At 44.8% G+C, this 49,576-nt stretch carries 48 protein-coding genes and 1 tRNA gene (1 of these 49 only partly in view); 30 read left to right on the top strand and 19 right to left on the bottom strand.

The window, feature by feature from the left end; genetic code table 11:
- The 5 genes from L0659_RS15720 to L0659_RS15700 form a co-directional block, all read left to right on the top strand.
- A partial coding sequence (locus L0659_RS15720) for a gliding motility-associated C-terminal domain-containing protein (protein WP_235127426.1) occupies nt 1-880 on the top strand: 880 nt, incomplete at its 5' end.
- Between the two features lie 95 nt (nt 881-975).
- Nucleotides 976-1,854, top strand: coding sequence for an ACP S-malonyltransferase (fabD, locus tag L0659_RS15715; protein WP_235127423.1), 879 nt, complete (start codon nt 976-978; stop codon nt 1,852-1,854).
- A gap of 66 nt (nt 1,855-1,920) precedes the next feature.
- A tRNA-Gln gene (locus L0659_RS15710) sits at nt 1,921-1,991 on the top strand.
- Between the two features lie 246 nt (nt 1,992-2,237).
- A complete protein-coding gene (locus tag L0659_RS15705; protein WP_235127420.1) occupies nt 2,238-2,843 on the top strand; it encodes a TetR/AcrR family transcriptional regulator in 606 nt (201 codons plus the stop codon).
- 131 nt (nt 2,844-2,974) lie between these two features.
- Complete coding sequence (locus L0659_RS15700) at nt 2,975-4,477, top strand: lipopolysaccharide biosynthesis protein (protein WP_235127417.1); 1,503 nt, start codon at nt 2,975-2,977, stop codon at nt 4,475-4,477.
- 4 nt (nt 4,478-4,481) lie between these two features.
- On the opposite strand, the gene L0659_RS15695 is transcribed toward L0659_RS15700, so the two are convergent.
- A complete protein-coding gene (locus L0659_RS15695) occupies nt 4,482-5,228 on the bottom strand; it encodes an ABC transporter ATP-binding protein (protein WP_235127415.1) in 747 nt (248 codons plus the stop codon).
- A 41-nt stretch (nt 5,229-5,269) separates the two neighbouring features.
- On the bottom strand, nt 5,270-5,998 hold the full coding sequence (locus L0659_RS15690; RefSeq protein ID WP_235127411.1) for an ABC transporter permease: 729 nt from the start codon (nt 5,996-5,998) through the stop codon (nt 5,270-5,272).
- Nucleotides 5,999-6,060: 62 nt separating this feature from the next.
- On the opposite strand from L0659_RS15690, the gene L0659_RS15685 reads away from it, so the two are divergent.
- From L0659_RS15685 to L0659_RS15670, 4 genes are all read left to right on the top strand, one after another.
- Entirely contained in the window at nt 6,061-6,771 is a 711-nt protein-coding gene (locus L0659_RS15685; RefSeq protein ID WP_235127409.1) for an SDR family oxidoreductase, read from the top strand.
- A gap of 73 nt (nt 6,772-6,844) precedes the next feature.
- Entirely contained in the window at nt 6,845-7,753 is a 909-nt protein-coding gene (locus tag L0659_RS15680; protein ID WP_235127408.1) for an ROK family protein, read from the top strand.
- A 55-nt stretch (nt 7,754-7,808) separates the two neighbouring features.
- Nucleotides 7,809-8,519 (top strand): glycosyltransferase family 2 protein, encoded by a 711-nt coding sequence (locus tag L0659_RS15675; RefSeq protein ID WP_235127407.1) that lies wholly within the window; start codon nt 7,809-7,811, stop codon nt 8,517-8,519.
- A 120-nt stretch (nt 8,520-8,639) separates the two neighbouring features.
- Nucleotides 8,640-10,634: a T9SS type A sorting domain-containing protein gene (locus L0659_RS15670; protein ID WP_235127406.1), complete on the top strand. Its 1,995-nt coding sequence runs from the start codon at nt 8,640-8,642 to the stop codon at nt 10,632-10,634.
- Nucleotides 10,635-10,664: 30 nt separating this feature from the next.
- On the opposite strand, the gene murB is transcribed toward L0659_RS15670, so the two are convergent.
- Nucleotides 10,665-11,681: a UDP-N-acetylmuramate dehydrogenase gene (murB, locus tag L0659_RS15665; protein ID WP_235127405.1), complete on the bottom strand. Its 1,017-nt coding sequence runs from the start codon at nt 11,679-11,681 to the stop codon at nt 10,665-10,667.
- 55 nt (nt 11,682-11,736) lie between these two features.
- Here murB and L0659_RS15660 point away from each other — a divergent pair, with 55 nt between their 5' ends.
- Both L0659_RS15660 and gmd read left to right on the top strand, forming a co-directional pair.
- Nucleotides 11,737-12,363 (top strand): SPOR domain-containing protein, encoded by a 627-nt coding sequence (locus L0659_RS15660; RefSeq protein ID WP_235127396.1) that lies wholly within the window; start codon nt 11,737-11,739, stop codon nt 12,361-12,363.
- Between the two features lie 64 nt (nt 12,364-12,427).
- Nucleotides 12,428-13,540 (top strand): GDP-mannose 4,6-dehydratase, encoded by a 1,113-nt coding sequence (gene gmd, locus L0659_RS15655; protein WP_235127394.1) that lies wholly within the window; start codon nt 12,428-12,430, stop codon nt 13,538-13,540.
- A 77-nt stretch (nt 13,541-13,617) separates the two neighbouring features.
- Here the strand turns inward: gmd and L0659_RS15650 are convergent, their stop codons facing one another.
- Nucleotides 13,618-14,103: a thioredoxin fold domain-containing protein gene (locus tag L0659_RS15650; RefSeq protein ID WP_235127389.1), complete on the bottom strand. Its 486-nt coding sequence runs from the start codon at nt 14,101-14,103 to the stop codon at nt 13,618-13,620.
- Nucleotides 14,104-14,261: 158 nt separating this feature from the next.
- Here L0659_RS15650 and yihA point away from each other — a divergent pair, with 158 nt between their 5' ends.
- From yihA to L0659_RS15625, 5 genes are all read left to right on the top strand, one after another.
- Nucleotides 14,262-14,870: a ribosome biogenesis GTP-binding protein YihA/YsxC gene (gene yihA / locus L0659_RS15645; RefSeq protein ID WP_235127387.1), complete on the top strand. Its 609-nt coding sequence runs from the start codon at nt 14,262-14,264 to the stop codon at nt 14,868-14,870.
- Nucleotides 14,871-14,977: 107 nt separating this feature from the next.
- The gene (locus tag L0659_RS15640) at nt 14,978-15,511 is read left to right on the top strand and encodes a DUF5606 domain-containing protein (RefSeq protein WP_235127385.1); all 534 of its coding nucleotides are present in this window, start codon (nt 14,978-14,980) and stop codon (nt 15,509-15,511) included.
- A gap of 79 nt (nt 15,512-15,590) precedes the next feature.
- Nucleotides 15,591-16,250, top strand: coding sequence for a deoxyribose-phosphate aldolase (gene deoC / locus L0659_RS15635; protein ID WP_235127381.1), 660 nt, complete (start codon nt 15,591-15,593; stop codon nt 16,248-16,250).
- Nucleotides 16,247-17,368, top strand: coding sequence for a glycosyltransferase (locus tag L0659_RS15630; RefSeq protein WP_235127380.1), 1,122 nt, complete (start codon nt 16,247-16,249; stop codon nt 17,366-17,368). The genes deoC and L0659_RS15630 overlap by 4 nt, the downstream gene beginning before the upstream one ends.
- A gap of 144 nt (nt 17,369-17,512) precedes the next feature.
- Nucleotides 17,513-18,457 carry a 3-oxoacyl-ACP synthase III family protein gene (locus L0659_RS15625; protein ID WP_235127379.1) on the top strand — a complete coding sequence of 315 codons (945 nt, stop codon included), beginning with the start codon at nt 17,513-17,515 and terminating at the stop codon, nt 18,455-18,457.
- 70 nt (nt 18,458-18,527) lie between these two features.
- On the opposite strand, the gene L0659_RS15620 is transcribed toward L0659_RS15625, so the two are convergent.
- Nucleotides 18,528-20,522, bottom strand: coding sequence for a M1 family metallopeptidase (locus L0659_RS15620; RefSeq protein WP_235127372.1), 1,995 nt, complete (start codon nt 20,520-20,522; stop codon nt 18,528-18,530).
- A 137-nt stretch (nt 20,523-20,659) separates the two neighbouring features.
- Here L0659_RS15620 and meaB point away from each other — a divergent pair, with 137 nt between their 5' ends.
- Both meaB and L0659_RS15610 read left to right on the top strand, forming a co-directional pair.
- The gene (meaB, locus tag L0659_RS15615) at nt 20,660-21,646 is read left to right on the top strand and encodes a methylmalonyl Co-A mutase-associated GTPase MeaB (protein ID WP_235127370.1); all 987 of its coding nucleotides are present in this window, start codon (nt 20,660-20,662) and stop codon (nt 21,644-21,646) included.
- A 138-nt stretch (nt 21,647-21,784) separates the two neighbouring features.
- Nucleotides 21,785-22,264 carry a lipocalin family protein gene (locus L0659_RS15610; protein WP_235127368.1) on the top strand — a complete coding sequence of 160 codons (480 nt, stop codon included), beginning with the start codon at nt 21,785-21,787 and terminating at the stop codon, nt 22,262-22,264.
- Nucleotides 22,265-22,326: 62 nt separating this feature from the next.
- On the opposite strand, the gene L0659_RS15605 is transcribed toward L0659_RS15610, so the two are convergent.
- Entirely contained in the window at nt 22,327-22,758 is a 432-nt protein-coding gene (locus tag L0659_RS15605) for a DUF4440 domain-containing protein (RefSeq protein WP_235127367.1), read from the bottom strand.
- A 225-nt stretch (nt 22,759-22,983) separates the two neighbouring features.
- On the opposite strand from L0659_RS15605, the gene L0659_RS15600 reads away from it, so the two are divergent.
- Nucleotides 22,984-23,862 (top strand): diacylglycerol kinase family protein, encoded by an 879-nt coding sequence (locus L0659_RS15600; protein WP_235127365.1) that lies wholly within the window; start codon nt 22,984-22,986, stop codon nt 23,860-23,862.
- The gene (locus L0659_RS15595; RefSeq protein WP_235127363.1) at nt 23,862-24,197 is read left to right on the top strand and encodes a translation initiation factor; all 336 of its coding nucleotides are present in this window, start codon (nt 23,862-23,864) and stop codon (nt 24,195-24,197) included. Before L0659_RS15600 ends, L0659_RS15595 begins: the two co-directional genes overlap by 1 nt.
- Nucleotides 24,198-24,214: 17 nt before the next feature.
- Here the strand turns inward: L0659_RS15595 and L0659_RS15590 are convergent, their stop codons facing one another.
- Together L0659_RS15590 and L0659_RS15585 are read right to left on the bottom strand one after the other, a co-directional pair.
- Nucleotides 24,215-24,664, bottom strand: coding sequence for a hypothetical protein (locus L0659_RS15590; RefSeq protein ID WP_235127362.1), 450 nt, complete (start codon nt 24,662-24,664; stop codon nt 24,215-24,217).
- Between the two features lie 66 nt (nt 24,665-24,730).
- Nucleotides 24,731-25,972 (bottom strand): ABC transporter permease, encoded by a 1,242-nt coding sequence (locus tag L0659_RS15585; protein ID WP_235127360.1) that lies wholly within the window; start codon nt 25,970-25,972, stop codon nt 24,731-24,733.
- A gap of 135 nt (nt 25,973-26,107) precedes the next feature.
- Here L0659_RS15585 and ggt point away from each other — a divergent pair, with 135 nt between their 5' ends.
- Together ggt and L0659_RS15575 are read left to right on the top strand one after the other, a co-directional pair.
- Nucleotides 26,108-27,874 carry a gamma-glutamyltransferase gene (gene ggt / locus L0659_RS15580; RefSeq protein WP_235127355.1) on the top strand — a complete coding sequence of 589 codons (1,767 nt, stop codon included), beginning with the start codon at nt 26,108-26,110 and terminating at the stop codon, nt 27,872-27,874.
- Between the two features lie 47 nt (nt 27,875-27,921).
- Nucleotides 27,922-29,265: a hypothetical protein gene (locus L0659_RS15575; protein WP_235127354.1), complete on the top strand. Its 1,344-nt coding sequence runs from the start codon at nt 27,922-27,924 to the stop codon at nt 29,263-29,265.
- A gap of 16 nt (nt 29,266-29,281) precedes the next feature.
- Here L0659_RS15575 and L0659_RS15570 read toward each other — a convergent pair whose 3' ends face one another.
- Nucleotides 29,282-29,788, bottom strand: a complete 507-nt coding sequence (locus tag L0659_RS15570) for a cupin domain-containing protein (protein ID WP_235127445.1) — start codon at nt 29,786-29,788, stop codon at nt 29,282-29,284.
- Between the two features lie 155 nt (nt 29,789-29,943).
- On the opposite strand from L0659_RS15570, the gene nudK reads away from it, so the two are divergent.
- Complete coding sequence (nudK, locus tag L0659_RS15565) at nt 29,944-30,546, top strand: GDP-mannose pyrophosphatase NudK (protein WP_235127351.1); 603 nt, start codon at nt 29,944-29,946, stop codon at nt 30,544-30,546.
- Nucleotides 30,547-30,582: 36 nt separating this feature from the next.
- Here nudK and L0659_RS15560 read toward each other — a convergent pair whose 3' ends face one another.
- The 3 genes from L0659_RS15560 to L0659_RS15550 form a co-directional block, all read right to left on the bottom strand.
- Nucleotides 30,583-30,915, bottom strand: a complete 333-nt coding sequence (locus L0659_RS15560; protein ID WP_235127350.1) for a YtxH domain-containing protein — start codon at nt 30,913-30,915, stop codon at nt 30,583-30,585.
- A gap of 86 nt (nt 30,916-31,001) precedes the next feature.
- The gene (locus L0659_RS15555) at nt 31,002-31,733 is read right to left on the bottom strand and encodes an SIMPL domain-containing protein (RefSeq protein ID WP_235127349.1); all 732 of its coding nucleotides are present in this window, start codon (nt 31,731-31,733) and stop codon (nt 31,002-31,004) included.
- 194 nt (nt 31,734-31,927) lie between these two features.
- Entirely contained in the window at nt 31,928-32,362 is a 435-nt protein-coding gene (locus L0659_RS15550) for a MarR family winged helix-turn-helix transcriptional regulator (RefSeq protein WP_235127348.1), read from the bottom strand.
- Nucleotides 32,363-32,737: 375 nt separating this feature from the next.
- Between L0659_RS15550 and L0659_RS15545 the strand changes: the two genes are divergently transcribed.
- Together L0659_RS15545 and L0659_RS15540 are read left to right on the top strand one after the other, a co-directional pair.
- Nucleotides 32,738-34,459, top strand: coding sequence for a M12 family metallo-peptidase (locus L0659_RS15545; RefSeq protein ID WP_235127342.1), 1,722 nt, complete (start codon nt 32,738-32,740; stop codon nt 34,457-34,459).
- Nucleotides 34,460-34,466: 7 nt separating this feature from the next.
- Nucleotides 34,467-35,069, top strand: coding sequence for a hypothetical protein (locus L0659_RS15540; RefSeq protein ID WP_235127340.1), 603 nt, complete (start codon nt 34,467-34,469; stop codon nt 35,067-35,069).
- A 109-nt stretch (nt 35,070-35,178) separates the two neighbouring features.
- On the opposite strand, the gene L0659_RS15535 is transcribed toward L0659_RS15540, so the two are convergent.
- The 3 genes from L0659_RS15535 to rpsU all read right to left on the bottom strand — a co-directional run bounded on the left by L0659_RS15535 (nt 35,179) and on the right by rpsU (nt 39,003).
- Nucleotides 35,179-37,764 carry a phosphoenolpyruvate carboxylase gene (locus L0659_RS15535; RefSeq protein ID WP_235127338.1) on the bottom strand — a complete coding sequence of 862 codons (2,586 nt, stop codon included), beginning with the start codon at nt 37,762-37,764 and terminating at the stop codon, nt 35,179-35,181.
- 66 nt (nt 37,765-37,830) lie between these two features.
- The gene (locus L0659_RS15530; RefSeq protein ID WP_235127336.1) at nt 37,831-38,703 is read right to left on the bottom strand and encodes a tyrosine-type recombinase/integrase; all 873 of its coding nucleotides are present in this window, start codon (nt 38,701-38,703) and stop codon (nt 37,831-37,833) included.
- 105 nt (nt 38,704-38,808) lie between these two features.
- Nucleotides 38,809-39,003, bottom strand: a complete 195-nt coding sequence (rpsU, locus tag L0659_RS15525; RefSeq protein ID WP_026629542.1) for a 30S ribosomal protein S21 — start codon at nt 39,001-39,003, stop codon at nt 38,809-38,811.
- 156 nt (nt 39,004-39,159) lie between these two features.
- Between rpsU and L0659_RS15520 the strand changes: the two genes are divergently transcribed.
- The 5 genes from L0659_RS15520 (at nt 39,160) to L0659_RS15500 (ending at nt 44,177) form a co-directional block, all read left to right on the top strand.
- Complete coding sequence (locus L0659_RS15520; protein WP_235127332.1) at nt 39,160-40,095, top strand: phosphatase; 936 nt, start codon at nt 39,160-39,162, stop codon at nt 40,093-40,095.
- A gap of 96 nt (nt 40,096-40,191) precedes the next feature.
- Nucleotides 40,192-42,771 (top strand): zinc-dependent metalloprotease, encoded by a 2,580-nt coding sequence (locus tag L0659_RS15515; RefSeq protein ID WP_235127330.1) that lies wholly within the window; start codon nt 40,192-40,194, stop codon nt 42,769-42,771.
- A gap of 8 nt (nt 42,772-42,779) precedes the next feature.
- On the top strand, nt 42,780-43,472 hold the full coding sequence (locus L0659_RS15510) for a peptidoglycan DD-metalloendopeptidase family protein (protein WP_235127328.1): 693 nt from the start codon (nt 42,780-42,782) through the stop codon (nt 43,470-43,472).
- Between the two features lie 44 nt (nt 43,473-43,516).
- Nucleotides 43,517-43,765: a DUF6364 family protein gene (locus tag L0659_RS15505; protein WP_235127326.1), complete on the top strand. Its 249-nt coding sequence runs from the start codon at nt 43,517-43,519 to the stop codon at nt 43,763-43,765.
- Nucleotides 43,755-44,177, top strand: a complete 423-nt coding sequence (locus L0659_RS15500) for a PIN domain-containing protein (RefSeq protein WP_235127323.1) — start codon at nt 43,755-43,757, stop codon at nt 44,175-44,177. Before L0659_RS15505 ends, L0659_RS15500 begins: the two co-directional genes overlap by 11 nt.
- Here L0659_RS15500 and L0659_RS15495 read toward each other — a convergent pair.
- From L0659_RS15495 to L0659_RS15480, 4 genes are all read right to left on the bottom strand, one after another.
- On the bottom strand, nt 44,174-45,406 hold the full coding sequence (locus L0659_RS15495; protein ID WP_235127322.1) for an MFS transporter: 1,233 nt from the start codon (nt 45,404-45,406) through the stop codon (nt 44,174-44,176). The two genes, L0659_RS15500 and L0659_RS15495, sit on opposite strands and share 4 nt — an antisense overlap.
- Before the next feature lie 2 nt (nt 45,407-45,408).
- Complete coding sequence (locus L0659_RS15490) at nt 45,409-46,161, bottom strand: SDR family NAD(P)-dependent oxidoreductase (RefSeq protein WP_235127321.1); 753 nt, start codon at nt 46,159-46,161, stop codon at nt 45,409-45,411.
- Between the two features lie 43 nt (nt 46,162-46,204).
- Nucleotides 46,205-47,908 carry a S41 family peptidase gene (locus L0659_RS15485; RefSeq protein WP_235127317.1) on the bottom strand — a complete coding sequence of 568 codons (1,704 nt, stop codon included), beginning with the start codon at nt 47,906-47,908 and terminating at the stop codon, nt 46,205-46,207.
- Nucleotides 47,909-48,045: 137 nt separating this feature from the next.
- On the bottom strand, nt 48,046-49,576 hold the 3' portion of the coding sequence (locus L0659_RS15480; RefSeq protein WP_235127441.1) for an acetoacetate--CoA ligase. It continues 419 nt past the right edge of the window; 1,531 of the gene's 1,950 nt are visible here — the last part of the coding sequence; the start codon falls outside the window, past its right edge; the stop codon is at nt 48,046-48,048.

Raw genomic sequence — 49,576 nt, 5'->3', positions numbered from 1 at the left:
AACATTCAACCGCATTGCCGATGTGACCGTGCAAGGCCCGCAGACATTTACTTTTACAGATGATGGCTCGGACAAATATGCCGCAGATGGCACGGTAAACACAACCATTGTCAGCGATTCGACTTATTGTTACAAAGTAGAAACAGTGGGTTCCTATAACAACAGGCAGATCAAACCTGCTTTGCTATACAATTTTTCACAGATCCTGTGTATTTCATCATCCGACACGACCAAGCCTTGTCCGCCAGTCCTGGTTATTGACGTGCTGAACTGCGATTCTTTGCAGGCACATCCCGAAGCTTTCTGCGGACCAACGGGCCTGACCAATCATCTTTCATGGACTTACCCGCAATCCGTGGACGGAAAAGAATGCGACCCCAATGTTTCGGCATACCGCATTTACTATGCCCGCTATGAAGGTGACGCGCCTACATTGATCGCGACCGTAACCACGCCGCCATCGCCGCTGGCAACCACATTTGCGCACGAAGGACTGACTTCTTTTGCAGGATGCTATTATGTAACGGCTGTGAACAGGTTTGGCGCGGAAAGCGCCCCTAGCAACATTGTTTGCAAAGACAATTGCCCAATGTATGTGCTGCCCAATGTGTTTACGCCAAATGCTGACGGCAAAAACGATGTTTTTGAACCTTACGAATGTCCTGCTTTTGTGCAGTCACTTGAATTCAAAGCATTCAACAGATGGGGCGCGCAGGTGTTTACGACCAAGGACGTCAACATCAACTGGAACGGTAAAACCAATGGTGGAAAAGACCTGGCTGCCGGGCAATATTATTATGAAGTAACCATCTTCTTCGAATCTTCAAAAAGAGAAAGCACGCCTACCACGCTCAAAGGCTGGGTGCAGATCATCAGATAGGCACGTCTTTTTTCTTTGACATCGAAGTATTTCCTTTGTAGCCCGGTCGGAATGATCGGGCTTTTTTTATCAAATCCCCAAACGAAACGATCATTATGAAAAGTGCATACATCTTCCCGGGACAGGGTTCTCAGTTCAAAGGAATGGGACTTGACCTATATCAATCGTCAGATTCTGCAAAAACAATGTTTGATCAGGCCAACAGCATCCTTGGTTTTGATATCACAAAAATCATGTTCGAAGGCACCGACGAAGAGCTGAAACAAACGAATGTGACGCAGCCCGCCATTTTCATACATTCCGTAATCATGGCAAAGATCAGCCCTGATTTCTCGCCCAATATGGTGGCTGGTCATTCACTCGGAGAATTTTCGGCATTGGTTGCCGCAGGCGCATTATCCTTTGAAGATGGGTTAAAACTGGTTGCAAAACGGGCGGACGCCATGCAAAAAGCCTGCGAAATCCGTCCGTCGACCATGGCAGCGATCCTGGGATTAGCAGATAACATTATCGAAGAAGTTTGTGCAGGCATTACGGACGAAATCGTTGTTCCCGCCAATTACAACTGTCCCGGCCAGGTCGTGATCTCAGGCACTTTCGAAGGCGTTGAGAAGGCCTGTGAGCTTTTGAAGGCTGCGGGAGCCAAAAGAGCATTGATTTTGCCCGTTGGCGGCGCATTTCATTCGCCTTTAATGGAGCCGGCACGCGAAGAACTGGCATCAGCCATTCACGCCGCAGAATTTGAAGCGCCTATTTGTGCGATTTATCAGAATGTAAATGCAATGCCCGCAACCGAAGTTAATGTAATCAAAGAGAACCTCATTTCACAGCTTACCGCTCCCGTTAGATGGACGCAATCCATTGAGCAGATGGTAAATGACGGCGCGGAAATATTTATCGAATGCGGCCCAGGAAAGGTGCTTCAAGGCCTTGTGAAGAAAATCGCATCGGGTGTTGAAATAAAAAGCATTTAATTTTTTTCTACAAAAGCTTGACAACATGAATTAGCCGCATTACTTTTGCACCACTGTTTACGGTTTTGGCCGATGGTGTAATGGTAACACAGGACATTTTGGTTGTCTTATTCAGGGTTCGAGTCCTTGTCGGCCAACAGTAAAGTTAAAGAGCTCATTTCGGTGAGCTCTTTTTTTGTGCCCTTCCGGCTCCTTCCTTTTTAAGAATCTGTACAAATTACTCGACGAACTGGCCATTATTATCTATGAATTGGCCGATTTTATCGATAAACGCCCCTGTAAGCTACGAATTTTCAAAAATGGTGACTTATAATATTTTGACGGTATAATATTTACATATGAAATATTAAATTTACTATGTTATTAACCTAAACGGCACCCACATGAAAATTGAGAAAGTTAAAAAGCGCGACCGAGAGCGGACAAAAAGTAAGATCCTCAAAGCAGTAGGCGAAGTCATCGAACAGCACGGAACAGAAAAAGTAGGCGTCAACCTTATTGCGCGCACAGCGGGCGTCAACAAGGTTCTGATCTACCGATATTTTGAAAGTGTTGATGGATTGATGGAGCAATACGTAAAGTCAGGCGAATACACTTCCACCACCGCAACCGAATACATTGACAACATTCCCACGCTTGCACCCGAAGAACGCAGTAAAGCGCTTACCAGCCTGATGCACACGTTTATGAACGACCTTCGTGAAAGAAAGGCCACGCGCGATCTTTTACGCTGGGAAATCGGGACGGGTAAATCCATGCTTTCCGATGCACGTAACCAGGTTGCAACCCGTATCCTGGACAAAATCGGCAACCTGCCTAATTACAGCGACACCAGTGCGCTTGTATCGTTTCTTTCGGCAGGCATTTACTTCATGACCATTTCCACGGATTACCGCGAAAAAATGATCGACGTTGACCTGCATTCCGACGAAGGCTGGAAACGCATTGAAAGAGTGATCGAACGGATTATTACAGACATCCGGAATTAACCCACAAAAAGATTTTCAGGCTTGAATCAAAAGCTTCTCAGGGAGTGTGCAGCTATTTCATTTGAAATATTGTACACTCCTTGTCCTATATTTGCGGTTCCCTGCAAAGACTTGCCGCAGGTTAACATGCAATGAGCGTTTTAAAAAAATTAGCCAGTGAAACCGCTATTTACGGCATCAGCACCATGCTGGGGCGGTTTTTGAATTACCTGCTGGTTGCCTTACACACCAAATTATTTGAACCGGAACAAATTGCCGCCCAGGGCCAGCTCTATGCCTATGCGGGCCTGGCCATGGTGCTCTATACTTTCGGAATGGAGACGGCTTTTTTCCGTTTTGCGCGTCAGGAGACGGACCGTAAGGCTTATTATAACCTGATTCTCAGCGCAGTTATCATCATCAGCGTATTTTTCTCCGGCCTGCTCTTCATCTTTGCCGACTACGCTGCCGATTTTATTAAATATCCGGAAAGTGTTTCGCTCGTCAGAATGTTCGCGGTGATCATGGCGATCGACGGCATTGTTTCGATTCCGTTTGCACGTTTGCGTCTGGAAGGCAAAGGAAAGAAATTCGTGATCCTGCGCGTGACCAATATTGGGATCAATATCTTTTTAAACCTGTTTTTCCTGATCCTGTGCCGCGATATCCATGCAGGGAAATATCTGCTTTTCCTGCAACCGGCGGTTGATGCCATTTACGATCCTCTGCGCGCGCCGGACTACATTGTTACTGCCAATTTGGTTGCTAATCTGCTGTTTTTCTGGATGTTGAGAAAAGAATTTGCGGATTTTAAATTTGTATTCAATAAAACACTTTTCCGGCCCGTGTGGATCTACGCCTACCCCATCATGATCATGAATGCGGGCGGCGTGCTCAATATGCTTTTTGACAGGGCATTCATCCAGTTTTTACTGCCTGAAAACTTTTATCCCGGCCGGACGTCCAAACAAGCCATCGGGATTTACGTGCAATGTTATAAGCTGTCGATTTTCATGAATCTGGCGATTCAATCATTTAAATACGCTGCCGAGCCGTTTTTCTTTTCCAGAGGTGAAGACAAGAATGCGCCGCCCGTGTTTGCCAAGGTTACCAAATACTTTATCATCATCTGCGTGCTCATGTGGGTAGGAATTTGCCTGAACCTCGATCTGCTGGCGGAGTTGTTTTTGAAACAAAAGATCTATCACGAAGGATTGCCGGTGGTGCCCTGGTTACTGGCTGGCTATCTGTTCCTGGGCGTTTATTACAACCTCGCTACGTGGTTCAAGCTTACAGATAAAACAGAATACGGAACATGGCTGACATTGATGGGCGCGGCCATAACCATTGCAACCAGCTTCATTCTGGTCCCGCGGATCGGCTATCTGGGTTTTGCCATTGCATTTGCGACCTCATCTTTTATCATGGTCGCATTGTGTTATTATTTTGGTCAAAAGTATTATCGCGTTCCGTATGATGTGGTTTCTGCGGTGGGTTACATTGGCATTGGCGGGCTGGTGATTGCTGCATCCGCATTCATTAAAATCCCAAATCTATACATTGCAGTTCCCGTGCATATGCTCGTGCTGGCGATCTTTGCCGGGGTTGTATTTTTAATTGAACGGAAGAATATTCCTTTTTTGAACAAGCGTTAGGGGCCTATTTTTCCATTTCCCGGAGGAGCTTATTGGAAAACAGAAATTCTTTTAATTCAGGGACATCTGTTCGGATGATCTCGGAATTAACCCCTTCCCAGAGTTTAGAGCCCTCGTAAAGGAACATAATGTTCTGCCCGATCTCCATGACGGAGTTCATGTCATGCGTGATAATGATCGTCGTGATCTGAAATTCTTCGGTAATTTCTTTGATTAACTCATCAATTTTGACGGAAGTAAGCGGGTCCAGCCCGGAGTTGGGTTCGTCGCAGAAGAGATACATCGGATTCATGACAATGGCCCTGGCGATTCCGACGCGCTTTTTCATCCCGCCGCTGATTTCGGACGGCATTCTTTTAGCCGCTGCTTCCAGCCCAACGCGCTGCAAACAAAATGCAACCCGCTCCTGCTTTTCCTGAACAGATTGGTCGGTGAGCATATCCAGCGGGAACCGCACATTTTCTTCCACTGTTTTGGAATCAAAAAGTGCCCCACCCTGAAACAGAACGCCCATTTCCCGCCGGATGGACTGCTGCGTTTCTTTATCACAATGATAAAAGTCGCGGCCATTGTAAAGCACATTGCCCTGATCGGGCTTCACCAGTCCGATCATGCATTTCAGCAAAACACTTTTTCCTGTTCCGCTGCCGCCGATGATAAGATTGGTTTCCCCTTTTTTGAAAGATGCACTAATGCCTTTTAAAACCTCCTTGCCATTAAATGCTTTGGCAATATTGCTTACTTCAATCATTTGCAGATTCAGTTATTCTTAATTCATGGCTTTTTGTGCTTTTACAATAAAAGCTGGGCTAAAAGATAATCCGCTACCAGGATTGAAATACAGCTGTTGGTCACGGCTTCTGTGCTCGACTTCCCTACTTCCAACGCACCGCCTGTTGTAAAAAATCCTTTGAAAGAAGATATTGTTGCGATCAGGAAGCCAAAAACAAACGGTTTTACACACATAAAAAAAATGTTGTAGGGCACAAACGAATCCCTGATCCCGTATAAATAATCCCGCTCGGTAATGACGCCGGTTAATGTACCCGCCAGATAACCGCCCAGGATGCCCAGAAACGCTGAAAAAATAACCAGCATTGGAAAAGTCAGCATAGCAGCCACTACTTTGGGCAGAACGAGATAGGACGATGAATTGATCCCCATTACTTCCAGCGCGTCAATTTGCTCGGTAATGCGCATTGTACCCAGCTCGCTGGCAATGTTGGAACCGACTTTTCCTGCGAGTACAATGCACGTGATCGTAGGCGCGAGTTCAAGAATTTCCATATCCCGGACGATCAACGCAACAGTTGAAATGGGAATGATCGGGCTAACGAGGTTGTAGGCCGTTTGGATACAGGAAACCGCCCCGATAAATGTGGAAACGATGGCAACAATGAATATTGAGCTCACCCCGATCCCTACACATTCTTCCATGAGCCGCCGCCAGTATACCGATAGTTTTTCACCCTTTCCGAATAGTGTTCCTAAAAAAATGAAGTATTTCCCGATGACTGACATGATATCTTAATTGTATTCAATATTTTCGGGAAAATTAGGCAAAAAAAGAAGCAATCAGAAAAATGAATCCATTAGCGGTTATCACCGGAGGGACGAAAGGGATCGGGAAAGCATGCATAGAGCGGTTTTTGGGCGAAGGGTTTGATGTAATCACCTGTGCAAGAAACGCTAACGACCTGCAAACTCTTGAAAAGGAAATGAGTGACCGGTTCAGCAATGTTCAATTGTATTGCCAGGCCGCAGACTTGTCCTTGAAAGATGACCTTCATGCATTCATTAATTTCATTATCTCAAAAACCCAGTTTGTAACGGTCCTCATCAATAACACCGGAACATTTATTCCAGGCCAGATCCATAATGAAACGGAGGGCACATTGGAAAAGACAATGGAGACCAATCTTTACAGTGCCTATCATTTAACCCGCGCAATCCTTCCGGGAATGGTTGAAAAGCAGCAGGGACACATTTTTACCATGTGCTCCACGGCCAGTATTATGGCATATCCCAATGGCGGTTCTTATTGCATTTCGAAATTTGCGCTATACGGCATGACCAAGGTGTTGCGCGAAGAAATGAAGCCACATTCTGTTAAAGTCACCGCGGTTTTGCCAGGAGCGACCTATACCGACAGCTGGAAAGGCTCAGGGCTGCCGGAAGACCGGCTTATGGAGTCCAAAGACATTGCAGACACGATCTGGGCTGCGTATACATTATCCCCGAGAGCGGTTATGGAAGAGATATTGATCAGGCCGCAACTGGGAGATTTAGATTGATTGATGTACAATAGAGCAATTTTACTAAATTGCCGCATTTTTAAAATTATTTATTAAACCCATATTTCATTTCATGGAACAATACCTCGGTATAGACGTGGGCGGTACTAACGTAAAAATGGGGATCGTTGACGCTACGGATGGAAGAATTTCAAATTTTTACAGTCACGATACCGCCAGCTGGCGCAGTTCAGGGCATTTTATCGAACGTTTAGGTGATGCAATAGCGCTCCAGCTTGTTGAATATCCCGAGGTTAAAAGAGTAGGAATCGGCGTTCCGGGGCTGACGACCCGCGACAGGACCACTTTAATTGAGATCACAGCCATTCCAGAAATTGACGGAATCGCCATTGTCCCCGATTTAAAAGCCAGATTTCCTGAACACGATTTTTATCTTGAAAATGACGCTAATGCTGCTGCATTGGGCGAATATTACTTTGGCGAAGACAAGCTTCCCGAGGATTACATTTTTGTAACGCTGGGCACAGGCATCGGCGGTGCGGCCATCATTGACAAGAAAGTTTTCAAAGGCGGCGGCGGAAATGCCATGGAGCCAGGCCACGTCCCTTCTAAAAACGGCAAGGTTTTGGAAAGGAACATTGGTAAAAAAGAGCTTCTGGACCTCGCAATCACCATGCGTGCCAATTATACAGGCCAGACACAGCTTCCATCCGACGGAACGATTTCAACAACCGGACTTGTGGCTGCTGCTTCCAAAGGCGACGAGCTTGCCAAGCAAGTGTTCCAGGAAATGGGTTACCTGCTGGGCGAAGGGCTGGTTTCAATGATCCGGATCCTGGATATTACAACAATTCTGATCGGCGGCGGGATTTCTGCCTCATTTGAATACATTCTGCCTGCTATCAACGAGCGGTTTGAATATTGGTTGACGCCTTATTATCTTAAAACAATTATCATAAAGAGAGCCACATTGGCAAACGATGCAGGTCTGCTCGGCGCGGCTTCTTTGTGCTTTGATTAAATAGCATTTCACTTTACTCGCTGAACGGTCCTTACATTCTATACAATTTACTCTGATGAAGCTATCAGTTATCGTTCCCGCTTACAATGAAGAAAAAACGATTTGGAAAGTGCTGGAAAAGCTCAAAGCCGTCGAATTGCTAGGCGGATTTCAGAAAGAGATTGTAATTGTAAACGATTGTTCAGCGGATAATACCGAAAGTGTAGCCCGGAGGTTCATTACCGAAAACCCATCTTTGGAAGTCAGTTACTTTCGCCACGAGTACAACCAGGGAAAAGGGGCAGCATTGCATACGGGCATCCGTAAAGCCAGCGGTGACTACATTATTGTTCAGGATGCCGATCTTGAATATGATCCCGAAGAATTCAATATCCTTCTGAAACCGGTTCTAAACGGTTATGCGGACGTTGTTTACGGATCAAGGTTTATGGGTGGAAAACCGCACAGGATCCTCTTTTTCTGGCATACAATAGGCAACAGATTCCTGACCTTTCTGAGTAACATGTGTACCAATCTGAATTTGACAGATATGGAAACATGCTATAAACTCTTCCGCGCCGACCTGCTCAAAGGACTCGATCTGAAAGAAAACCGCTTTGGTTTTGAGCCTGAGGTAACGGCAAAAATCTCTAAAATCCCCAAAATACGCATCTACGAAGTTGGTGTTTCCTACTACGGCCGGACTTACGAGGAAGGAAAAAAAATCAATTGGAAAGACGGGTTCCGGGCGCTTTACTGTATTTTGAGATACGGTTTGGCCCGCTAGGAAACACAAATGGGTCGGAGAATAATTATTGTAATCCTTTTTCGTCATTTCTTCGTAATTACGCGGGGGGCTTTGTCCTTGCGGTAAAGCAAATCTTTATATCAGCACCTTCCATATTGCATGAAAAAATATATACTACAGGTTTTCATATCATTGATCGGGTCGCTTATTTGCCCTGCTTATGCACAGCAGTCAGGCATTGCAATCCTTGATAAATCCCCTGCCAATATGCAGCTGTTTGCAAGGGACAGCACGGGAATGGCTGATGTGGAGTTTCTAGGAAGGGTTCAGGCAGGTGGATATGCTTACATTTCTGTGGTGCAATCCAGGAACAAAGTCAAACATGCTTACCAGCGAAAAAACCTCGAATACAACGGCTCACAGGCTCCTTTCAACTTCACATTCAGGATCAAGGCCGAGCTTGCAGAGTATGGTTATGAGGTTTATGCCTGTAAATCCAAGTCTGATTCCACCCTTATCTCGAAAAGTGACAACGTTGTGGCGGGCGATTTTTACCTCATTTACGGACAGTCCAATGCAGTGGCCTGGGAAGTGGATTATACTTACCGGAACGAATTTGCGAGAACATACGGATCTTCCGGAGGCGCAGCTGAATGGGGGCTCGCCAATGCCATCGGGCAGCGAGTAGGTATATTTGGAATAGAATTTCAAAGGGTCATCGCCGAAAGATACCAGGTTCCTACCTGCATTCTCAATGGCGCTGCTGCCGGTGCATCCCTGCTTGATTTGACGGATAGATCCAGTTTTTACGGCTATCTGCTCAATGCTGCCAAAACCACTGGCTTACTGCCCTCATTGAGAGCAATATTTTTCTGGCAGGGCGAAACGGAATCGTCTTCCAATGATCCGCTGACCTGGGCGCCACGATTCGACAAGCTGGTGCAAATGTGGAAGGAAGATTATCCGATGGTTGAAAAGATCTACGTTTTCCAGCTTCCCCTTTTTGGCGGCGGTGCTTATGACGACCGGATCGGTGTGGTGCGTGAGCAGCAACGAACATTAGACCGGAAATATCCCATTATCCAGTCATATGCAGCATTAGGCGCCGAAGGATGGAACGGATTTCATTATGGATTGGAGGGTTATCTGCAACTGGGCAGGGACCTGGCTGATTTAGCGGGGTATAATCACTATGGCGAGAAAGAGAAAATTTCTTCTCCCAGCTTACAAAAAGCATTCTATTCCACGCCCGAAAAGGATGAGATAACAATGGTCTTTGAAGATTATCAGCAAATGGTTTATCCCAAAGACACCGTAGCCGTGAACATTGAGGGAAGCCTGGAACCCACTTCGGTTTTTTCAGTCAAAGATTTTTTCTATCTGAATGCCGAATGGAAAAAACTCGCTTCGGGCCGGGCTGAGGCTAATAAGATCATTGTTAAGCTGAAAGAGGTGGGCAATGACTCTACGATCAAATATTTGCCTTCAAAATACCATTATTCAGGGTTACTGAGCGCTGCCTGGGTGTACATTGGGCCATTTTTGAAAAATACAAAAGGATTGCGCGCCTTTGCTTTTCATCATAACAAAATATTCCCGTATACAAATCTGGGCACCATAACCCTTGCTTCTGCCGAAAAAGATAATGCAATAGTGCTAAGCTGGAATAAGTTAGCGAACGCAACCGGATACTTGCTGGAAAGGATCGAAGCCAATGATACGCTTGCTGCGCATGAAATTTTGCATTTCCCCGCAAATCAACTCGAATATGCCGATCCGTCGGCGAAAAAAGGGATTCCTTATATATACCGGATCAGAGGTTACACAGATCAGTCCGAATCGAAACTGGCATCCACAACGATCACCAAGCAAGGCGAGGATATTGACGTTGTACTGGGCGAGGAGCCCGTGCATGAATTGAGCATTTATGTGTACCCCAACCCTGTTACCGACTTCATCAATATCGTCTCCAGCAAATCAGCAATTCGCCTGGTGGAATTATATACAGTTAATGGCAAGAAGGTCAAAAATGTGTCCTATGAAAATAAGGATTGGGCAACATTCAATGTGAATGAATTCAGCAGCGGACAGTACATTCTCAGGGTTTATTATGGTGATAAAATCAGCACCCGTAAATTGGTCCTGGTGCATTGAGAATCAGCAATTTTAAGATAATTCCCTGTCCTAAACGAAGTTAACTTCCGGCGTTAAGCGAATGCCGTATTTCGCTTCAACCGAATCCTGAATAGTCCCGGCCAGCGCACGGATTTCGTTACCATTTCCGCCCCCGTAATTGACCAGCACCAAAGCTTGTTTCTGGTGCACACCTATGTCTCCCTGGCGGTAACCTTTCCAGCCAGCCTGTTCAATAAGCCAGCCAGCGGGCACTTTTACCATTGTTTCGCCGACCGGATAACCCGGCATTTCAGGAAAGTTATTTTTAAGCGCATGATATTGTTCCGAAGGGATTTCAGGATTTTTAAAGAAGCTTCCTGCGTTCCCGATCTTCGCGGGGTCAGGGAGTTTGCTGCGGCGAATGGCGATCACTGCCTGGCTCACATCCTGAATCGTGGGATTTGATACATTCATTTCCAGCAATGTTTTCTGCACATCACCATATCCAATGTTGAGCACGGGCTTTTTGTTCAAAACAAAAGTTACCCCTGTCACCACATACTGATTTTTCAGTGCCTTTTTGAAAACACTTTCGCGGTAACCAAACGCGCATTCGTCCTTTGAAAAAACCCTTTTAAGACCGGTTTCCACCGAAACTGCTTCAACCGATTCAACCACATCCTTAATTTCCACACCATATGCACCAATATTTTGCATAGGCGCCGCTCCTACTGTGCCTGGGATAAGCGACAGATTTTCCACCCCACCCAAATTGTGGGTGACACAATGCATCACGAAGTCATGCCAGCCTTCCCCGGCGCCGGCTTTCAGCCAGATATGGTCCTGATCTTCTTTTATTTTATCCATTCCCTTAATCGCCGGATGGATCACCAATGCATTGACATTCTGCGTGAAAAGCACATTGCTTCCTCCGCCAAGAATAAATTTAGGCATTGGCTTCCATACGGGATCGAGCAAAATTTCAGTTAATTCTTCAACAGAACTGACTTCGGCAAAGTAGGAAGCCGTTGATTCCAGACCGAAAGTATTGAAATTTCGAAGCGAAAAGTTTGATTGAATTTGCATTGAACTAATAAATAATCCCGGGTAAAGTTAGCTATTACATTCAAAATAGCATGTTATGGTGATTCATCCATTTTTGATTAAGTTTGCAGGCTCAGTGATAAAGGCTAAGGATATGATGCTGAAAAAGAATTTTTTATGGGCGCTTCAGCTCTTCATTATCATCCTTTCAGGTTGCAGTAAAAAGAGTGTTGTCAGCTCTTCCAGCTCGGAATACAGGGAAGATTTGTCAGCGGTCAGGCCTCGTTTCGAGTATGTTGAACCGTCGGTTACGCCAAAAGCAGCACCGGTAAGCACACCAAAAGCCAGTACAGCTCCAAAGCCGGATGTGGACAAACCTTTGTATGTCAATAAACGCCTGGAAACAGTCCTGGACACGCTTGCCAAGCATAATAAGGCCATTCGTTACGTGAACGGCTTTCGGATTCAGATGTATGTGGGTAATGTAAGGCAGGAAGCGGATGACGCTAAAAGTTATGTGTATCAGGCTTTTCCAGACCTTATTCCCTATGTTTCCTACACACAGCCAACTTATCGTGTGAAAGTCGGCGACTTCATGTATCGGGCAGACGCGGAGCAATATCTGGAACTGATCAGGGAACGCTATTCTTCCGCAGTGATCTTGTCTGACCGCGTGGATATCAAACGAAGCCTGATGATCAACCCTACTGCCGAAAGCAACTAGGATTTTAATGTTTTCACTTTTTAAACCGGATATTATTTTATCCACATATACATACTAATTGATAATGAAAATAGCCTTAATTACCGGGATTACCGGACAGGATGGTGCTTATCTGGCTGAGCTTCTTTTGAGCAAAGGATATGAAGTGCACGGGATCAAGCGTCGCAGTTCATTATTTAACACGCAGCGGATTGACCATATTTACGAGGATCCGCACGAAAAAAACATCAGATTTAAGCTGCATTATGGCGATCTGAGCGATTCTACCAACATTATCCGCATCATTCAGGAAGTACAGCCTGACGAAATATACAACCTTGGGGCCATGTCCCACGTGCAGGTGAGCTTTGAAGAGCCTGAGTATACAGCCAATGTAGACGGAATTGGAACATTGCGTATCCTGGAAGCAGTGCGTCTTTTGGGTTTGACCAAAAAAACAAAGATTTATCAGGCTTCTACATCAGAGCTTTACGGCCTGGTGCAGCAGGTTCCTCAGTCTGAAACGACACCATTCTACCCGCGCTCGCCTTATGCAGTTGCCAAGCTGTATGGTTACTGGATCACGGTGAATTACCGCGAAGCGTACGACATGTTTGCTGTAAATGGCATTCTGTTCAACCACGAATCACCATTAAGGGGCGAAACTTTCGTAACCCGCAAAATTACCCGCGCAGTGGCACGGATCGCTTTGGGATTGCAGGATAAAGTTTACCTGGGTAACCTGGACGCGCAACGCGACTGGGGCCATGCGAAAGACTTCGTGGAAGCCATGTGGCTTATCCTTCAGCAGGAAGTGGCGGAAGATTTTGTAATTGCAACCGGAATTACAACGCGCATCCGTGATTTCGTAAGAATGGCTTTTGCAGAAGTAGGCATCGAGCTTGAATTCACTGGCGAAGGCGCTGACGAGATCGCGAAGGTGACTAAATGTAACAATCCTGACTTCCAGGTAGAAACAGGCAAAGAAGTTGTAGCCGTTGATCCAAGATATTTCCGCCCTACGGAAGTTGAACTTTTGATCGGTGACCCTACGAAATCGATGACGAAATTAGGTTGGAAACCGAAATATGACCTGAAAGCATTGGTCAATGATATGGTAACAGCCGACGTCCTGCTCTTCAAGAAAGACAGGCTTCTGGAAAGCAGCGGACACCGCGTTCCAAATTATTACGAATAACATTGACTGTCCGCATAAAAACGAAAGACCCCGAAGGAAATCCTCCGGGGTCTTTTGTTTATATCGTTTTACTCAGCTTAGATTGCGCTGGGTGCTTTCTTTTGAAGTGATTTGGCAAGATCAAGCATTTTTTCAGGCGTCTGATAGCCGATCACCTGCTTAACCACTTTACCTTTTGCATTAATGAAAAACAATGTTGGATATGCCTCCAATGGATATTTGCTGGCAAGCTTCAAGCCTTCGCCACTTTCCATATCAAATTTTACATTGATAAAATTCTTATTGTAAACAGCTGCTACGTCCTCACGTGTGAAAACATTCTTTTGCATCATTTTGCAAGGCCCGCACCAGGTGGTGTAAGCATCAAAAAATATGATTTTGTTTTCAGCTTTGGCTTTTTTCAGGATTTCAGCCCATTTTGCTTCGGTAAACTGGATGCCTTTTTCCGGCGCTTTTTCTTCTTTTTTATTTCCGTCAGCTTTATTTCCCTCTGCCGCAATGGTAACTGCAAATGTCATGGTCACGATGGCAACGAGAAGAGACAGTTTTCTAAGACCTTTCATCTTTCTGATTTAGTTATGGTTTCAATTGTTCTTAAACGAAAATACCCTATTGTTTTATTTTATCCAATCCTTACCACCATTTGAACGCCAGAGGTTGGCATTTGAGGTTAGTAAAAAAAGATAAAGTAACTTCGCATTAATATTAACGTCAAAAAAGCATGAAAGTTCAGGAAGCAAGATACGTAATGAGCAATTCGGATTATGAGAAATGTCCTGATCCCGTTTTGCCCGAATATGCTTTCATAGGGCGCTCCAATGTCGGGAAATCGTCACTCATTAACATGCTGACTGGGAAGAAATCGCTCGCGAAAACTTCCCAGCAACCAGGTAAAACACAGCTTATTAACCATTATTTTATCAACGAATCCTGGTATCTGGTCGATTTGCCGGGTTATGGTTATGCCAAGGTGAGCAAAGTTGAGCGTGAGAAATGGGAAAAAATGATCGGCGATTACCTGCATAACCGCGAAAACCTCGTCTGCACGTTTGTACTGATCGATATCCGGCATAGTGCGCTGGCTGTGGACCTTGAATTTATGGCCGGGCTAGGCGAGGCCGGAATCCCTTTCCATATTATTTTTACAAAAGCCGACAAGCTCAAACCCAACCAGGCGCTAAACATGATGGAAGCTTACAGGCAAAAACTGGCCGAAGTGTGGGAGGAAGTGCCGCCAATGTTCATTACATCGGCAGAAAAAAACGAAGGCCGCGATCCGATTCTGGAGGCAATAGAAACTTATAATCAGTCGTTTGAAAGGACAAAGTAAACCAGAGGTTGTTTCACGCTCAATCTTTCCGTTATTTTGCGCAAAATTGAGGTGGTCATCGCATTCAACATAATCATTATTAAGATATAACTAATTAGTAAGAAAGGATGAGTGAAAAAGTAGAGTCAACAGGAATGGATTTGTTGAAAGAAATAGCAAATGTTTCAGGAAAAGGCGGATTGTTCCGCATTCTTAAACCTAGCCGTGCGGGTGTCATCGTAGAAAGTCTGGATGAAAAGCGCGAAAAAACGTTGATCGGGCCAACTGCACGTGTTTCTGTTTTGAAAGACGTTTCAATTTTTACGGACGGGGAAGAAGAATCAGCTCCATTGGCAGACGTTTTTTTGAAGATCCGTGAAGAGCATGGCGAAGAAGTTACTTTGCAGCCTAAAACTGCGTCAGACAAAGAGCTGATCGAGTTTTTGAACAAAATCCTTCCTGACTTCGACAGGTCAAAAGTTTACGTTTCCGACATTAAGAAGATCATTTCCTGGTATAATTTATTGTCAAAATATACGCCTGAACTGTTTGTTGCTTCGGCTGAGGAATCCGGCGAAGAAGCGGCAGCAGAAGAAGCTCCGGAAGTTGTGGCAGAAGAAGTTGCCGAAGCCCCTGAGCAGGAAAAGAAAAGCAAAAAATAATTTTGTTGGATAAATGATTGCTTAAACCCTGTCGACCCGACGGGGTTTTTACTTTTTAACATTGCTGCTGCCAGATCCTATGACATCGCTTTCCGCTTACATTGACCATACTTTGCTCACTGCCAATGCAAGTGAAACAGACATTCGGAAATTGTGTGAGGAGGCATGGATCCATCAGTTCAAGGCGGTTTGCGTGGCGCCTGCTTATGTGGCCTACACCAGGGAAATGCTTGAATTTTGCCCGATTAAGATTGAAATAGCCACGGTGATCGGGTTTCCTTTTGGTTATTCAACAACGGCGACAAAGGTTTTTGAAGCGAATAACGCCCTGCAAAATGGCGCGACGGAGCTGGATGTAGTGATGAACATTTCGCAATTTAAATCGATGGCCTATCTCAGCGTCCGCGAGGAACTGACCCAGATTGCGGAACTGGCACATGCACATCATGCCATCATTAAAGTGATCATTGAAACCGCTTATCTGGATTCTTTTGACCTTTATACGGCGTGTGAAATTTGCGCAGAGTCCAATGCGGATTTTGTAAAAACTTCAACTGGTTTCGCCCCACAAGGCGCTGACGTTGAAATCGTTCATAAAATGCGCTCAATCCTTCCGCCGCATGTCAGGATCAAAGCTTCCGGAGGGATTAAGACGAAAGAGCAGGCCATTACCATGATCGAGGCCGGGGCGGAGCGCATAGGAACTTCATCGGGCGTTGCCATTGTAAGCGCATCATGAGGAGACGCGTTTTGCTATTAAGCACCGTTCATCCGGCCACAGATCCAAGGATTTTGTACAAAATCGCGCCTTCGCTTGCAAAGGAATACGAGGTTTTCTGCGTCCTGCCGCATGCCATGCCCAATGCTTCGAGCGAAACCATTACAATGATCTGGCTGCCTGCATTTCAGAGTCTTTACATGCGCCTGCTTTTTTCACACACATTAGTTTTATTTAAATGCCTGCGCCTCCGGCCGCATCTGGTGCACATTTTTGTTCCTGAGCTCATTCCGGTTGCATTGTTATTCAAATGGTTGGGGGCAAATGTGATTTACGAGGTCCAGGAAAATCTTTTTAAGAAGTTCAGCATCAAAACCTTTAACAACAGCATTCTGTTTCAAAAGCTATTTCAACTTTTCGATCATTATGCTAGAAAGCATTTTGCGCTGATTCTGTCCGAAGACGCATATTTGAAGGAATATGACAAACTGACTTATCCGTCAGCCGTAGTCCGCAATTACGCACTACTCTCATTTTCAGATCAGTACACAGCCGGCGTACCGGTCGAAAGCAGAGCTCCGGAGTTCATTTACATGGGCGTCATTTCCCTGGAACGATCTTTTGATACGCTCGTATTAGCTTTGGCAACATTGAAGCAGGCTTATCCTGACTTCAAAATGCATCTGTTTGGCAGCGTACGGATTTCCCAAAATGAAATCAAAAAACTACCCGGTTATCAGGAGGTTGCCGAAAATCTGTCCTTTTATGGATATGCAGACCAGAAAACAATGTTCAAATATGCCCGTAAAGCAATGGCAGGAATTGCCTTATTAAAGCCTGTTGCAGATTACCCGGATTCGTACACGACGAAATTATTTGAATATATGTCTTTGAAATTGCCGGTAATCACTTCCGACTTTCCTTTATACCGGAATGTTGTTGAACAATCGGAATGTGGTTTTTGTATTTCTCCATATCATGCGGAATCGCTGAGCGACAAGCTGCAATGGCTGATTAAAAATCCGGAGCAACGCATCCGGATGGGGATTAATGGTCGTAGATCAGTTGAAAGAATGTATAACTGGGCTTCGGAAGAAAGAACACTTCTGGCATTTTACCGAGCTTTGTCCGGAAATTAGCATTTGTTTGCCCGCGTTTACCATTTAGTATAATTTTATAAACTTATTATTGAATTGTTCAAATATTAAGTACTACGATTTCTACGAAATATTTAACTTTCGGAATTAAAAAGAATCGTAGCTTGCGAAGTCAACTTCTCAATCATGTATATTAATACAGTTAGTCATTATTTACCAAGCGAAGTTATTGGTAATGAATATTTTACAAATATTAACAATCTGTCCCACGAGTGGATTGTAGAACGCACAGGAATTTCAGAAAGACGTAAGTGTTCTCCGGAAGAAAATACTTCCACAATGGCGATGAAAGCAGTGGAGGCCTTACTTGAAAATATCCCTTACAGCAAAAACGAGATTGACCTCATTATCGGCGCAACTTATACGCCATATGACACCATCGTTACATTGGCGCACGCGGTTCAGCACCAGCTCCAAATTCCCGACATCCCGGTTGTCAGCATCTCTTCTGCTTGCTCTTCCTTATTGAATGCGATCGAGATTGTAGAAGGCTATTTTGCACTAGGCAAAGCTTCCAAAGCGGTGGTTGTGGTTTCGGACCATAACACGGCTTATTATAATGAAATGGACACGGTTTCAGGGCATTTGTGGGGAGACGGCGCTTCGGCTCTTTTAATCTCAAAAGAACGCCAGACGGATTCGGACATGGAGATCAAAAAACTGATCACCGGCGGTGCTGCTACGAGCGGAAAAGCCATTGAAGCAGTTGTGTTGCGGCCTAATGATCGCGGTGTGATCATGCCTTACGGTCGGGACGTATTTCAGAATGCCTGCCTATATATGCCAAAGGTCAGCCAGCAGGTTTTACAGGCTTGCGGATTAACGATCGACGATCTGGATTATCTGATCCCGCATCAGGCCAACCACCGCATTAGTCTAAATGTTATCAATACATTAGGCATTCCCGTTGAAAAGCTGATTTCCAACATTCAATATCTGGGAAATACAGGCTGCGCGGGTTGCGCAATTGCATTGTCGGAGAATAAGGACAAGTTCAAAAAAGGCGATAACATTGTTATTACCGTTTTCGGCGGAGGCTATTCTTACGGAGCCATGCTGATCACGATCTGATATTTAATTGATTAAAACAAAAAATGCCCGCATCTGATCAATGCGGGCATTTTTTTTCTGCTATAAAAGCTTAATTCACTTCCGGTTCCGAAAACACGGCTGGCTTCCAGACATTGTTTTCAAGATTAATGTCGGGGAGGTTATGTTCAGGGTCAATGGTCACTGACCGGATCGGCTGCTGCGTAGCCGCCTTGAACGTCCAGCTTCCGCCGCGCTGCCAGATCTCAACCGGCAATTCCACACGCGTTTTCTTGCCGCTTACTTCTTCAATGTCAATTTTTGCTGGCATAGCCCATTGATCCAGATTTTCAATCGTGATGAAAGAACCTTTTTGCGGGTTTTGCTCAACATAAGTCACGCCTTTCACGCCCTGGTCCAGCTTATAGTTTTCAAAAAACCAGCCTTTCCAGAACCAGCCAAGGTCTTCACCAGCCGCATCTTCCATCGTGCGGAAGAAATCGTAAGGAGTCGGATGCTTGAATGCCCAGCGCTGCACGTATATTTTGAATGCATAATCAAAACGCTCTTTGCCCAAAACCTGCTCACGGAGCATTTTCAAACCGAGCGCTGGCTTGTAATAAGCTTCCCACCCCAGGTTCACGGCCTGCACCACATCCGGAATAGTCATGATAGGATCGGCTTTCGGGCGGAAAATAATGGGTGCAAGACGCTGCAAATCATTCATTTGCGAGCTTTTGTACTCACCATTATTGAAGTTATCCGCGGACAGGAAGTTGATAAATGTATTAAATCCTTCATCCATCCACGCATATTTGCGCTCGTTGTTACCCACGATCATCGGGAACCAGTTATGGCCAAATTCGTGGTCCGTAACGCCCCAAAGATCATCCTTACGGCTTTTGCTGCTGCAAAAAACGATTCCCGGATATTCCATTCCACCTACGATCCCCGCAACATTGGTTGCAACCGGGTAAGTGTATTCGTGCACATAATTAGAATAAAATTCAATGCAACCCTTCACATATTCCGTCGAGCGGCCCCAGCCGTCCAATCCGCCATCCTCAGCCGGGTAAGCCGATTGCGCTAAGGCTGTTTTTCCTTTCGGCAAGTTCATTTTGGCTGCATCCCAAACAAATGCTTTGGAAGTTGCCCATGCAATGTCGCGTGCCTGCAAGCAACGGAAACGCCACGTAAGCGTGCCCGATTGTTTCGGTCTTGTTGAAGGGTTGGTAACCTCTTCGGCGCTGCGGATCATGACTGTCTGGTCGCTTTTGGCGGCATCGGCCAATCTTTTCCGTTGTTCTGCGGTAAGCACTTCGCCTGGGTTAAGCAATTCGCCTGAACCAACAACGATGTGGTCCCAGGGCACGGTAACATTGTATTCAAAATCTCCATATTCGAGGTAAAACTCGCCTGCACCCAGGTAGGGAAGCAAATTCCAGCCCTCAATGTCGTCGAACACGGCCACGCGCGGATACCATTGCGCCATTTCGTAAACGATTCCGTTTTTCGTTTCCAATGTTCCCATACGGTCGGAGCCGTATTCAGGGATTTTGAAAGAATAAGCAATTTTAATTTTGATCACATCACCATTCGGTTTCACAGGCGTCGCCAGCCTGACCTGCATGCGTGTATCCGTGATTTTATAGTTTGCTTCCACAAAACCGCCTTTTCCCTGTTGAACAGTGACCGTTCTGATCGAATCGCCTCCGCTGAAACCTGTGTTACCAAACCTTCCGCCGGTCACCGGAGTCGTTTTTCCACCGCGTGATTGATCATTGAATGCATTCTGATCCAGTTGCAGCCAGATGAATTCAAGTGATTCCGGACTATTGTTCTTATAGGTCAGCTCCACATCGCCGCTTACCATCCCTTTGGCCTCGTCGAGCGTAACATTGATCTTGTAGTCGGCGCGGTTTTGCCAGTATTTCGAACCGGGAGAACCGCTGCCTGTTCGGTATTCGTTACCGGGTTGGAAATTAAATAATGGGTGAAAAAGCACGTGTGAATCGTATTTCACCTTCTCCTGCTCTTGTGCGTGGGCGTTAAAAAATCCAAGACCTGCCATAAAAAACAAGCTCAGACGAAATATGGATATTTTCATTCTATTGATAAAATTTGAAAAATATGTGTTTGTAAACGAGCAATATACGGCTTTTCGCCTTTTTTAATATAAAAAGTTTCATTTTTGCTAACCGATAGTTACTTTGAAATATTACCGGTTACATCCCAGAAAAGGCCATGCGCAAGCGTCTCTCCGTTGAAGATTACACAGCCGGAATTCTTGCCGGTGACCGGATCATGTTGAGCCAGGCCATTACTGTCACGGAAAGCAGCTTGCCGGCAGACAAGGAACTGGCAGCGGCTATTCTGAAAAAGATGCTGCCCCGTTCGGGTAATGCTTTGCGGATCGGGATAACCGGTATTCCGGGGGTTGGGAAAAGCACATTTATCGAATCTTTCGGCACTTATCTGACGTCCTTAGGAAAGCAGGTCGCCGTGTTGGCAGTGGATCCGAGCAGCCAGAAATCCCGCGGAAGCATTTTGGGTGACAAAACGCGCATGGAAAGGCTTTCGCTTAATCCGAAGGCTTACATTCGACCTTCTGCAACGGGTTTGTTTCTCGGAGGGATCGCCCGGAGCACGCGGGAGATCATGTTGCTTTGCGAAGCAGCTGGCTTTGACATTATCCTTATTGAAACCGTAGGGGTTGGACAATCTGAGACATTAGTCAAAGGCATTACGGATTTTTTCCTGCTCCTGATGCTGGCTGGCGCAGGCGACGAATTGCAGGGAATAAAAAAGGGGATCATGGAAATGGCGGACGCCATTGCGATCAATAAAGCGGACGGGAATAATGAGCAGGCAGCTGCCCTCGCTGTTTCGGCGTATCAGAATGCTTTGCATTTGTTTCCAAAAGCTGATTCCGGTTTTGCGACAGAAGTGCTCACATGCTCTGCATTGCGAGAAAACGGAATGGAAACGATCTGGAAGCTGATCCAAAACTTCGAGCAAACGACCAGGGCAAATGGTTTTTTTGATCAAAACAGGCAGAACCAAAACCTGAACTGGATGCACGATCGGATCAGGCAATCATTGGAAAACCGCTTTTTCAATGATCCTATGATAAAAACCAGGCTTGCAGCATTAGAAAACGCCGTTCGCGAAGGAAGGGAACTTCCTGACTCTGCTGCCGAAGATTTGCTGCGTGTTTTTTTGACCAAATAAATCGTTAATGCCTCATTTTCAGCTTCAAGTATCAATTCGTCACGTTAACACATAAATATTTCCTGAGAAAACATTTTTCCAGTAAGTTTGGACGTTAGACTTAACATTATACGAAACTAAACAACGATTCGGTCGGCTATGAAAATTTACGCAGCATTAAGCAAATTTACCCTCTTGACTTTCATGATTATGTCCTTCGTCTTCACAGCTTGTAAGGATGATGAAAAAGAACCCGATCCGCAAGTAGATGACAATCCGATCGTTGGAATCTGGCAACTCACCTCGGTCAGCGCCGAAACTCCCGGAACACTTCCACTATTAAGCCAATTACCAACAGTAGCACCTTGTTACCTCGATCTAAAACTGACTTTTAAATCAGATAATATATTGACAACTGCTGATTGTCCTGTTGCTGTTCTCGCAATCAGTCAGCTAGCGCCAGTTGGAGATGGATCAACATGGAAAGTGAATGGAGATATGCTAAATCTTAAAAGCGGGTCAACAAGCAAGGATTTTAAATTCACACAAACATCAACTGAATTAACGGTAGTTGCTAATACGGAGACAGATGCGACTAAACCCGCCGTAAATGCGCTTTTGAAATTTAAAAAGCTATAATTAATTATAAAACAATAATTCATAACTCCATTGCCCTGCCTTTAAAGGCAGGGCAATTTTTTTTAGCTGGTGTGGTCGCAGATTACTACCCATTTGCCATTAATCTTTTTCCAGAGTAATGTGTAATGTCCCTCAATGTCGCCTTTTTCGGGCCGGGTCAGGTGGAATTTCCCAACCAGAAATGCAACGTCTTTTCCTGGAAATGTGAGGTTCAGGTAAGTAAATTTCAATGTTCCCATCGTCGCACGATCCGGATAGCGCTTCAAGTAACCTTCATGCGTAGCTTTGTAGCCATAAGTTATGCCGGCCTTACCGACGAACATCAGCGAGTCCGATTCCCAGTAACCGTTCATAAAAGAGTCAATGTCGCCGCGGTTCCAGTCGGCCATCTGCCGGTTCATGGTTCCGTAGATGGTTTCCTTGTCTTTCGGAGTCTGCGCTTTTGCAAACATTGAAATCGTGATCAGGATCAGGGTGAAGAGCCGGTTTCTCATAATTTTTGCGGATTTTTGTAAATCGTTTCCTGATTTTAAATATACGCGAAAGAACGAAGGGAAGCGGTTGCAAAACAAAAAATCCAAATCAGAAATATCAGAATGAGTAAGTTCGACGATATATTTAATAAGCTTGACCGTCAGAAATACCCGTTTATCGACGGGCTATATTACCTGTTCATTGTCGTTTTTCTGCTCATTTTGTTCCTATTCTTCGCCTGACCTGTGAACAAGCCTTCCTACCTGTTTATTTTAAATCCCAATTCCGGCACTTCGATTGGTAAAAACGCCGCTGAGGTGAAACAAACCATTGAAGCGTTTACACAAAAAAACGGGGCGGAGGCCAAAATACTGTTTACTGAAGAAAGGGCGCACGCAACAACATTAGTAAAAGAAAACCTGGATTTGCAGCCCTGGAATGCCATCGTAGCCGTGGGCGGCGATGGCACGGTGAATGAAATCGCTCAGCCGCTTGTTAGCACGCAGCAGCCTATCGGGATCATTCCGCTTGGTTCAGGCAATGGTTTGGCGCGCCACCTGGGTATTCCGCTTACATTAGAGGCGTCTCTGAAAAGGCTTTTTGAAAATAAAATCATCACGATCGACAGCGCACAAATCAATGACATTCCCTTCTTCTGCACAGCCGGAATGGGCTTTGATGCTTATGTGGGACATTTGTTCGGACAGCAGAACCAGCGAGGATTAGCTACTTATATTAATGTTTCGTTTCAGTCTTATTGGAGTTATAAGCCGCAAAAATTCCGGTTGAATGGTGTAGAAACCAACGCGTTTTCCTTATCATTTGCGAATGCAGGTCAGTTCGGAAATAATGCCTGGGTTGCGCCTCAGGCCAGTTTACAAGATGGTTTGCTCGATGTGTGCACCATTAAGCCGTTTCCAAAATGGTATGGCACATCATTGGCATATCAACTTTTCACCAAGCAAATGAAGGCTTCGCGTTATATTGATTACCAGCATATGACCGAAGCCGTAGTTGAAACGGAAGTGCCACCGATGATACATTACGACGGAGAACCATTTCAGCTTAATACAACCAGGATAGAAGTTAAAATTAAACCGCAGAGCCTGCGAGTAATTGTCTGATGTCAAAAAAGAACCGCACAGGAGTCATTTATTCCACAAACCCTGACTTCGAATATAACGATTCCGGAGCCGACGAACCGGATACATTACCACCAGCACAACAAGATCTGAGGATCTGGCTGGACCGCAAGGGAGGCGGCAAAGTGATCACGATTATAAAAGGATTTATCGGCACCGTTGCTGATATGGAAGCACTGGGCAAACAACTAAAAGCCCTTTGCGGAAGCGGAGGAACCGTAAAAGATCAGGAAGTTCAAATCCAGGGCGACCACCGCGATAAGGTGATTAACTGGCTGGTTGGCAAGGGTTATAAGGCAAAAAAAGCAGGAGGATAGCCTCCGGCGGTGTTTCCTTAAAGAACCTTATTCGTATCAATATCCGTTGGAGCAGGCAAATTGGATGGTGGTGGTTGTGGTAACTGGTTTGAACGCACGTTTTCCAGCACTTCCACATTGGTCACGAAATATTTGGTGTCACCATTCCATGGCAGCGTAAAGAACTTTTCTTCATATGTGAGCGAAACGCGCTGTCCGTTCTTGATCGCCTCTTCAAGTTTTGAGATCGCATCTTTATTTTTTGCGCTTACCGAAAACACCCATTCCGAAGAATTCATGGTTCCGTCGCCTTCGTACAGGCCGCCCATTCTCAGCTCGCCTTCGTATGTTTTAAATAAATATCCTTTGTTGCTCAGTTTTGTGATAAAACCTCCGCGTTTTCCTTCACTATAATAGCCGAATGTAAGGTAATAGAGGATTCCAAAAATGACGGCCAGAAATATGGCAAATATGACCCATTTACGCATAACAGTATTTTTCTGAGTTTATTGATATCAGCGAACTTCGCAAAACAGTTTGATTATTCCTAGTTATTATTTTGCCCGAATGGCAATAACCGGATCCATGCGCGCGGCGAGCATTGCAGGCACAATTCCCGACAATACACCAATGACACTCGAAACGCCCAGACCAAGTATAATGTTACCCGGTGTCAGCAGGATCTGCAATGAGCCCATCGGCATGAACGAAAGAAGAAATACTAAAAATATGCCAACCAATCCGCCCACCAGGCTCAGCATAACGGCTTCGAAGAGAAACTGGAACAGGATGGAATAATTTTTCGCACCCAGGGATTTCTGAATGCCGATCAGATTTGTTCTTTCTTTGACCGAAACAAACATAATGTTGGCTATCCCAAAACCTCCTACAAGGATAGAAAAGCTCCCGATAACCCAGCCTGCAATAGTTAGGACGGCAAAAAGCTGACCGATTGCCTCGGCGGCAGCTTCGGGGCGGTTCAGGGAAAAATTACTCCCGTCACGCGGCTTAATGCCCCTTTTCGTTCGCATTAAGCCTGTAATTTCGGCTTCAACTTCCTTCATTCCTTCGTCTTCGGGAAATCCTTTGACCACAATGTCGGCACTGCGGCGCCCCGACTGGAAGAGCTTAGAAAATGAGGCAAATGGAATAATGCAGTTTTTATCCGGACTTCCTCCGAAATCCACCAGACTTTCCCCTTTGCGGACCTGCACGCCAACGATTGTAAATTTATTTCCGGCTAATTTGAATGCTTTTCCTACTGCATCCTGCCCGGGAAAAAGCGCGGTTGCGATATCTGCGCCTACAATGGCCACATTTCGTGCATTATTTGTTTCAAGAGGAATAAAATAGCGGCCGTCCTGGATGGGAATATCTGAGATTTGATTGTACTCGTAAGAAACGCCTTGAATCTGCGCCACAATGCTGTTGGAACCATTTTTTAATGTGGTACTGCCCCGAAAATCCATCACAGCCACGGCGCTGGCACTTTCCAGATTCTCATAAAGGAATTTATATTCAGCAAAAGTAGGCTCGGGCCATTGAAAGTATTTCCACCACTGATATTCCCCGCCAAAGCCCCAGGGCCATTTTTGCACATATATAACCTTATCACCAATGAAGCTCATACTATCTTTAATGCTGCGTTCAAGGGAATCGACAATGGTAAAAACGGCCACAATTGCGAAAATCCCGACGGTTACGCCCAGTAGCGACAGAATGGTGCGGGTAATGTTGGATTTGAGCGCCTGCCAGGCGAAACGGAAACTTTCTAAAACCTGTCGTAAAAATTTCATAGCGCCCTTGAATATAATGTTCCTTTCGAACCAAAAGTTAACTGTAAAGTGTCAGGCTTAGAAATAAATTGTTACAAAAGGCAAGATAAAGTGATTGATTTGATAAATTACAAACAGAACTATAACACTCCTACAATGACATTTCGCTACAATCTTGCACTTGCCTACTGTATTTTCCCGGGATTTCTGGTTGCGCAAACACCTGTTAAGGAAACTACCGGATTTTATCAATTTCTTTCCGATGACCCTAACCAGAAACCATTTTTCAGCGACAGACCGGGGGTCATTGCAAAAAATGGCATGGTGGCCACGGCGCATCCGGAGGCTTCCAAAGTTGGTGTTGAAATATTGAAGGCAGGAGGCAATGCAGTTGACGCGGCGGTTGCCGTTCAATTTGCATTGGCTGTCGTTCATCCGTCCGCCGGGAATTTGGGCGGCGGGGGATTTTTGGTGTTGAGAGATAAAACAGGCAAGAGTTACAGCATTGATTTTCGTGAGAAAGCGCCTGCAAAAGGTCATGCGGATATGTATCTGGATAAGGACGGCAACGTTATTGCAAACGCCAGCATCCTCGGCAGGCTCGCCTCGGGTGTTCCGGGTTCGGTGGCTGGCATGGCGGAAGCGCATGCAAAACATGGAAAGCTGCCCTGGGAACAACTTATTCAGCCAGCGATTGACCTTGCTGAAAATGGCGTGGTGCAAACGGAACGGGAAGCGCGTGGCCTTAATGCTATTAAAAAAGACGTTTTAACATTAAATCCGGGCACTCAATATTTTATCAATCCATTAGGGAAAGATTGGGTGGCCGGTGACCTGCTGGTTCAGAAAGATCTGGGCAAAGTTTTGCGCCGCATTCAGAAAAAAGGCCATGATGGTTTCTATAAGGGCAAGACAGCGAGGCTTTTAGTAAAAGATATCAATAAAAATAAGGAAGGGATTATCAGCAAAAAGGACCTTGCCGACTACAAAGCACAATGGCGGGAAACAATTACCGAAAATTACAAAGAATATAAAGTGATCACCATGGCGCCACCTTCCAGCGGCGGCGTAGCATTGCTGCAACTCATGCGCCTGACCGAGCAGCATCCTTTACGAAAATGGGGCTGGCACAGCGATTCCACCATTCAGGTCATGATCGAGGCGGAACGCAGGGTTTATGCCGACCGGGCCAAATTTCTGGGAGATCCGGATTTTGTAAAAGTGCCGGTAGAAACATTGATCAGCAAAGATTACCTGAGCAAGCGCTGGAATGACTTCAACTGGGAAAAAGCAACCGATAGCAAGGACATCAGCGGCGGCGTTTTCCCCGGATATGAAAGCCTGGAAACCACTCACTTTTCCATCGTCGACAAAGAAGGCAATGCTGTTTCCCTCACAACGACGCTGAATGGTGGTTATGGAAGCCGAGTTGTTGTCAAAGGCGGTGGATTTTTGATGAACAATGAAATGGACGATTTCAGCATTAAAGCCGGTGCGCCGAATATGTACGGGCTGATCGGTAATAAGGCAAATGCGATTGCGCCGGGCAAAAGAATGCTTTCATCCATGACACCAACCATTATAGAGAAGGACGGGAAGCTTCTTATGGTCGTCGGAACACCGGGCGGTTCAACGATTATTACATCCGTCTATCAAACCATCCTGAATGTGCTGGAACACGGCATGACCATGCAGCAGTCGGTCAATGCATTAAAATTTCATCATCAATGGCTGCCTGATGTAACCACTTTTGAGGCCAATGCATTTTCAGAAAGTGCTATAAAAAAATTACAGAATAAAGGTTATAAGCTTGAACAGCAACGCAATACAATTGGCCGGATGGATTGCATCCTTGTGATGCCGGACGGTTCGCTCGAAGGTGGATCTGATCCGAGAGGTGACGACACCAGCCTGGGATACTAATATTTCAGCGCTTTTGAGCGTTACTCTTGAGCATTGCTTTATTTGTTATGAAAAAAATCACATTCCTACTACTATTTATATCTGCTGCATGTTTATCAAATTGTAAAAAAGACTCAAAGGAGCTTGGGCCTGATCCGGACACCGGCGCAGCCTTCACTCCGATCCAGTTTTTAAGATCATTTGATGTCCCCGGCTCCGAAAATATCACATTTGATTCTGTAACGAAGAACTATCAGATAAGCCTGCCCGAGTCATATGTAAGCAATTCGGCAGAGGTGAAAATGTCTCTTAACAAGAATGTCGTGCTTATCGACAGCCTCGGAAAAGCCTCAGCAGACAGCATTATCAACTATAATTTCAAAGGAAACCAGCCGCTGTCATTTACATTACGTGATAAGGAAGATAAGTTTGCGGGCACATTTACAGTCTATTTTGAAATCGCCGGTGCCCCTAAGGTCGAGTTGCTGACAAAGACCATTACAGTCAATACGAACGGCTTTAAGACGCCTTTGAAATTTGTCTCCGGCATTGGTACAATTCCCGCCCGCCCCGGTCAGTCGGCACCCATTATCAAGGCCACAAATCCTAAAACCGGTTTCACCGCCCAAACAACCTACTATCAGAATCAGGACAATATTGTGCTTGAATCAGTGGATAAGCTGGTAGGCCCGGAGCCTGTTACTTTGGAAGTGCTTTTTGCGGATAAGGAGCCTATCAAGTTTGACGGGGTGACCTTTACGCGTGGAGAGCCTATTTCAAGGATTCCCGACTCGAAGTTTGTTTATGCAACCAGAGACTCTGTATTTATAAGCGGCGGATATTTCCTTCCTTCGACAAAATACACGGTAAGATTTACCAACGACTACGTAAAAACACCGGTTACCGCTGCACTAAAATATGTAAGCGCTACCAACCTGAATCTGGAAAAATTTCCGGCCAATATACCTGACGGCTCCTATCTGCTTACTTTTCATGAAGGCGAAAAACAGATCGGCAAAGGCGCTATTTACGTTTCAAATGTTGCTACAACCAAAGGCATTGAGTCGATCTGGAAAGGCGATTTAACCCTGGCGCTGACGAGGAATGTTGAAGCACTCACATTCAAAAAGGGTGATACATTTTATGTAAAGCCCTCACCGGTGGAATACGGCGCCTCAAACTCGAACTTTGACGTAGCGAAACTGCCCACATTGCGTTTGAGAAGCGGCGCGACAAGCGTAGATCTCAAACCAGCCTTAGCCGTTGTAAATTGGGCTACTGCCGGCGTAAGTTATCCGGTTGGCCGATATGTTGTTCCAGCAAATCTTGCGGCTGGTCAGTATGAAGTTTACGCTGTGTTTCCGGATAAGACTGTGAGCAAACCTTACTGGGCAAAGTTGCGCGTCAATTAATCATTTCCCGCGACATTTAAACTCTTGTCAGTTCCTGGATTATCTGTTCAAATTCAGGAAACTGCATTTGTAAAGCTGCCCTTTCGGCCATTTCAAAATCTGCAAAATCAAAGCCAGGTGCAACTGTGCAGCCAACCAGCGCATAGGCACTTCCTTTTGCAGGTCGTGACGCGAACCATGCTCCCGCCGGAACCACTGCCTGAAAAGTTTCTCCATTTTCCGGGTTATTGCCCAGCTTGATCACCTGGATTTCTCTTCTTTCTTCATTGATCACGAAAACATCTAATGCATCTCCGGCATAGAAGTGCCACATTTCATCTGATTGAATTCTGTGAAATGCAGAGAAATTATGGCTTTCCAACAGAAAATAAATGCCGGTTGAAAAAGACCGCTCACCAGTAAAACGTTTGGGCAAAGCTTGCAGAGGAATTGTTTCCGCAGCTCGATAAGTCTCAGCGTAATAACCGCCCTCAGGGTGCGGGAGCAAGGCATATTTTTCAATCCAGTAATGCGCTGGCTTCATGATCTCATTCATGCCGACAAGTTAGCACGCCGTTTAATAATTCACTCCTTAGTTTTCGCTTTTTATTCCTGGATGATGGTGACCAATATTTGACGTCTACAATCATTTGCTTACTTTTGATCAATAATAATCAAAACAGATCAAAATTAATCAGAATGAAAAATGACCGTGTTCGCATCGTAGCTGATGAAATGTTATCAGATAATTGGTATACACTAAAAAAATACACATTTGACTATCAACGCGCCGACGGACAGTGGGAAACGCAGTCCAGAGAAGCTTATGACCGAGGAAATGGCGCGGTAATCCTGCTTTACAATCGCGAAAAGCAAACAGTTATTCTAACAAGGCAATTCAGACTGCCAACTTATGTGAATGGGAACAAGAACGGCATGCTGATCGAAGCATGTGCGGGACTTTTAGATCGCGATAACCCGGAAGATTGCATTAAGCGTGAAACGGAGGAAGAAACTGGGTATAAGATCCATGCGGTCGAAAAAATATTCGAAGCCTATATGTCGCCTGGTTCGGTTACAGAAATCCTCTACTTTTTTGTAGCAGCATACAGTGACGATATGAAAGTGAGTGCCGGCGGCGGCAGTGCGCAGGAACAGGAGAACATTGAGGTTATGGAATTGCCATTCGAGGAAGCATTGAATATGGTCAGGTCGGGAGAGATCAAAGATGCCAAGACGATTATGCTGCTGCAACATGCTCAACTCAACCATTTACTAACAAAAATGGCCAAACAGAGTTAAAACTCTCTTCGGCCATTTAGGTCATTATATTATTAGCTATGAAATGGGATCAGGCGTGGGTGTGTTTTGAGGCGTTGCTGTTTCCGGGCTGCCCTTACCGCCTACGAATTTCTCATAAAGCTCTTTAAAAAAGTTTTCTGCATCCGGGAAGCTGCTTTTAAGCGTGTCCGCACCTTTGTTCTTCAACTCATCAAAATACTCAGGAGCTTTATCGATTGCACCTTCTGCATCGGCTTTGAAATTGTTAGCCTTTGTTTTCAGGTCTTCCAAAAGCTTTTCGCCTTCTTCGCTTTGAAGATACTTATGCGCGGCCACTCCTGCGGCTGCTCCAAGAATAAATGTGGCAAGGTGTTTTGAGTTTATGCTCATGATTTCCAGTTACTTAGTTTGAGATTAAATTTAACGAAACTTAAATCGTTTTCTGAAAAAACTATGCCCACATTCACAATGAATGCTTACTTAATCTCGAAAGCCGCCTGCATGCGGTAGCTGATCTTGATTTTCTGATATTGCACATCGCTATCCACAACTGCATCCGCCGATTCGGCTTGTGCAAAAGCTCTCACATTGGCCTTGGCAAAAACAGGCTGAGGGAAATAGAGATTCTCATCCAGTTCTTTAATTTCAAGCACCTTACCAAGCTTCTCGTCCAAGGCAGCAACCAGATATTCAGCTTTTACTTTGGCTGCTTTCAGCGCATCGATTTTAACCTGTTTCTTTAATTCTTCTCTTTTCGAATGGTCAACGCGGCCCACATTTGCATACTGAACGCCACGGCTCTCCACTTTTGACAGAATGCCGTCCAGCTTTTCAACGCTGCTCACTTTCAGCTCATACTGCTTGCTTTCCAGGAATGTTGCCGGTTTCTTCTTCTTGTCGGTGTAATTTTGATAACCACCTAAGTCACTGACAGACAGCGCTTCTTTCGGAAGTCCTGCATCCGCAATTGCTTTCAGGAGTTGTTTCTCCAAAGTGCTGATAATGACCTTATTCTTCTGGTTTTTTTCGTCTTCAAAATATTCCTGAAGTGAAATGTTAAAATAAATTTCGTCGGGCACAATTTCCAGCTCGGCAAAACCTGCCACTTCTATCCTAGGCGCAACAATCTGCTGTTCATATTTGATTTGCGAAAAAGCAGGGAATAAAACGGTCATGGCAAGCAGGGAACTCAAAATAATTTTCTTCATGGCTTTCATTGGTAAATATTGATTATAAAATACAGATGCAGGCGGCAGGCTTAACGTTGTAACGCGCCAGAAATATTGCCGTCAACGTAGTTTAGATGCAATGATTTGCCAAAGGTTTAAAACAAAAATGGGAGCATAACGCAATCAGCTGTTATTCTCCCACTTACAATAAAAAAAATTTATTTTTTTCTATTTCAGGTAAAATTCTGATAAATCGAGTCCATAATACGGACAAAATGCTGATAATCGGAATCATTCAGACTTCCCCAACCCTTTCTGCGGATGTCTGCTACGATAGGAAATGCTTCATTATAGGTTAATTCGCCCGATTTGGTAAGGAATAGGTTAAATTTCCTTCGGTCACCGGCCGCCGGTCCGCGTTCTACCAAACCCTTTTTTTCCAGCAGATCAATAATCCGCGTAACAGTAGGCGGATCCTTAAACGTAAGCTCAGCAAGCTCGTTCTGACTAATTCCCTGCCTTCTGAAAATGTGATCTATAAGCACCCACTGGTCCACTGTAAGGTCAAAACCAGCCTCCGTTAATTGTTTTTGTAAAGCATTTCGGATTTTTTTGATTGTCGTGTCTATCTTAAAAAAATAGGCACGCTGATCAGAATGATGCGTCATGATAGGTTACGTTGAAGCTTTGGGCAATTGATATCACCAATTATAAGTCCCTTCAACTATTCGTCTACTAATAATTGCAGAGAAAATTACAGATAATTTTCTCTGCACGCGGGCCACCATACCGATAAATAAACGACACCAGCACCAGGATAACTGGATGATAGAATTATTTTGTTAGGGTTGGAAATAAAGTAACATTCGGTGGATCGAAACATTCAATTATATACATACACTATGCAAAAACTATTTACCCTCCCATTGAGAAACTATGCGCTATGTATGCTTATTTCATTGCTATGCAGCAAGATAGTCTTTGGCCAACTACAAAAATTCATAGAACCAGTTCCAATTAATAGTATTCCGGACAACCCGGAAATGACCGCTTATATTACCCGTTTGAAAAAGAATCCGAATATTTCAAACTATCACTTTATCAATTTAAATCCACTCGCAACCGCGCAGAAAGAAGGGATTCTCACATTGGAAATTCCGGGAAAAGACAAGCCTATCATTGCAGAAGCAAGCGAGGTAAAATACTATTCGGCCACTGATTCTGAATGGTTTGGAAAAACAGATGACAATCGTGGAACGGTCATTATTCTGTCAAAAGCAGGAAGAATCACCGCACACCTATCGACGCCGGATGGCGTTTACGAGATTTTCCCTGCACCGGATGGTTTGTATTGTTTGCAGGAAGTTGACATGTCGAATGGCGACGACGTCGGCTGCGTTACTACGAACGATCATCCTACAAACGGAAGAATAGCTGCGCAGGAACCCAAGCAAGCTCCACCCATTGACGCAAGTGCCAAGATGAATCCCTGCCAACCACTCATTAGCCCGCGCGTGCTTGTGTTGTACACGCCGAAGGCGTTTGCGCTGGCTGGTAGTACTGCTGCAATAGTTAATTGGGCAGATTTGTCAGTCGCTCAATTTAATAGTACAATATACAACAGTGGCATAACCAGTAATGCTGTGCTAACATTGGCCGGTGCCGCACCATTGAATGTTACTGAAACCCTAAATTTAAACGATGATCTCGAAAATCTAATCATAAATCCTGTTGCTCAAAACCTCCGAAATCAATATAAGGCGGACATAGTTGTGTTGTTTACAGATGCTGTTTATTCAAGTGGTAACACACAAGGCGGCTCGGGCACAGTTACTCTTCAAAACGACCGATCATATGCAATTGTAGAAATATGGTCATGTACATCAAGAAAAACATTTGCCCATGAAATTGGGCATCTTTATGGCTGCCGCCACGAAGACACAGCTGGTTCGCCTGCATATGCCCAAGCATATTGTATCAAAAATGGCCTTGGTATAGTTACAGACCGAACAATGATGGTTGGTAAGGCGATATCTGATCCACAAGCCCAAAACCGTCTTTTAAATTTTTCCAATCCTAATATACAAGTTGGAGGAAAGCCGTCGGGAACAAATAATGAAAACAATGCTAAAAGGATCACCGAGTCCCATCCCACAGTAAGCGCTTTCAGACCTAATCCCAATCCACCTTTCGTTGCTTACGTTGACGGGCCAACTTTTGTAACGGCACCCGGTGGCAAAAGCTATGAGTTGACATACGGTTGTGGATCTGCACCATATTCGGTCATCTGGCATTATAGCTATGATGGGATTAATTATCTTCCTTCCAATACTACCACGGACATTTTTACATGGAATTTCTATCAAACTCAGAAAGTCTGGTTTAAAGCAACGGTTACAGGAAATGGTAAATCTGTTTCTGCATTTATTGCTGTTACATCACAGATGCCCAATCCCTACAAGACTGGCGTGGTTGAAACGGATTCTCTTTCTCAAAGTCTTTTACATCTTGAAGCAACTCCAAATCCAGCCTTAGATGAGGTTCGCATAAATTACAAAACAATATCAGATGCTGAGATCAAACTTGACATATTGGATCAATCCGGCTCCGTAATCCAAACACTTTCGGATAGCTATCTAATGCGCAAACCAAATGGTGTTACCAGTACGAAGTGGGACGCGAGGAAGTTTCCATCCGGGATTTATTTCATCAGACTGATGGTGGGCAAAAATATTGAAACAAAGCGAGTGCTTATATCAAGATAATTGCGCCATGAAATCATTCAAAAGTTTAACTTTCTTTATTCTAATGATCGGAAGCAATGCTTGTGAGATTTACACTCCGTACAGAAACGCGGGAATGTCATGGGGATATTTTGAGGCTAATATGAGTGGAACAGAATGGAGCAAATTATATGACAATGCTTACCAGTCCGTCTACGCGGGAATCTCGGAAAATACTGATTCGCTCTGTTCCCGTAAAACCGCATATATGTTTTCGAATTCATTCGATTCGAATGGATATAAACAGCAAGTTCTGTTTTTTGATCAGATTCCGCTTAGCCAAGGAAAATATTTGCTGACCTCGGAGGAAAACGAATCTTGCATAGACAATGGTAAAGTACGTGCCAGACTTGATTCTGAAATTTATGATGATCAGCCGGGAGATACGTTCAAGATACTTCCAAAGAGTGAAAGTTATTTGCAGATCAATTCTTTAAACATGGCTACCGGTGAGATCTTCGGCGAGTTTAACTTTACGATGGTCGTGTGTGGCGTAAAAGATGATAGTAATCTACCTGACACCCTTCGCTTAACAAACGGCAAGTTTCACACAAAAATACTGGTGCATCCAAAAAGAAAACGACATCTCTGACGAACTGATTAATGACTGTCATCTGATATTGCAACAGGTTGGTTGAACCATCAAAAAAAATGCTCCCGACCAAAAGTGATCAGGAGCATTTAAATCATATTCTTAAAAACTAGGCCGAATTTCTCGCGGCGTTAATAATCCCAAACATGGCTCGCATGATGAGCTGGTTGTATGTTTCTACATCAACCGGAAGATTCTTGGGATCTTCTGCCAGCATTTGCAATGCATATTGCTGGATTGTGATCAATGGTAGGACGATCCGCTCACGCGTTTTGATGGAAACTTTGGTCACATTGTTGCTGTCAAGAAGCTCTTTTTGTCCGGAAACTTCAAGAAGCTGATCCCTTGTTAATAAAAACTCGTTGTACATTTTATCCCAAAACTCGGTGTAATCCGGTTCGTCACGCAGATATTTCGTGGCTGGGAAAAATGCTTTGGATAAGGACTGCATCGAATTTTCAATCAATGTCCTGAAAAACAATGATTTTTTATACAATTGCACGATAGTCTCTTTCTTACCGTCTTTCGACATTTGTTCAATCGCGGTTCCGAATCCGTAAAAACCCGGTACATTCTGCTTCATCTGCGCCCATGAACCCACAAATGGTATCGCACGCAAATCTTCGAATTTCAAACCTTCATCATCATTTCCACGCTTTGTAGGACGACTTCCAATGTTGGTTTGACCATAAAAACGCAATGGCGTCTTTTTATCCAGATATTTAACAAACATCGGATGGTTTTTGAGATCAAGATACGAGTCATAAGCCAATGATGCCATCTCTTCGATCAGCACTTTATCTTCCTCATTGAGCTCATCTTCAACGCGATTTCCTCTGAACAAGTGATTTTCAAGCCCTGCCGTAAACAACCTTTCCAGGTTATACATGGCAGTGGTTACTGTTCCATAATTGGAGCTAATTGTCTGCCCCTGAACTGTTAACTGAATCTCTTTATCTTCAATGTCCGTTCCTAGCGATGAATAAAAGTTGTGGTTATTCCCACCGCCGCGCGCAGGAGGCCCTCCACGACCGTCGAAGAATGTGACTTTAATGCCAAATTCACGGGATACTTTCGTCAATTCCTCTTTTGCACGGTAAATAGACCAGTTTGCACGCAAGTAACCGCCATCTTTTGTTCCATCAGAAAAGCCAACCATAATGGTTTGGTGATTCTCGCGGTTTTGCAGATGATTGCGATAAAACTCGTTTTGATACAATGTCCGCATGATTTCCGGCGCATTGGCCAGGTCATCCACCGTTTCAAAAAGCGGAACCACGTCCAGCGCAAGTTTTCCGCTTTCATCAGCAATGAGATTTTTAGCCAGCGCAACCACTTGCATTACATTCAATGCAGACGTGTTATTGCTGATGACGTAACGGTGAGCGCCTTTTTCACCATTCTGTGCCTGAATGGTTTTAATGGCACGGATCGAACCCAAAATGTCCTTGGTCAGCTCATCTTCGTAATCTTCATCCCGCAATGGAATGTTCAGCGAGAGTATCAAGTCGATTTTTTTAGCCTCATCCCAACCCTCGTAATCGCTATATTTTAATAAAGGAATCTTCTTTTCAAGCCTTTTTAGGATATCTTCCCAGGCTTTGCCATGCTTCCGGCTGTCCTGGCGCACGTCCAGACTTGCGAAGAAGAATCCAAAAATGTTCAGTTTAAGGATAAAATTGTCAAGCAGCTCTACAAAAAGGCCCTGATGCTTGGAAACCAAAACCTCTCGCGCTTTCAGGAATTCGTCGATTAATTCCTGCGCATTGGCATAACCCTCTTCAAACGGCCCGAAAATCGTGCTGTTCATCTTGCGTTCCGCCAAGCTGATCGCTTCGTCAACTCCTTTGAAAGTAAGTCGGCGCTTCAATTGTCTCAGATCACGATAGTAACCTCTCAGAAGTGTTTCGCGCAACCTTGCAGCAACTTGGAGTGTAATTTCCGGATTAACGAACGGATTTCCGTCGCGGTCGCCGCCTGGCCAGAAACCCAGTCGGTACACATTGGGATAAGGCCAATCGTGCACGCTCATGCCCAGGCCATTGATCAGTTTTTCGAGAATGGAAGGAATGGCGTCATAATATACATTTTCTAAAAACCAGCAAAGACTCACGGCTTCATCAAAAGGCGTGGGTTTCTCGTGGTTAATGAATGCTGTTTTACCTAGTTGCAGGAGGAGCTGGTTTACTTCCGTGAAGTCGTTTTCTTTGATCGCATCTTCCAGATCATTGATGATTCCCAGCACTTTACCCGAATAAAACTGCGTTGGGTGCGCGGTAAGCACGATCCTAACGCTGAAATCTTCGAGCTTGTTTAGCAGCTTTTTCCGGAGCTCATCATTATCCAGGCGGTCTGTCAAATAATTAACTGATCCTTTGCCCGTCAGGTCATGGGTTTGGTCAAATGCGGCATCTTCCACAGAGTCGAAAAGTACAACTTGTCGTTCAATGTACTGGATGAATGCAAAGAGCAGATCTGCCCTTTCCTTGGATGTGGCAGTTTCTAGTAATTCAGAAAAAAAGTGCTCTATGATCTCCCGGGGCGTCTTTCCTTCCTGAAATCCGATCTCACTTTGCTGCGTTAGTATGGGGAGTAACGATCCCGTCTGAAAAATACCGCGATAGGGCAAACTCAGAAAAAGACTATTAAATATATTGTACTTCGTTACAACCGCGTCCTGGAAACTGTTATTCATACTGGAGTGACAAAATTATATTCTGGAAACTGCAATCAAGGCAAATATACTTCTAAAAAATCGGTTTCAGGCTTTTGGATGGGCTTGCTGATGCGTTTTTTTGAGCTTTTCGATGGAGTTATGGGTGTAAATCTGCGTTGCAGCCAGATTCGCATGACCTAAAAGCTCCTTAATTGCATTCAGGTCCGCACCCCGATTGAGCAGATGTGTGGCATATGTATGGCGCAGCACGTGCGGGCTTTTTTGTGATAATGTGGTTACAGCAGACAGGTATTTTTCAACAGTTCGCTGTACAAATACCGGATAAACCGCTTTGCCTGAATTTGTTAAGATCAAACATTGCGTGTCCTCTTCCGGCGCCCGCAATGTCAGATATTGAAAAAGCAAATTTGCCAGAGATGTGGAAATAGGAACAACCCGCTCCTTCGACCTTTTCCCAATTACACGAATGGTCCTGGCGGGAAGATTAAGATCTTTTATTTCAAGCGACACAAGTTCCGAAAGCCGAATCCCGCTTCCGTATAACAACTCCATAATGGTGCGGTCACGGACACCCTCGAAATCCTCGGTGAAAGTTTCCGGCAAAAACAGCGTTTCCATGGATTTCTCTTCAACAAAGGCAGGCAGCTTTTTTCGCGTTTTAAGCGCCGAAAGAATTTTGGTAGGGTCTAGGGAAACAACCTTTTTCCTTTTCAAAAACCCATAAAATGTTCTGAGTGAAGCTATTTTACGATTAATAGACGATGGATTCATGCCTTCTTCCATCAAGCTCACAATCCAGGAGCGAAGCATGGGAGCCTTGGCCTCTTCCGGCTTATCCAGCTCATATTGAAATAAAAGATATTTCTGAAACTGGTCCAAATCCGTCTGGTAAGACTTAACGGTATGAACGCTGGCGCGTTTTTCGAATTTCAGAAAATCAATAAATGACGTAATCATATCAGCAACATACGAAAAAGGGCTGCCTTTAACAAGCAGCCCTTTCAACGTATGATATGGATATAATAATCCTGTCGAAATCTTTCAGAACACCATTTCCAGGAACTAGTCTTCTAAATGACCGTAAGTTTTTTCTTTGTATACGGCACGCAAAACTTCGAAACGACGTCTTACAGATGGTTTTTCGAAAGCAGTACGAGCACGAAGCTGGCGCATAGTACCAGTTCTTTCAAATTTCTTCTTGTAACGCTTAAGTGCGCGGTCAATCGATTCGTTGTCTTTAATGTTTATAATCAGCATGCTTATAAAATGTAATGTTCTTTGAATTGGTTTCTGAAATCGGACTGCAAAGAAAAGCTTTATCAAACAGAAAATCAAGAAATAAGTCATTATTATTAGGTTATTTTTGTGATCATTGCATTGAGGAAAAAGCTTTTAACCGATTAAACGCCCTATATGAGCTCGCGACTGGGAATTATTGACTTAGGAACAAACACTTTTCACCTGCTCATTGTAGATAAAAATGGAGATGCAGTCACCAATATTTTTCACGAAAGCAGGCCCGCCCGGATCGGCTTAGGGGGAATCAACCAAAAGATCATTACCCAGGAAGCATTGCAGCGTGCACTGAATGTCCTGACATACTTTCGGGAGAAGCTGGATGAATTTAATGTTCCTAAGGAGAAGACTTTCGCTTTTGGCACCAGCGCAATCCGGAATGCCGAAAATCAGGCAGAATTTTGTGCTGAAATCCTTTCCAACACAGGCATTCCTATTACAGTTATCGACGGAAACCGCGAAGCCGAATACATTTACAAAGGCGTCAGACGCGGTGCGGACCTTGGCGATTCACCGTCATTGATCATGGATATTGGCGGCGGAAGCGTGGAATTTATCATTGGCAACAAATCACAGATTTTCTGGAAACAGAGTTTCGAGATCGGCGGGCAGCGGCTGATGGAAAAATTCATGCGCAATGATCCGCTTTCGCAGGGCGACAGGAAAAATCTTTACAATTATTTTGAAGAACAACTGATTCCGCTGGCCAATGCAGTCCACCAGTATTCTCCCGATAAGCTGGTGGGATCTTCCGGGACATTCGACACGCTGGTGGACATTGACTTCCAGTTCCGCACGAATGAAAGGCCTCCCAAAAATCAAACCGATTTCCGGTTACCATTGGAAGAATTTTATAGGGCATATGCACTCATTCTCACCGGAAACCACCAAGAACGAATGCAAATCCCGGGCATGATCGAACTGCGTGTGGACATGATCGTAGTTGCCGTTTGCCTTATTGATTATGTACTTAAAAGCTACGGAATCAAGCAGATACAAATTTCAAGTTATGCATTAAAAGAAGGTGTCCTTGCCGAAATGCTGGCTGAGTAGGATTGCCAATAATTTTATATCCTCCCGTGATTAATTTGCATGTCCTATCGGGCAAACTTTTATTTTTGTAAGCAAGCAAAAACATAAACCAACTCTATGAGATTCATTCGTTTTTTCCTCTTTGCAGGGATCACATTTCTGTTTACCACAACCACTTACGCACAAAAAAAGAAGAAGAAAGAAAAACAGGAAGAGGTCAAGATAGACAAAGCGGTGGACGCGGTGGCCACGGCAGTGAAAGAAAAACTCAAAGACGACAAAAAAAAGGGCCCGAAGGCATTTAAAGACCTCATCGATACCAGCGCAGTAAATCAAAAAGGAATGATTTCTGTTCACAAAATGGACGAGAAATGGTATTTCGAGATCCCTGACTCCCTACTGGATAAAGATATTATGGCTGTAACCCGCTATGCGAAAACAGCAGCCGGCGGCGGAATTTTTGGCGGGGAAGAGGTCAACCGGCAGATGATCCGCTGGGAAAAAGGAATGGACCATAACTTGTTATTGCGCTCTGTAACAGTGGTTGTGGCGAGCCCCGACAGCACCAAGCCGATTTTCCAGGCAGTAAAAAACTCAAATTCCGATCCTATCATTGGTGTTTTTGAAATAAAGGCGGTTAAAAAAGAAACGGGTGCAAAATCTTCTGTAATTGATGTGACGGACTTCTTTAATGCTGATAACCAGGTGTTTTCGTTAAGTTCGGTGAGTAAGCAGCTTTTGAAATTGAGCTCTTTTAAAAAGGAAGCGTCTTATATCGAGAAAATAAGGTCATTTCCAATCAATACAGAAATCCGAACGGTTAAAACTTTTTCTGTAACGCCCCAACTGCTCTCTACTTCCCCTACCCCATCCATCGGTCAGTATTTACCTTCCGGGCTCGATGCGGGCGTTGTGACTATGGAAATGAACACTTCCTTAATCCTCCTGCCTGAAAAGCCGATGCGTAAAAGGATATTTGATAGTCGCGTGGGTTATTTTGCAAATCAATATGCCATTTTCGGAGAAGAGTCACAAAGATCTGATACAGAAGTCTTTGCCGTTAGGTGGCGACTGGAACCGAAGAATGCTGAAGATGCAAAAAAGCAACAGAATGGAGAATTAATCGAACCTAAAAAACCAATCGTTTACTACATTGACCCTGCCACACCTGAAAAATGGCGCAAATATCTGAAAGCAGGCGTAGACGACTGGCAGGAAGCATTCGAAAAAGCGGGCTGGAAAAATGCGATCCGCGGCGAATACTGGCCTGAAAACGACACGACGATGAGCCTCGAAGATGCGCGTTATTCGGTAATCCGTTACTTCGCGGCCGACATTCAGAACGCTTACGGGCCTAATGTGCATGATCCGAGAAGCGGCGAAATTCTGGAAAGTCACATTGGCTGGTATCACAATGTCATGCGTTTGCTGCGCAATTGGTACATTATCCAGGCGGGTGCGGTGGATCCAAAAGCGCGCACGAAAAAGTTTGATGACGAGCTCATGGGCCAGCTGGTGCGCTTTGTTTCCTCTCATGAAATCGGTCATACATTGGGATTAAGGCACAATATGGGTGCAAGTTCTGCCACGCCTGTTGAAAAACTGCGTGATAAGGAATGGATTGAAAAACATGGACACACGGCTTCTATCATGGATTACGCGCGATTCAATTACGTTGCCCAGCCAGAGGACAGCATTACCAATCTGTTTCCGCGAATTGGCGATTATGATAAATGGGCGATCCAATGGGGTTACACCAATTTTGCAGATGCCAAAGATGTAAAGGCTGAGAAACAGCTTTTAAATGCCATGACCAAAGAGGCTTACAAGGATTCCCGCCTGCATTTCGGGACGGAAATCAGCCCTTATGACCCGCGTTACCAGACGGAAGATCTAAGCGATAATGCCATGAAAGCTTCTGAATACGGCATTAAAAACCTAAAACGGATTCTTCCAAACCTGATCGAATGGAGCCGGGAAGATGGCGAAAGTTACAAGGAGCTCGATGAAATTTACAACAATGTTATCCAGCAATATCGCCGCTATCTTGGCCATGTGATGAAGAATGTAGGTGGGATTTACGATAATCCGACAACATATGATATGGAAGGTTCGACTTTTGAAACGGTGCCAAAGTCGACTCAGAAAGAAGCGGTTGCGTTCCTGAACAATCAGTTATTCAAAACACCGACATGGTTGTTGGACCAAAATATTTTAAGTAAAATCAAACCTGAAACTGGTGTTGAAGCGGTCAAAGCCTTGCAGGAATATGCATTAACGACGCTTTTCGCGGGCGATCGCGCGGTTAGGTTGATGGAAACTGGCATTTCGAGCAAAAATTACACATTGGACGATCTGTTTACAGATCTGGAAAGTGGAATTTGGTCGGAAACTAAGACGGGTAAAAGCATTGATCTGCACCGTAGAAATCTTCAAAAAGTGTATATCGAGAAATTGGTTGATTTGCTGAAACCGGGTAAGGCGAATGTTCAGTCTGTCCCTGTTGGCATTACTTATGGGTTTTCTACGCGGGTTGTTGAACTTGAAAAAACAGATTTGCCCTCTGTTGCACGGGCACATTTGGAAAGTCTGAAGGCAACATTGCAGCCCGCTATCGCGAAGTCAACAGATAAGATTACGAAATATCATTTGCAGGATGTTTTGCAGCGGATTAAAATGGCGCTGGATCCCAAATAGGACAACGAATGCCCACATCAATGCTGACACTTCAACAAATTCTCGAAAAACACGATGGCTTTGCACCAGTTATCAAGACTGCAAAGCCATTTAAAAAGCTTGATTTTTCCGCAACAAATGAAACCCTATTACAACGCGACTTATCTGAAACCTCCACTTTCTCGGATTTTGTTTTCAAAGAAATGTTGGAAGGAAACGCCTTCGTTGGAATTGGCGGCTACGCAGAAAACCGAATCATTTACCGGCAGCGCAAACATTTCAACAATGAAGCCGACCAACCCAGAAGCATTCATCTCGGAACGGACATTTGGGCAAATGCGGGAGAAGCCATCTATGCGCCGCTGGATGCAACAGTGCATAGTTTCGCATTCAACGATCATTACGGCGATTACGGGCCGACTGTTATCCTTGCTCACGCATTAGACAATGTCACATTCTACACGCTTTACGGACATTTGTCATTAGAGTCGCTTGAAGGCTTATTCATCGGAAAAAACATCGCAGCCCACGAAAAATTCGCAACCATAGGTTCCTACCCGGAAAACGGCGACTGGCCACCGCACCTGCATTTTCAGATTATCAAGGACATGGGCAATTACCAAGGAGACTTCCCCGGCGTAAGCAGCATTCAGGACCAGATTCACTATCTAAATCTCTGCCCCGATCCAAATTTGATTTTAAGGATTGCGGAAAACTTTTGAATCATTTATGCGCACGATTAGAAATTTATGCGCATATTCATGTTATGAAAGCTAGACTAAATATCACCATTGAGGACAATGTCCTGTCTCAGGTTAAGGCTTATGCTGCATCAAAACATATCAGCATTTCTCGAATTGTTGAGGATTATTTAAGAACCATTGCACGTAAATCTGAACAGAAAGAAAGTATTTTGGATTTAGTAGATGGCCTTGAAGTTCCTTCGCAAATAGATACCAAACAGGATTTAAAGAAGGCTTTTTACGAAGATCAATCTGAAAAATATGGCTTCTAAGGTTTTTCTTGACGCCAATATTTTATTGGATTTCTTACTTAAACGAGATGACTATCAAGATGCCAGACAACTGATTGAACAAATCGTTCATAAACAGCTGCAAGGTTTCATTACCCCAGCAATTGTACACATTCTGGGATACTGGCTAACCAAGGCATATGGAAAAGTCAAAGCAAAGGAGTTGATTTTATCGCTGATGAATGACCTGACCGTGATCGACTGCAATCATCAGACAACACTAAATGCCTTAAACTCAAAAATTGATGATATTGAAGACGCCCTTCAATATTACGCGGCCACCCAACATAAGCTGCATTTCTTTATTAGCAGGGATAAAAATTTACAGAAACATTCAGACAAAAATCTGCCAATTTTTAGTATAAAAGAATTTTTAGCCCTTCAAAAGAACTAACCCTTACTCCGCTCCAAATTGGGCAAGAATCCTGTTAGCAGTCCGATAAGCGGTAAGAATGAGCAGATCCAGAAAACGTATTCTATGCTGGTTTTATCTGCAACGCTGCCGAGAATGGCTGATCCGATTCCTGCGATGCCGAATGCGAAGCCGAAAAACAGGCCTGCGATCATGCCGACTTTTCCCGGAATAAGTTCTTGGGCATAGACCAGGATCGCGGAAAAGGCAGAGGAAAGAATAAGTCCGATAATGCAGCTTAATACGCCCGTCCAGAATAAATTGACATAAGGCAGCAGCAATGCGAACGGAGCCGCGCCCAATATGGATATCCAGATCACATATTTCCTGCCAATCCTGTCTCCAACCGGCCCGCCGATGAATGTTCCTGCGGCAACGGCAAACAAGAATGCAAAGAGATAAATCTGCGAATTCTGGATGGAAACACCGAACTTATCGATCAGGTAAAAGGTAAAATAGCTGGAAATACTGGCCATATAGATGTATTTCGAGAAAATCAAGAGCAGCAATATGGCAATAGCAAATGTAATTTTCCCGCTGGAAAGATGAGATGCGTTAGCTAACTTCACCGCCGATTTTTTCGCAACAACCACTTCCAAACTACGCTTATACCAGCCGCCGACCCAGGACAAAATGACAATCGCCAAAAGCGCAACCAGCGAAAACCAAATCACTTGAAAGCGTCCATACGGCAACAGAATCAATGCTGCAAGCAAAGGCCCCAGCGAGCTGCCCGCATTGCCGCCCACCTGAAACAGCGACTGCGCCATGCCATGCTTACCGCCCGAAGCCATACGCGCCACGCGGGAAGCCTCGGGATGAAAAACCGCCGAACCAACGCCTATCAATCCTACCGAAAGCAGAACCAGATTAAAACTATTCGCAAGAGACAGTGAAATCAGTCCCAGCAGTGTAAAGCACATTCCGACCGCCAGCGCAAAAGGTTGCGGCCGCTTGTCTGTAAAAGCACCAACGACCGGTTGCAGCACCGAAGCGCTCACCTGAAATGTGAATGTGATTAGCCCTATTTGTGTAAAACTCAATTGAAAAGATTCCTTAACCATCGGATAAATGGACGGGATTAAGGACTGCATTGTGTCATTCAGCAAATGACAGAAGCTTAACGCAAGCAAAATTGGGAAAACTGTTTGCGAAGTGTTTATTGCTGTCGTCGAGTCGACAGCAATGGGATTTTGTTCAATAGATTTCATGCTTACTTCCTGTGGATCGTCGTTGCGGCAGATTGTGCGGCAGCTAAAATGGTAATATCAGCGATTGTAACCCGGCCGGGGGCATTCACCGCGTAAAGAATGGCGTCGGCAACGTCTGATGCCTGCAATGGATCAAATCCTTCGTAAACTTTTTCGGCACGGCTTTCATCTCCCTTGAAACGAACCAGTGAAAATTCAGTTTCCACAGCACCAGGAGCAACATTCGTCACCTTAATGCCATGTTGCGTTAGATCCAGGCGCATTCCTTCACTTAAAACCTCAACCGCAGCCTTTGAAGCACAATAAACGGCGCCATTCACGTAAGTCTGCTTTCCTGCAATGGAGCTTATGTTGACAATGTGCCCTGCTCCTTTTTCAAGCATTAGCGGAATTACCGCTTTCGAAACGTACAGCAAACCTTTCACATTACCATCGATCATTGCATCCCAATCGTCCGTGTCACCCGCGTCCAATGACCCCATTCCATGTGCATTACCCGCATTATTAACCAGGATATCAATGTTTTTCCAATCATCGGGCAAAGACCCGATCATCGCCATGACGGCGCCTTTGTCGCGCACATCAAAAACCAGCGTGGTAACATTGACTTTTGCAGATAATTCAGCAGAAACTTCATCTAAACGCTCCTGGCGGCGGCCGCAAAGGATGAGATCAATTCCGGCTCCTGCAAATAACTCCGCAGTGGCCTTTCCAATTCCGGATGTGGCTCCGGTAATCAATGCAATTCGAGACATTATAAAATCAAATTCGTCAAAAGATGTGCGCTTCCGGGGATGCTCACTTTTTATTTTTGGGGATGTTCAAACTGCTAAACTTCCCTTTTTCCAACTGTGCAGCCTGGCTAAAAAGCTGAACTGCTTGCTGATAAACATTATCTGTGGGGTTCAGCACCTGGAAAATTTCGTTATTAAGTCCGCTTTTTTGCTTCCTACCCCAGACATATCGTCCGATTATCGCCTTGGTTTGCGAAGTAATGATGGGTTTCGAGAGTGTTAACTCTTTTTCATTTGGTTTAATTCCAGCCTTTGAAGCATCCTTCACCATTTCCGCGATCATCGCATCCGAAATCTGGAATGATGTCAGGAAGTCATTGAACGACTGTTTTTCAAGCTTTTTCTGATTGTCATTCGCGTAACGCAAGGCATATTCGCGGATAATGTTTTTGGAATACAACTCAAATAAATATTTGCTGTTCAGAAGCGTGTCTTTGGGAACAAAAATATCCGGTGTGATGCCGCCTCCGCCATAAACGATCCGGCCGCCATCGGTTTTGTAAACTTTACTTTTATCAAATTTAATGCTGTCCGCGCTGAACAATTCGCCGCTTTCATAACGATGCGAAAGGTCCTGGCTATAATCCTCGCCTTTGCCCAGCTCATATGGTTTTTGAATGCTCCGGCCGCTCGGGGTAAAATATCTGGAAATGGTAAGCCGAAGTTCCGATGCGTCCGAAAGCTTGATCGGCATTTGAACCAACCCTTTTCCATAAGACCGTCTTCCAACAACCAATGCACGGTCGTGATCCTGCAATGCGCCCGCTAGAATTTCAGATGCCGACGCGCTTCCTTCATCCACCAGCACGATCAATGGCCCCTGCTCGAACATTCCATCGATGTGTGAGCGGGTTTTTCTGTCAAAACGGCTATCCTTGCCTTCCGTGTAAACTAGAAGCTTGTCGCCCGCGATGAACTCATCAGCCATACTCGTTGCACGCTCCATATAGCCGCCGGGATTGCCCCTTAAATCAAGAATCAGGTTTTTTAAACCATTGGCTTTCAGTGTTTTCAATGCTGATTTAAATTCATCATAAGTGGTTTCCGAGAAACGGCTCACTTTAATGTAGCCAATCTCCTGATCGACCATGTAAGATGCGTCAACCGAGTATGTCGGGATGCGATCACGGACAACGGCAAAGTTCATTTTTTCATTTGAACCAACTCTTTCTATCGCAAGATCAACCTTAGTGCCTCTTTTTCCGCGTAATAGCTTATAAACCTGCGCATTTGTAACACCAGGACCTGATAAGTTTTCTTTATTAACAGAAATAATCCGGTCACCGCTCTGGATTCCTGCTGCTTCCGAAGGGCCACCGCTCAATGGCGTTACCACGTAAACGGTGTCATTATAAATGTTGAATTCCACACCAATGCCATCAAATCCTGAATCCAGCTGCGACCTTGCGGCGGTTGCTTCATCCGTATTGAAATAGGCCGTGTGCGGATCCAGCTTTTCAAGCATTTTTGAGATCGAGAAATCTACAAGCTCCTCAGTATTAACCGAATCGACGTAATTATTTTCGACGAGCATCAGCACCTCGCGATATTTGGCATAACCCTTCGCTACGTCGGAAAGCTTGCGGCCCCCGCTAAAAAAAGTGCTTCCCAGCAGCACACCAGCAGCCAATGTAATGGCTATAATGATAGGCAGGCGAACCACAGAACGGGAATTATGAATCGGGTTAGGAGATTTTTGTTGATTCATGCCAATAAAATTTTTGAAAGCGTTGTATGAATGCCGGTTGCAGTTGGCACATTTCTCTAACGTGAAGTAAGCGATTTTGGTTGCCTAAAGCAAGTCGATCAGCGGTGATTCCTAACATATTAATCCAAGTTCCGCCCTCAAACAAATGCCTTTAAAGACTCCGGATTGCGCATTGTCTCGGGATTAATGCATTTCGCCGGATCCTGTCCCATCAAAATCCGCTTCATAGGTGCTTCCATTTTCTTCCCGTTGATCGTATAGGGAATGTCGCTAACCTGTTCTATCGTATCCGGGACGTGGCGGGGGCTGTACTCGCTTCGCAAAACATCCTTAATGCGCTGTTTCAGCTCATCTGTCAGGATTTTGTCTTTGCTTAGAACCACAAAAAGCGAAATCGTCCCATCGCCGTTCGCCTTTTCGAGATAAACCGCAAGGCTGTCTTTTACATCCGGAATGCTTTCAACGGCCCGGTAAATTTCCGCAGTGCCGATCCGGACGCCGCCTCTGTTCAATGTTGCATCTGAACGCCCATAAATGATGACCGAATTGCGGTTGGTAACCTTGATCCAGTCGCCGTGGCGCCAGATGTTGGGATACATTTCGAAATAGCTGCTGATGTATTTCTCATCATCTTCATCATTCCAAAAATAAATGGGCATGGAAGGCATGGGCTGCGTGATCACCATTTCGCCAAGCTCGTCGATCAGTGGTTTTCCATCCTCACTATATGCCTCGATCCGGCAGCCAAGCATGCGACATTGAATTTCGCCGGGATACACGGGCAAAATCGGGCAGCCGCCTACAAATGCACTGCAAACGTCCGTTCCACCGCTAAGCGAAATGAGCCAGACATCTTTTTTTACATATTTATAAATCCATTCGTAAGCCTCGGGCGGCAGTGGCGAACCTGTGGAGCCAATGGTTTCCAAGGCATTAAGACTTTCGGAAGTAATGCTAACGCCCGCCTTCATAGAAGCGTTAAAATAAGCCGCGCCGCTTCCGAAATGCGTGATTTTCGCCTTTTCAGCCAAAGTCCAGAGCACTTGTGACGATGGAAAAGCAGGCGCTCCATCATATAGCACGAGCGTTGCGCCGCATAGCAGCGATCCCAATGCATAATTCCACATCATCCATCCAGTGGTTGAATACCAGAAATAACGATCGCCTGGTTTTACATTCTGATGCAGGATCAATGCTTTATGATGTTCGATCAAACAGCCTCCAACGCTGTGTGTAATGGCTTTTGGTTTGGCCGTTGTTCCCGATGAATAAAGGATCCAGATCGGGTGGTCAAAGGAAAGCGGTTCGAAGTCAATGCCGAAATTTTCGAGATGCAGGATATCTTCCCAGGAAGTAAGCCTTTCCGGGCGGATCTCAGCATTAATATTATTAACTAAAATCGTGTCTTTAACACTTGGTAATGTATAAGATAGCTCCTGTGCGAATGATGTAATGTCGTAAGTTTTCCCATTGTAAACATAACCGTCCGCGACAAAAAGCACTTTTGGCTCGATCTGTGCAAAACGGTCTGTAATGGCTGTTTTACCAAAATCCGGTGAACACGACGACCACACTGCACCCACAGCATTGGTTGCAAGAAATGCTACGACTGCCTGCGGAATGTTAGGCAAAATAGCAGCAACACGGTCGCCCGGACGCACCCCGCGC

Source organism: Dyadobacter sp. CY347 (genome assembly GCF_021502655.1).
Classification (GTDB): Bacteria; Bacteroidota; Bacteroidia; order Cytophagales; family Spirosomataceae; genus Dyadobacter.
Note: the sequence above shows the minus strand (reverse complement) of the source record. Positions and strands in the feature narration are given on the sequence as shown.

Excerpts from the sequence above, each read along its gene's own strand:
- L0659_RS15660 (WP_235127396.1), top strand. The coding sequence starts at position 11,737 with ATGGTGATTCATCCATTTTTGATTAAGTTTGCAGGCTCAGTGATAAAG.
- L0659_RS15550 (WP_235127348.1), bottom strand. The coding sequence starts at position 32,362 with ATGACGCATCATTCTGATCAGCGTGCCTATTTTTTTAAGATAGACACG.
- L0659_RS15575 (WP_235127354.1), top strand. The coding sequence starts at position 27,922 with ATGAAAAAAATCACATTCCTACTACTATTTATATCTGCTGCATGTTTA.
- L0659_RS15535 (WP_235127338.1), bottom strand. The coding sequence starts at position 37,764 with ATGAATAACAGTTTCCAGGACGCGGTTGTAACGAAGTACAATATATTT.
- L0659_RS15630 (WP_235127380.1), top strand. The coding sequence starts at position 16,247 with ATGAGGAGACGCGTTTTGCTATTAAGCACCGTTCATCCGGCCACAGAT.
- L0659_RS15585 (WP_235127360.1), bottom strand. The coding sequence starts at position 25,972 with ATGAAATTTTTACGACAGGTTTTAGAAAGTTTCCGTTTCGCCTGGCAG.
- L0659_RS15505 (WP_235127326.1), top strand. The coding sequence starts at position 43,517 with ATGAAAGCTAGACTAAATATCACCATTGAGGACAATGTCCTGTCTCAG.
- L0659_RS15560 (WP_235127350.1), bottom strand. The coding sequence starts at position 30,915 with ATGAGCATAAACTCAAAACACCTTGCCACATTTATTCTTGGAGCAGCC.
- L0659_RS15680 (WP_235127408.1), top strand. The coding sequence starts at position 6,845 with ATGGAACAATACCTCGGTATAGACGTGGGCGGTACTAACGTAAAAATG.
- fabD (WP_235127423.1), top strand. The coding sequence starts at position 976 with ATGAAAAGTGCATACATCTTCCCGGGACAGGGTTCTCAGTTCAAAGGA.
- L0659_RS15510 (WP_235127328.1), top strand. The coding sequence starts at position 42,780 with ATGCCCACATCAATGCTGACACTTCAACAAATTCTCGAAAAACACGAT.
- L0659_RS15520 (WP_235127332.1), top strand. The coding sequence starts at position 39,160 with ATGAGCTCGCGACTGGGAATTATTGACTTAGGAACAAACACTTTTCAC.
- L0659_RS15625 (WP_235127379.1), top strand. The coding sequence starts at position 17,513 with ATGTATATTAATACAGTTAGTCATTATTTACCAAGCGAAGTTATTGGT.
- yihA (WP_235127387.1), top strand. The coding sequence starts at position 14,262 with ATGAAAGTTCAGGAAGCAAGATACGTAATGAGCAATTCGGATTATGAG.
- L0659_RS15590 (WP_235127362.1), bottom strand. The coding sequence starts at position 24,664 with ATGCGTAAATGGGTCATATTTGCCATATTTCTGGCCGTCATTTTTGGA.
- L0659_RS15570 (WP_235127445.1), bottom strand. The coding sequence starts at position 29,788 with ATGAAGCCAGCGCATTACTGGATTGAAAAATATGCCTTGCTCCCGCAC.
- L0659_RS15605 (WP_235127367.1), bottom strand. The coding sequence starts at position 22,758 with ATGAGAAACCGGCTCTTCACCCTGATCCTGATCACGATTTCAATGTTT.
- ggt (WP_235127355.1), top strand. The coding sequence starts at position 26,108 with ATGACATTTCGCTACAATCTTGCACTTGCCTACTGTATTTTCCCGGGA.
- L0659_RS15495 (WP_235127322.1), bottom strand. The coding sequence starts at position 45,406 with ATGAAATCTATTGAACAAAATCCCATTGCTGTCGACTCGACGACAGCA.
- deoC (WP_235127381.1), top strand. The coding sequence starts at position 15,591 with ATGACATCGCTTTCCGCTTACATTGACCATACTTTGCTCACTGCCAAT.
- L0659_RS15500 (WP_235127323.1), top strand. The coding sequence starts at position 43,755 with ATGGCTTCTAAGGTTTTTCTTGACGCCAATATTTTATTGGATTTCTTA.
- L0659_RS15545 (WP_235127342.1), top strand. The coding sequence starts at position 32,738 with ATGACCGCTTATATTACCCGTTTGAAAAAGAATCCGAATATTTCAAAC.
- L0659_RS15705 (WP_235127420.1), top strand. The coding sequence starts at position 2,238 with ATGAAAATTGAGAAAGTTAAAAAGCGCGACCGAGAGCGGACAAAAAGT.
- L0659_RS15490 (WP_235127321.1), bottom strand. The coding sequence starts at position 46,161 with ATGTCTCGAATTGCATTGATTACCGGAGCCACATCCGGAATTGGAAAG.
- L0659_RS15485 (WP_235127317.1), bottom strand. The coding sequence starts at position 47,908 with ATGAATCAACAAAAATCTCCTAACCCGATTCATAATTCCCGTTCTGTG.
- L0659_RS15610 (WP_235127368.1), top strand. The coding sequence starts at position 21,785 with ATGAAAATTTACGCAGCATTAAGCAAATTTACCCTCTTGACTTTCATG.
- L0659_RS15555 (WP_235127349.1), bottom strand. The coding sequence starts at position 31,733 with ATGAAGAAAATTATTTTGAGTTCCCTGCTTGCCATGACCGTTTTATTC.
- murB (WP_235127405.1), bottom strand. The coding sequence starts at position 11,681 with ATGCAAATTCAATCAAACTTTTCGCTTCGAAATTTCAATACTTTCGGT.
- rpsU (WP_026629542.1), bottom strand. The coding sequence starts at position 39,003 with ATGCTGATTATAAACATTAAAGACAACGAATCGATTGACCGCGCACTT.
- L0659_RS15515 (WP_235127330.1), top strand. The coding sequence starts at position 40,192 with ATGAGATTCATTCGTTTTTTCCTCTTTGCAGGGATCACATTTCTGTTT.
- L0659_RS15530 (WP_235127336.1), bottom strand. The coding sequence starts at position 38,703 with ATGATTACGTCATTTATTGATTTTCTGAAATTCGAAAAACGCGCCAGC.
- L0659_RS15700 (WP_235127417.1), top strand. The coding sequence starts at position 2,975 with ATGAGCGTTTTAAAAAAATTAGCCAGTGAAACCGCTATTTACGGCATC.
- L0659_RS15540 (WP_235127340.1), top strand. The coding sequence starts at position 34,467 with ATGAAATCATTCAAAAGTTTAACTTTCTTTATTCTAATGATCGGAAGC.
- gmd (WP_235127394.1), top strand. The coding sequence starts at position 12,428 with ATGAAAATAGCCTTAATTACCGGGATTACCGGACAGGATGGTGCTTAT.
- L0659_RS15685 (WP_235127409.1), top strand. The coding sequence starts at position 6,061 with ATGAATCCATTAGCGGTTATCACCGGAGGGACGAAAGGGATCGGGAAA.
- L0659_RS15695 (WP_235127415.1), bottom strand. The coding sequence starts at position 5,228 with ATGATTGAAGTAAGCAATATTGCCAAAGCATTTAATGGCAAGGAGGTT.
- meaB (WP_235127370.1), top strand. The coding sequence starts at position 20,660 with ATGCGCAAGCGTCTCTCCGTTGAAGATTACACAGCCGGAATTCTTGCC.
- L0659_RS15670 (WP_235127406.1), top strand. The coding sequence starts at position 8,640 with ATGAAAAAATATATACTACAGGTTTTCATATCATTGATCGGGTCGCTT.
- L0659_RS15650 (WP_235127389.1), bottom strand. The coding sequence starts at position 14,103 with ATGAAAGGTCTTAGAAAACTGTCTCTTCTCGTTGCCATCGTGACCATG.
- nudK (WP_235127351.1), top strand. The coding sequence starts at position 29,944 with ATGAAAAATGACCGTGTTCGCATCGTAGCTGATGAAATGTTATCAGAT.
- L0659_RS15595 (WP_235127363.1), top strand. The coding sequence starts at position 23,862 with ATGTCAAAAAAGAACCGCACAGGAGTCATTTATTCCACAAACCCTGAC.
- L0659_RS15620 (WP_235127372.1), bottom strand. The coding sequence starts at position 20,522 with ATGAAAATATCCATATTTCGTCTGAGCTTGTTTTTTATGGCAGGTCTT.
- L0659_RS15640 (WP_235127385.1), top strand. The coding sequence starts at position 14,978 with ATGAGTGAAAAAGTAGAGTCAACAGGAATGGATTTGTTGAAAGAAATA.
- L0659_RS15675 (WP_235127407.1), top strand. The coding sequence starts at position 7,809 with ATGAAGCTATCAGTTATCGTTCCCGCTTACAATGAAGAAAAAACGATT.
- L0659_RS15690 (WP_235127411.1), bottom strand. The coding sequence starts at position 5,998 with ATGTCAGTCATCGGGAAATACTTCATTTTTTTAGGAACACTATTCGGA.